This window comes from Curtobacterium pusillum (genome assembly GCF_007680845.1).
GTDB lineage: Bacteria > Actinomycetota > Actinomycetes > Actinomycetales > Microbacteriaceae > Curtobacterium > Curtobacterium pusillum_B.
The window spans coordinates 1-57,671 of the sequence record NZ_VEIY01000001.1 but is presented as its reverse complement, the minus strand read 5'-3'; the positions used below and the strand labels follow the sequence as shown (position 1 = coordinate 57,671).

Below are 57,671 nucleotides of genomic sequence, written 5' to 3'. Positions count from 1 at the left end.
AGTCGCCGAGCGCGGCGACGAACCCGCCGCCGGCCCGCGGTTGGAACGAGGCGAGCGGGGGTGGGAGCGGGACGCTCGAGAGGACGGTGCCGTGCTCGTCCGAGGTGTTCAGGGTGCCGAGGGTGATGTCGGTCCACCGCAGCCGTCGTTCCGCGGGGTCCCAGACGATGCTCTCGACGAGCACCGCTCCGGCGTCGGAGAACACGGTGGCGGGTCCGGTCGTCGCTGTGGAGCTCATGGGCCCGGTCTACCGGCGACCCCCTCCGCGTGCGTCCAACATGTTTCCCGAGCGCGGCGCCGGGGTGGCAGCGTTGGCCGATGATCTGTCCGCTGCACGCGTGGGGCGACGAGAGCATCCGCTCGCGTGGCCTCGACGCTCCCGCCTACCTGCTCGGCGCCTCGATCGTCGACACGGATGACGTCCCGGCAACGCGTGACGTGCTCGAGCGGCTGCGGCCGACCCGGGGCAAGCTCCACTGGCACGACCTCAACCACCGCGAGCGTCGCCGGGTCGCGGCGGCCATCGGCGAGCTGGACGCGCTCCACCTCGTGGTCGTCGGGTCGCCGATGGACCTCAAACGCGAGGAGCGTGCACGGGCGGTGTGCCTCGAACGGCTCGCGTGGGAGCTCGCGCAGCACGACGTCACGCAGTTGACGCTGGAGGCGCGGCCGCGTGCCCTGATGACCCGCGACATCCGAACGGTCCGGGCCTTGCGCGGCCGGTTCGTGATCCCGCCGACGCGGCGGGTCAAGCACGGAGAACCCGGCAAAGACACGATGTTGTGGCTTCCCGGTCAGGTCCTCGGCGCTGCAGGGGCGTCGCTGACCGGCGACGGTCGGTACGCGCAGGAGCTCGGCAACGCGGTCGACACGATGCGTGTCGAGCCGTGATGACCCCGGACAGCGCTGGAGCCGGGACCTGGTATACCCCAGGTGCACCGGCTCCTACTTCTCATCCCCCAGCAGGAGGCGAGCGCGACCAGTATATCAGAGGCGGGCGTAGCGAGCGCGGAAGAAGCTGTAGACGCCGAAGGCCAGGAACCCGATGCCGATCGCCACGAGCACGAACACCCCGCCGGGCATGCTCCGCAGCGCGTCGAACGCCCCGTCGAGGCCCGTCGCCTGGTCCGGGTCGCTCCGGAACCCGGCGACCGCGATGAGGACGCCCACGATCACGACGGCCAGTCCCTTGAGCACGTAGCCGATGACACCGAGCACCGTGACGACCCGCTCGACGGGCTGGGGCGGACGGACGAGCTGCTTCCAGAACGACCGTCGGCAGCCGATCACGATCAGCCCGATCCCGATCGCGATAGCTACCGCCGCGACGAGGAGCAGGAGGAACACCCCGCCCGGTGTCGCGAGCGCCTTCGCCGCCGCACTCCGGCTCGAGCCGCTCGAGCTCTTCCCCGCACCCACCGCGTACGACGCGGCCGAGTACGCGATGATCCCGTAGACGATCGCCTTACCGACGTTCTTGAGCCGGTTGCCCCAGGCGCGGGCACTGTCGGTGCGTCCGCCGACCACGGCCTCGACGACGAGCCGGACGGTCAGCGCCGCGGTGGCGACGGCGACGAGCCAGAGCAGCACGACGCCGCCGGGGACCGCCGCGATCTGCTGCAGCGCGCCGGACTGGTCGGTCTCGCTGCCGGACGACCCGTTCCCGATGCCGAGCAGGATCGCGAGGTAGCCGATGAGCAGGTGGACGATGCCGCTGCCGACGAAGCCCGCACGCGCGGTCGTCTCGAACCAGCGGCTGTCCGCCACGCGCTCCGCTTCGCGGCCCGTCTTCCGGGCCGCCTGTCCTGCCTGCTCACTCACCCCTCCGAGCGTGCCCGAGCGCGGACCTCCTGTCCGGCAGGGGCAGTGGATCCGGCCACCCACCGGACTGGAGGCGCGGGTCTGGCCCGCCCCGTGCCTCCAGTCCGCTCGTCAGTCGCCCTTGACGTTGACGACCTGCCGCAGCGTGTGCCGGATCGACACCAGCTCCGCCGCGTCGGCCATCACCTGGTCGATGGGCTTGTAGGCCGCGGGGATCTCGTCGAGGAACGCATCGGTGTCCCGGTACTCGATGCCGACCATCGCCGCGCGGAGCTCGTCGTGCGTGAAGGTCCGCCGCGCCGCCGACCGCGAGTACAGCCGGCCGGCACCGTGCGGCGACGACTCGAGCGACGGCTTGTTGCCGAGGCCCTCGACGACGTAGGACGCGGTCCCCATCGATCCGGGGATGAGCCCGAGCTGACCGGCCTTCGCCTGGATCGCACCCTTCCGGGACACCCACACGCTCTTCCCCCAGTGCGTCTCCCGTTGGGTGAAGTTGTGGTGGCAGTTGATCCGCTCCTGCTCGTCGACGGGCTGCCCGAGGACCTCGGACAGCTGCCGCACGACCCGGTCCATCATCTCCTCGCGGTTGAGGAGCGCGAAGTGCTGGGCCCACCGCAGCTCGGCGATGTACCGGTCGAACTCCGGGGTGCCCTCGACCAGGTACGCCAGGTCGGGGTCGGGCAGCTCGATCCACCAGCGCTGCATCATCCGCTTGGCGACCTTGATGTGCCGCTGCGCGATCTTGTTCCCGACACCCCGGGACCCGGAGTGCAGGAACAGCCAGACCCGGTCCTCCTCGTCGAGGGAGACCTCGATGAAGTGGTTTTCTAGCGGGTGAGTGGTGTCAACCAGCGTACGAGTGTCAACCTTAGGTCTCGTCCGCGCCTTCTGTCGAGTCCGCAAGAGGTTCGTCGAGCAAGCTGATCAGGTCTGCGAGCTCTACTTCGAGAGCCCTGCAGACCCGCCACCATGATTCCACCGTGCCGCCGCGGGCCTGGTCGTCCCGCAACAGGCGGATCACCGTGCGGCGGTCGAGACCAGTTCGGACTGCAAGCGTGTCAAAGGTCATCCCCAGCCGCACGCGCTGCGCCTCGACGCCTCGACGCAGTGCGTCAAGGTTTGGCTGCTCGCGGATGTCCACCGCTCGACGTTGGTGCAATCCACACCTCGACGCAGTGGCAAATATGCCACTATCGTGATGATGCAACCTGCTCGAACGCGAGCACCAGTACGCCGACCTGCTGCCGAGACCCGGTGGCAGGTCAGGCCCCGCTGACTTAGAAGGGATACTCGTGCACGTCTCCAACGGTCTTCCCTCCCGCGGGGACGCGCCCGCCATTCGATACGTCGACGCAGCCGACTTCGGCGCTCACCCTGTCGCCTGGGTGGTCGTAATGAACGGCGGTGGGCAGATTGTCCTCACAGTTGAGGGAATCCCTTACGCCCGAGTTGAGCCTATGGGTGTGCTTGATGAAGTCGTGGCAAAGCGATTCGACGAAGAGCCGACGCCGCATTCCCCGGGTCAAGTCAATACGGCAGCAAGGCGCTGCGACGAAGCGCCGCGGCCGGGCAGCTGACCGCCTGCTCTGAGAGGACCGGTGGTGCGGCAGGGCTGACCAGGACATCGATTCAGACGGGAGGAAACCGGCTTGGCTAATGAGAATCGACACTCGCGCGCAATAGGCGGAGACGATGTGAGAAAGGCGAGAAGTACGGTGTCAGGCGGGCTCGCTCGCATCCCGTTTGCTGCACTCCGCCCTGAGACGCCAGCCAACCTCCGGGGACTCTACGTAGGCATCCGAGATGACCAGGCCCTCATCCCGGGGCTGAAGATGGGTTTCGGCGCCCTCACCGTCCAGCGGTGGGACCCCGCCTACGCCGCGGCTGGCTGGACTCTCTACGGCGCGGACTTGGCGCTCGATCAGGGTCATCCGTTCGGTTCGATGTTCTACCGCAACGACACTGACGACCGGGTGCTGCGCATCGGGGTGAAGTGGCATCCGCCGGTGCAGCAGCTGGAGTTCCCCGCCCTGCATCCGTCGAAGCCGGAGCTGACCTCCGATTGCACCGAAGAAGAGGTCGCCGCGGTCGTGTTGGATGCACGCAGCCGGATCGGGACGCTCGTCGCGGTGAACGCGCAGATCGGGTCGTTCGTCGCCACCGAGGAATCGGAGAACGCGATCCTCGACGCGTCCGGGCTGGGGCTCGAGCGGCTCTCCGAGGACGACCCGAGGTTGGCCGGACGTGGTTCGCACCGGCCGTCGGAGCCGGACGGTGGCGGCGCTGATGGGTGACCGGCAATGGGTACAGGACATCCGCCACCACCAGCGGATCCTGTCGTTGCCGTTCGGCCTCGGGTGGACGATCGACATCACCCAGACGCTGGTGGCGCTGGCGGCGGCGGGGATGCCCGCTCGTGTGGAGGCGTTCGACCGGCTCCGGTTCGACGACGGCCGGTCCGGGTTCCTGTCCACCCCGAACCCGACCGCCACGATCAACGACGACGGCACACCGGCCGAACGTGACGAGGACCTCATCGTCCTGCCCGGTGGGTCGGAAGGCGGTGTCCTGTCGTTGGCGCGCCGGTACCCGGACCTGGTGGTCGTGAACGGGAAACGAGGGCGCGTCTGGGCGGACGGCAAGCAGGTGTATGGGTCGTCGATGGAGCGCGATGCGACCCCGGGGTGGCGGAACGTGTTCGCTGTCGCCCGCACCGTCACGATGCACGGCGGCAGCACCGCCTGCATCGCGGCCAGGTCCGGACTGCCTGCGGATGAAATCGATGAGGCGCTTCGGACGCTTGGCGAGCACGTCGTGTCGACCGAGCGCGGGTGGGAGGCCGCCGACCTCGGCAACCTCGTCGATTGGACGCTCGCCGCGTACCCGGGGCCGGGCGGAGTCCGAACCTCCTGGAAACGCGACGACACCATCGACGCCCAAGCAGACCAGCTCATCGGTCTCGGTGGGTTGATGTCGGACCGGTGGGCGGCGCAGCAGGCCGGCGTCTTCGTCCCACCGAACCGGCTGACCGCGTTCTTCGCCCAACACCCCGACATGGTCTCGCTCGGCTACGAGCCCGCCACCGCGAACGACGCCACGGTAACGGTCGTCATCCCGCAAGACACCACCATCCTCACCGCCGAGGGGTGCTGCACGGATGACTTCATTACCGCGCACGTGATCTATGCCGACAGCTACGACGACGCGAACACGGACGCGGTGAACGGGCTGCGGCAGCTGCTGCGCTTCCGATCCGACCTCGCCCACGACCTCCGCTGGCACCCCGACAGCGATGCCCAGGACGGGGTCGGGTGATGTTGCAGCTGCTGTCGCTGACGTTGGCGTACGACGACACCCGGTTCTTCGGCTCCGTCATGTTCACCGACACCGACCACCCCGATGAAGCACCGCCAACCGTCCTCATCGACCACACCGACGAACCGCCCTGGTTCCGCCTCACCAATATCGACCCGGACGGTCAGGATCCGACGGCGCCGGCGATGGCCGAAGCGGACCGGATCATGCGGTTCATCCTCCGCTACACACCCGACCGCATCGGCCGCAGGCCGGCTGACTTCCCGCAGTCCTGACCCGCGCGCTCACGCCCGACCTTTGGAGGTAGTTGCTGATGATGCGCCTGGTATCCCTGCACCTCTCGAACGACCGGATCCTCTGGGGCCACGTCCTCCTCGAGGACACCGACAACCCGGACGCGCATCTGGCGCAGATCCTCGTCCGACCCATCGACGTCGAGCCCGGCTACGAGCTCTACGACAAGACCAACACGGTCCTGTCGGACCTGACCGTGCCGCCGGTGCGGGAAGCGAACCGCATCGTGCAGACCCTCCTCATCCCAGCCTCGGAGATCGCGAGACGGGAGAAGGCGGTGCGGGCGGCGATCCACTCCGGCTACCTCGAAGGATTCCCCGACGACATGCCGTGGCAGTCACAGCTGTGGAGGTACGCGCGCGGTGAAGTCGCCCCAGAGCAGCTCAGCGCCTACGCCGACGACGGCCGGCAACTCACCCGCGGCCCCGAAGACGCTTCAGTTCGCCCGGCGGATGTCCCGGAGGACTGGTGGCGGACCACGCAGGCCCGCATCCGCCGGCACCTCCTCAACACGACCCTCACCGAAGCGGAAGCTGCCGCAGCACTACAGGTCACCATTGACGACATCGGGGAACTGTTTGGGTCGAACCGGCTCCTCAGCTTCGACCTCGCCGGCGAAGAACGCATTCCCGACTGGCAGCTCGTGAACCCGGCTCTCCCCGAGTTCGGCGACTCGTCCAGTCTGCTGCCCGGCCTTGACGTCCTTCTCGCGGCAGCACCGCAGCCGCTGCTCGACGCGGCAGCGATGACCGAGTTCATGACCACACCCCGCGCGTTCCTCACCGTCGACGACGAACCCCTGACGCCGTTGACATGGATGCAGCAGGGGCGGCCGCTCGCGACGATCATCGCCCTGTTCCGCGGACGGCGGTGGCGGTGATGACGAACCGGCCGGACCTGTTCCTCATCAACGTCGCCTTCGACGTGCATGGCGTTCACGGGCACATGTTCTTCCGCGACCCACCCGACGCTGAACTCCGACAGGTCATCGTCCACGGCGCTGGCGACGCCGCCACCTACCGGCTCGAACCCGCGCCAGGCGATACCCGTGACGGGTGGGAGCCGTTCTTCACCGAGGCGAGCTGGCTGATGGCGCTCATCCGACCGGACACCCCGGAGGAACGCAGCTGATGAGGCCGGCACTCGAGTGGGTTACCGCTGCGTACGGCGACAAGCCGCAGATCACGATGCCGTACGGGCTCGGCGACACCACCGACCTCACCGACGCTCTCGCCGTCCTCAAACTCGCCGGACATACCGCGGTCGTGGAGTCGTACGACACGATCCGCCTCCCCGACGGCCGCCGCGCACGCTTCCCGACGTCGACGCAGAAGCCACGCGACGAGCTGGCTGTGCCCGCGGAGTTGCTGTTGCTGGCGCCGCGGACGGTGACGACGACGCAGATCGCACTCGCGGAACAGACCACGACGGTCCTCCTCGTCGACGTCGACCGACGACGCGTCTGGGTCGACGGGAAGCAGGTCCTCGGCAGTCAGGACCGGTGGAAGGATGCCGCACCGATCTACATCACGTTCGCCGTCGCGCGGATGCTCGCCGTCAACGGGTCTCCCTTCGACGGCCTCGTCCGCGCAGGACTCACGCCAGGGCAAGTCGACGACGCCCTCGCCCGGCTCGGCAAACGCGTCCACCGCACCGACATCGGATGGGAATCACGGAAGATCGGCGGGCTCGTCGACTTCGCGATCGCCTGCTACCCGGGACCCGGCGGCATCCGCACCCGATGGCGATCCGACCTGTCGTTACCGGAACAGGCGGAACGACTCATCAGTGCGGGGTGTCTCATATCCGGCCGCGGCATCTCCGACCGACCCGGCTACCCATCCATCACCAAACGTCCGACGCCGTACCGACTCGTCGCGTTCAGTCCGGTTGAAGTCGATATGGCCAGCCTCGGATTTGAGCCGGAGGTCCCCACCGTCACCATGTTCGTCGTCCCGGCGGACGCCAGCAGCCTCGACGACGAGGACGAGCAATGGGCGAGCACCGAGCTCATCATCCCGGCCGACCCCACCATCTTCACCACCGCAACCGCCACCGGCTACATCGACCGCACCGACGACATCATCACCGCGAACACGCTCCTCCGCGCCGACACCCGCAACGACGACGACACCGCCGCACTCGAAGAAGTCCGAAACCAGCTGCAGTTCCTCGCCGACACCGGATACGACCTCCGATGGAATCTACCGAGTTGAAACACCTCGAAACGTCGTGTGGGCCCGGGCCGTTTGCAGCACTCAACGCTGCGGCCTCGGCAGCCGTGCGCAGCGGCCCGACGCCTACTCGCCGCCCGTCGCCTGCTCGTTTGGTGTCATCTGAGCGGTGAACATCTCTAGGTCAGTGAGCACCGTCCGCGCGAATGTGAGCGCTGCTTCCGGCATTGCCGCTCCCGAGGCGTTCCAGATCTCGAGTGTGGGAACGAGTTGACCGGAGTGGGTCGCGAGTTCCAGATAGGTCGGTTCGCACTTGTACATGACGACTGCAGCGTCGCCCGGGCAAGTGTCGCCGGTACTCGACCAAGCCGAGAACGCCTTCGCTGCCTCGTCGGTGGTTGCGTAGTGCAGCAGGGTCATTTCGATACGGGTCGCGGTCGAGGTGCCGTCGCTGTACGTGCAGTAGACCGAGTCGGAGACGAGTCCGCTCGAGCCTGAGTCGGTTCCCGAGTTGGAGGTGACCACGAGCGCGGACTCGGTCACGCCGAGTGCTTCGGCGGCGGCGCTTCTGTCGACGGCGTTGCACACGCTGCTCGGATCAGACCAGTTCGGTGCAGGCGTTGCGCCAGCTTCGCCACCGACGGTCGGTACGACTCCCGATGCCCACATGTTCGCCATCGCTGTTCCGAGTGGCAGGACAGCGCTAACGTTGTTCTCTCGTTCGAGCAGGTCGTCCGGGACTGCTCCGTAGACCTCGACGGTGAGATATGTCTCGTGGTCCAGTTCCACCGTGAGCGGTTGGCCGTCTGTGTAGAAGGACCGCATGCCCGACAGCTTCGACTCTATGTAGCCGGGATCTGACTCCCGTACCTTCTGCGTCTCTGCCATCGTCCAGCCCGGCTTGTGCGTCAACGTCGCTTGGAGGGAGATCGATCCGCTGTTGGCGTAGTGGAGGTCGCATTCGATGGCGGTGACTCCATCGGCTTCGGTCGTGACGTTGTGCTTGTACGAAGGCTCGACGGCGTATCGAACTGTCGCATTCGGACGATTGTCGTTGATCGTGAGGGTCGCCCCACTGCCGGGGACAGCTATCAGGCCTTGATCGGCCCAGCCACAGACGTCGACGTTGCCTATGAGGGCCTTGTCCGCCTCAACGGCTGCCGTTTTGCCGTTCTCGGTCGGGGCGTCCTTCGCGGGGGCTGTCGAGCTGGTGGTCGCGACGGGTGTGCGAGGAGAGTCTGTGGCAGAGCACCCGACAAGTGCGGTCAGGGCGACAAGGCCAAGTGCGGACATTGCAACGAGGCGCGGGGCGGATTCGGTCACGGTTCGGCTCTTCCATGTCTGCCCGCACTGGTCGCCTGGGAGCAGTTGCGGAATTGTTGCGGGTGGCGAGCAGCGGCGCCCGAGGTCGCAGCTTCGCGAAGGATGAACGTGCGCGTTTCGGGATCGACGTCGAGGGCGCGGATGGCGTCGTGCTGCGCTATGACGTTCGGCATGGACAGGATGGTCCGGCGAGGTTCGGTTAGCGCCGCCATGCGCGGAGGGCGTCGTACACCTGACCTCGGTAGTACTCAGCGTCGAGCGGGCCGGTGAAGACCATGTCGTCCCAGTCCGCCTGCAAGACGGACACGCTCGGAGCTCGTTTCGTGGCGTTGCCGAGCACCCAGTCCACTGCAGCGTCTGGGCCTTCGTTGTCGAGTACCGCGGTCGCCTGCCCGATCAGCCGTCGGCGTTCGAATCGACCGAAGGCGGGTTCGGCCCATACCTCGAAGCCGATACGGGCCGTTCCTAGCCATGATCCGAGTAGTCGCGCAGGGCCGTCGCGCTTGCCGGTGTCGAGCAGTCGGGCATCAATGACGCCGTTCGGGAGGCGCGTGGGTGCGATGCTGCGTCGGACTGCGTCGCCGTGGTCCGGGCCGAACGCCGAGCTGACGAAGTCGACGAACTGGTCGCCTCGGTCGCGGAGGCCGTATCCGGGCATCAGTAGCGCACCGACAGGGTATTCAGCGCGCGCTTGAGGCCGGGCAGGTTGCGCGCTTTGTCATCGAGCTTCCGGTACACCGGATTGTCCGCGCGCAGGGTGCCGCGGCGGCCGAGGTCCCGCAGATAGTCGAAGTCCTTCTGGTAGTCGCTGGGGACGTCGCTACTCATGGGGCGTTCCTCCCGGTCGGGTTACTGGTGGGCGTGGTTGCGTCAGCGGCGGTCACGAGTGCGGCGGAACCGTTCGCTTCGGTGCCGTTCATGACTCGTGTTTTGTTCAGACTGGTCGCAGTGAAACACCAAACCCGATTCGCCGGGGTCCGGACGGTCCGATCCGGAAGAACCGGTCGTTTCCGGACGGCACGCGCGGTGTGTGCGCGCCTCGAACACGCCTCGCATGCGAGATTTGTTGTGACCGACACCCCGGGCCACCGTGCGATCGCGGCGCCCCCGAACCCGAGGAACGACCGTGACGACAGGCGACCCGAACGCCGAGCCCGATATCCGCACATATGACGTCGTAGACGTGGAAGAGGACGGTCGAGGTCGCTTCGCCCAAGACCTCCGCGAGCTGCGGATAAGCGCCGGAAGCCCGACGCTCGCCGCACTCGGACACACGACCGGCGTCTCAAAGACCGTGCTTTCAGAAGCATTCTCCGGGCGACGGCTCCCGAGCGCACGAACGGTTGCCGCGGTGGTCACGGCCTTCGACGGCGACGTGAGGACGTGGGTCCGTCGACGGGACGCACTCGATACGACTACATCCGCTGCACTCGATACCGACATGGCGGCCCCGGCCCCCGAGGAGGATGTCCCTGCGCTCCCCCCGCACCCGGTCGTACGGCGACGGACCGCCATCGGACTCGTCGCAGCCGCCTTCCTGATCGGCGTTGTCCTGTCCGGCGCGGTGACCGGCGCGGTCCTTGGCCAGTCAGACGACGCAGCAGCCCCTCTCCCAAGCACCTCCGCCCGCAGCGCAGAGCCCGCCGCCGACGCAGCAACCGCCCCAGCGATAGTCGTGGAGAACGGTACGGACCCCGCAGAAACCCCGTGTGTCGACGACGCGGCAGTCGTCGCGAGCGAAATGCGATCACACGACACGCAACTGCAGATCATCTACTCCGCCAGCTGCCACGCGGCCTGGGCCCGAATCACCCGCTACGACAACCACAGTGCCGGCAACGCTGTCTCAACGAGCATCTACCGCCAGATCGCACCCGATGCAGCGGACAAGCAGAGCACAACTGAACCCGACGCGGAGAGCGCCTACACCACGCTTCTCGTCCGGCCCACCCCGGCGACACGGCTCTGCGCGGTGGGCAGCATCACCCGCGACGGCGAGCGACTCGACCTCGGCACTCCCCTCTGCCTCTAAATGCTGCTGCGGCGGCAGTCGATCGCGCACCCGGCACCCCGACCCCTGACATCGGACCAAAAGAGCCCGCGCCGGCTCATGCGATCAGGGTGACGCAACTGCGCCGCTGAGTACACCGACCGCACCGACGACATCATCACCGCGAACACGCTCCTCCGCGCCGACCTCCGCAACGACGACGACACCGCAGCACTCGAAGAAGTCCGAAACCGGCTGCAGTTCCTCGCCGACACCGGATACGACCTCCGATGGAACCTGCCGAACTGAAGCCGGAAGTCACGGTGTCGCTCTGTGGCGGACCTAACTCCTCCACACCCACGCCGCAAGCTTCGCCTCGCCACGACCCGCTTCCACCCAGACCGCGTCACGGGTCATGCTCCGAGCAACCGCGTCGTCCCGGCGAATCAACCGATCCGGAAGCTGGAACCAGACATAAACGGGCAGTGGCTCTTCCAGCTCGCGCACATCGGTGCCGCGTGCTGCTTCCTCTAACGAAAACGGCTGCGGCGGCACCCAACGACCCGAACGACGACGACCCATGGGTTGGATCGTAGGAAGGAGCACCGACGCTTGCGGCGCGGCCGGATGAGGCACCCGCAGTGAGACTGGTCTCGGACCACCTATGTGAGACAGGGCTCCGCAGACCGTCGAAACTCGGAAGGTCCTAGCGGTCGGGAGGGCCGAGCGCCCGGTGGACCACCGACTATCGGGACAGCAAGTCGGGGGCAACAGCTACTCTCCGACTATGGACGATCAGCGAGTTCGGGTTGACGAAGCAACAATGCGGACCTGGGCTGAGATTGCCTTGAAGATCCGCGCTGCCAGCCACATCGTTCACACGGTGTCCATCCCGAAGAGCGGATCGGCTTTCGCGGCAACCGACGATCTCTACCCGACAGAGTCCTCGAGTCAGTGGGCTCGCGAGCCCCTCCGGTCAGCGGTCGATCACCTGTCCACGTGGGCTAATCATGCCGTTCCGCTTGAACAGCACGACGGGCAGGTCGTTGTGCACTATGGCTTCCGCTGGACCTTCACGCTCATCCGCGCCGCTTTGGAGGGAGCGGCGCAATCGATGCAGCTGACGCAAGCGAAGAGCACGCATGAGTGTGTAGCAAGACTGATTCGTGCGGTGCGAGATGACGTCCATCAGGAGATCAAGGCTTGGACGGCATTCGGGCGTGACGTCTCCGATTTACAAGCACGGGCGGAGCGGCACGCCGTCGAGGCTGAGAAGTGGGCGCAGTGGGGTAAGCCTGCAGCCACGCTCCCGGACATGGTCTCTCTGCTTCGCAGCGGCGCATCCTACGAGAAAGTGGACCCGAACGGCATTGAAGCGATGTGGCGCACCTGCAGCGCCGCGGCACACGGAAAGGCGTGGGCCGTGCGCGAGCTTCAAGTTTTCACCGACGAACGTGAGTGGCGTCCTGGCCAGTTTCACAGTACCGGGTACCCAGACCCGGTGAAGCTGACACGCATGCTCGACGAGACGACGGATTTCCTCAACCTCGCGGTCATCCGCTATCTCATGCGTATGGGGGCAGATGTCGCACGGGAACTTCGAGGAGGCATCTTGGCCGCGGCAGAGCGCACCCCGAGCACAGACGGTGGTGCTCTGGTGAGCGCGATGCGTTCGCAGTTCGATGCGGAGTCAGCTACTGAGCCTTGACCGGTCGCTCCGCCGACAGCACGTTGCTGAGACGCATCACTCGCTAGCTGGCGCTTCGGTCGCAGCGCAGAGTCTCTTGTCCGCGAGAGGATCGGCGAACGAGACGCGTTTCGCGCAGAGCAGGCGTCACTCGACGGGGTCTGTACGGCCGGCCCGCAGTCGCATTGCGATTGCCAGAGCGGTTGTCAGGATGGCAGCGCCTGCGGCCACGCCCCATGCGATGTCGAACCCGCGGACGGACTGCCCGAGACTTGCGAGCGCGGTGACGACGATGGCCACGCCGAGGCTCGAGCCGATCTGCCGAGAGGTGTTGAGGATCCCGCTGCCGGCGCCCGACAGTGCGGAAGGTACGGTGGCGGCGCCGGTCGCGAGGAGATTCCCCATGGCCAGACCGACACCGATACCGCCGGCGATGAGCTGTGGGAGGAGAACGCCCACGTACGCGGGCTGCGCGGTGCGCAGGAGCACGCCCCAGACCATTCCGGCGGCGAAGATCGCGCCGCCCCATGCGACGAAGGTGATGGGGCGGATTCGTGTCCCGACGCGGCGGAGCACCGCGGTGGTCAGCGGGACCATGAGCGGCCCGGGTGCCATGGCAAGGCCAGTGCGCACGGGTCCGTAGTGCCACACATTCTGTAGCCACAGCGAGTTCGACAGGAGCATGATGCCGAACGCTCCGGAGAAGGCGAGCATGGCGGTGTTCGCGAGCCCGAATCCTCTGCCTCGGAACACTGCCGGGGCGACGAGCGGGTTCCGGTGGACTCGTGAGCGCCAGACGAACAGGCAAGCGGCGACGAGGACCGCGGCGGCGAGGAGGATCGTCAGCGTCGTCCACCCTTCCTGCGGTACTTCGACGATCTCGGCGACGAGCGCGGCGACACCGGCGGAGAGCAGGAGTGCGCTGACGACATCCGGGTGCGGCGCGCCGTGTTGACCGGCGAGGTGTGGGACGCGCCGCCAGGTGAGGAGGACCGCGACGACGCCGATCGGCAGGTTGATGAGGAACACCCACCGCCAGTCAAGAGTCACCAGCAGACCCCCGATCGTGGGACCGGTCGCCGCGGCGAGAGCCCCGACGGCAGCCCAGGTACGGACCGCGTGCGGCCGGGCGTCCGGCGCTGTGGTGCTCAGCAGCAGGCCGAGCGATGCCGTGGTGATCATCGCGCCGCCGATGCCTTGCAGGACGCGGAACCCGATGAGGAACCCGAGGTTCGGCGCTGCGGCGCAGAGCACCGACGCCGCGGTGAAGACGATGAGGCCGACCTGGAACACTCGTGTGACGCCGTACCGGTCGGCAGCGCGACCGCTGACGATGAGGAGCGCGGCGATGGCGATCGCGTAGCCGTTGATGACCCAGGAGAGTCCGTCGAGGGAACTCCCCGGCAGGTCGTTCCCGATCGCGGTCACGGCGACGTTGACGACCCAGAGGTCGAGGTTGCACATGAAGTTCGCGATGAGCACGACGGCGGTCGTGGTCCGGGTTCGGCTGGTGGTATCGCTCATGGGTGCCGGACCACGGCGCTCTTGATCACCCGGTCGATCTCCTTCGCGGGGCCTCGGACCGCGATTCCGGCGATGCGGACCTCGTCGAAGGGGACGTCGGCGACGGTAGCCCGGTTGTCTGCGTCGTTGTTCGTCGCGAAGATCGCCTCGGGGTAGAGCGTCAGCGAGACGCCGCGCCGCTGCGCACGGCCGGCGATGGTCGTGAGCTTGTCCCCGGTGGCTTCGAACACGAACACCGGCTGTTGCAGGAGCGCGCCGGTGACGACTCCGCCGGCGTACTCGTAGGGCTCCCCGATGATTCCGGGGTCGGCGGCCGCGAGACCGGCGACGGTGAACGCGGTGACGTTCAACCGTTGCCAGCCGGCGAGGTCGTCTCGGACGACGACCGCGATCTTGGTGTCCCACTGGACGTCGGTCACCGCTGCCCCTCAGACCGCTGCGACCGTGCGCTGGTCGGCAGTGTGCAGTTGGCCGACGCGGACGCGGACCGCTGCCGACTGCACGCGGGGAACATCCACGCCGACGCGGGCTGCCAATGCGGCAAGGTCGCCGAGGATCGGCTCGACCTCGGTCGGTCGCCCAGCGACGAAGTCCCGGTAGAGGGAGGTGGTGAACGCCGAGCCGGCTGCGGTGAGCACCGCGACGGTGCGGTTGTGTGCGGCGGGTCGGACCGGGTGTTCGGTGGCGGCCATGACCGCTTCCACCTCGGCGATGACGGCGAGGACCGCGGTGAGGCCACCGTCCGTGCCGACGATGGTCCCGACCGGGCCACCGTGCAGGACGGTCGCGGCGCCTCCCGCTGCCATGAACGCCCACTTCTCGCACATGTCCTGCACGACCGACTCGGTCACCGTGGTGACGAAGTCCGCCGGGGCGAACAGTTCCGCGATGGTGGTCGTGCGTTCGGACCAGGACCCGTCTAGCTCGCCGAAAGCGATGCTCCCGCCCGGCGCGAGCTGGTGGATGGTTCCGTCCGCGTCGAGTTCCGTGGCGACGACCGCGACACCTCCGAGGACCCGGTGTGGTCCGAGACGGTCGGTGAGGACCTCGAGGTGGCCGACACCGTTCAGGAGCGGGATGATGACCGTGTCCGGCCCGATCGCCGCAGCGACGTCGTCGAGTGCGGGGAGGAGAGCGGTCGCCTTCACGCTGAGCAGGACCACGTCGAACGTGCTGTCGATCTGGTCGGCGATCGCCGTCTCGACGGGGACCGATTCGATCGTCCCGTCCGGAGTGGCCAGCCGCAGGCCGTCTCGTCGGAGTGTGTCGGCTCTGCCCTCCCGGACGAGGAACGTCACGTCGACCCCAGCGGCAGCGAGCCGTCCGCCGAAGAACCCACCGACGGCGCCAGCGCCGACCACCAAAACCCGCATCGCGACCACACCTCTCCCCTCACGACGCTCTGTCGGAGGATGTCAGGAGTGTGGCAGGTTTAGCTATCTTGAAGCAAGCTGCTTGTCTTCGAGGTTGTCCAGGGCGCTGTCCAGGTCGACCTGTTCACCGTCGCGGGAGCCCGCCCAGGTCCAGCGGGTGTTCGTGACGTCGAGGTCGCGACCGCACGTTCGGCAGGTGTCGGCGCTTCGGGCTCGAGCGCCGCACGCTCGACAGTTGATGCCGAGTCGGCCGAGTTCGACATTCGGTGCGTGCTGCTCGGCCCACAGCGCGAATGCGTGCAGGACGGGTAGCGCGTCGGCGCCAGCTTGTGTCAGCCGGTACTCAGCGCGGGGCCGCGCGCCGGAGGGTCCGTCGACGCGTTCCAGGAGTCCGTTCTCGGTCATCGTCTTCAGACGGCCGCTGAGGGCTTTGTCGGTGATGCCGGTGTGCCGGGAGAAGCCCTCGAACCGGGTTGCGCCGCCGAACGCCTCGCGGAGGATCAGCAGGCTCCACGGGTCTCCGAGCACGTCGATTCCGCGAGCAATTGTGCAGGGCCGGTCGGACCAGTCGGATCGCAATGGCATGATGCTCCTTCCGAAGGAGCATCCACTCTACTCGGGAAAGTCCACGTGCATCCTTGCGGCGTTCCGGCGACGGATCCCACGACGAAGGCGTTCGCCCTGCGATACGAGCGCGACGCCGAGAAGGACGATGACGCCGCCGAAGGCCTCCTGCACGGTCGGCACTTCCCCGAGCCATGCCCAGGAGATCATTACTGCGACCGGTGGGACGAGGTAGAGCAGCGAGGTGGAGAGCGCGACGGGCATCCGGCCCACGGCGTACGCCCACAGCACGAACCCGAGTGCGGATGGCAGCAGTCCGAGGTAGGCGGCAGAGAGCCATCCGGCCGGGCCGGCGTGAACGATCATCGCCCAGTCCACGGGAACGAACGGCAGGGTCATCACGACGCCGGCGACCATGCAATAGGTGGCGACTTCGATGCTGGAGTACTTCCGCAGCAGCGGCTTCTGCAACGGGTGGTAGATGCCCTGCACGACCATCGCCGCGACCACCACCCACGCGGCCGCACCGAACCCGATCCCGGACCGGGCAAGACACACCACCGTCACGCCGGCCAGCGCGACGACCGAACCCACACCGACGATGACCGGGACACGCTCGGCGAAGAGGACACGTGCGACGAGGACGGAGACCAGCGGCGCCGCGGAGACGATGATGCTTGCCGTTCCCGCCGGCACATGGAGCTCGCCCCAGTTGAGGAGGAGCTGGTACGCCGCCATGCCGGTCAGTCCGCACGCCGCCACCCAGCCAAGATCTACAAGTCGTGGGAGCCGGATGCGCATGAGCAGTCCCACGACGATGAGCGCGATCGCTGCGACGGCGAGCCGCACGAAGGACAGCCCGATCGCACCGAACTCGGGTACGGCGACGCGGATGGCGGGGAAGGCGCTTGCCCAGAGAACGACTACGGCGAAGCCGGCGAAGGGGGCAGCGTGACGAGTCATGCCCTGATCATGCTGGCGAAAGAGCATCAGCACCAGTTACTATTCATGAGCACATTGCTCACCCTTGATGAGGTTTAGATGCTTGATGCACGTCGCCTACAGCTCCTTGCAGATCTCGAGCGCCTCGGGACGATCGCTGCTGTCGCGAACGAGCTCCGCCAGACCGCGTCGGGTGTATCGATGCAGCTCAGCGCGTTGGAGCGGGAGGCCGGCGTTCCCCTCACGGAACGACAGGGGCGGCGGCTCCGTCTGACTGCCGCGGGCACCCAGCTCGCCCGCCACGGACGGGACCTCGCCGCGGTACTGACCTTGGCGGAACTCGAACTCGACAGCCTTCGTGCGGGCTCGACGGGCAAGTACCGCATCGCAGCGTTCCCGACTGCCGCACGGACGATCGTCGCGCCGCTCAGCCGGCACCTCCGAGACGCCGGCGGCGCACTCGACATTGAGCTCGACGTTCTCGAACCCGACGACGCCGTCGAGGCACTCCGAGCCGGGCGTGTCGACGCGGCGATCGTCCACTCCTACTCAAATCTTCCCCGGACCGCGCCCGACGGGCTCCACCTCGAGCAGCTCGGATCAGAACCGGTACTCCTCGCCATCCCGGACACGGAACCCGCCGACGCGACGGGTGCGCTGCGGAATCGCTCGCACGAACAGTGGATGGCCGCACCCGATGGCACCACCTGCCAACGCATGCTCCTCCAAGCCTGCGCCACCGCCGGGTTCGAACCAGCCGTCGCCGTCCGTACCATCGACTACTCCGTCCAACTCGCCCTTGTGGCCGCTGGCGCGGGAGTCGCCCTGGTGCCGCGCATGGCAGTCACCGAAGCACCGGCAGGCGTCACCTTCCGCACCCCAAACCCCGAAGTGCGCCGCGACGTGGCAGTCGCGATGCGGCAGAGCAGCCTGAGCGATGCCGGCCTGCGAGCCCTCGTCGACACGATCACGCAGCACGCCACCCGAGTCTTAGAGCACCACGCGGTCCCCTGACTAGATCATTCGATCTCCCACAGACTGATTGTCTCGGGTTGCACGCTGGCACTGCAGAGAGCACCATCTGGATCATACGATCTACGAAAGGTGCTGTCATGTCCACATCATCAACCCGTCGGCCTGCTCCGACCGAGATCGCCGGCGCGTTGCTGTGGTTCTCGAGCCTGCTGTGGTTCTTCGCCCAGTTCGCCGCAGCAAGCGCCTGGCGCACCCCGTACTCCCTCGCCCGGAACTACGTCAGCGACCTCGGCGCAACGACCTGCGGACACTTCCCCGCCGGCTCGACGATGGAGGTCTGCTCGCCGCTGCACGCAGTGATGAACACCTCGTTCGTCCTCTGGGGTGCCGTGTGGTTCGTCGGCGGCCTGCTGTTCGCCGCAGCGCCGGCGCTGACCCGAGCGGTGCGAACCGCGTACGTCCTCATCGGGTTCGGGGGCATCGGCACGGCGATCGTCGGATTCGTTCCGGAGAACGTCGACTTCACGATCCACAGCGCCGCAGCGCTCCTGCAGACCTGCGCCGCGACAGCGGGACTCGCGATCCTCGCCGTCCGCGCGCTCCGCCACGGCCACCGCACCGCCGGATGGCTGACCATGCTTGTCGCGGTCGCATCCGTCGTGGGCATCGTCGCAACCGGCGCCGCGGAAGGCACGGGCGCGTTCCTCAGTCTCGACCTCGGCGTCTGGGAGCGGATCTCGCTGTGGCCGCTGCCGATCTGGCTTGCCACCGCGGGCGTTGTGCACCTCTGGCGCATCGCTGGTGGCCAGCAGCCCGACGCCGCGCCGCGCACCGTGACGCCGCTGACGCGGTCGCTTCGCGTCCAGCACTAACACCACCGACCGTCACCACGACAACACAACGGAGGACGTTTCGTGCCGAAACATGTTGACCACCAGGCTCGCCGAGCGGAAATCAGTAGCGCGACCTGGCGTGTGATCGAGCGAGGCGGTATCCCCGCCGTCACGCTCCGCTCGGTCGCCGCCGAAGCGAGCATCTCCCTTGGCGTCCTTGCCCACTACTTCACCAGCAAGGACGACATCCTCCAGGACGCCCACCGCGCCGCCTACGACCGCACCCTCGAGCGCGTCATCGAACGCACCCGCTCCCTCCACGGACTGCAAGCCCTCCGTACGTCGCTGCTGGAAGCTCTTCCCCTGGATGACGATCGGATCCTCGAAGCGCGCGTCGACGTCGCCCTCGTCGGCGCAACCGTCACCGACGACGCGATTCGCGCGGCCCGCGCGGAGTCCGCCGACACGCTCCGCCGCCTCATCCTCGGCTGCCTCGCAGAAGCCCGAGAACGTGGCGACCTCCGACCCGACACCGACGATTCACTCACCGCGGACGAGTGCGCAGTCCTCCTCGACGGCGCGTCCGTGCTCGGACTCCTCCGCGTCGACGACGCCAGCATCCGCAACCGACTCATCGCCCTCGTCGACGCGTTCATCGCCCGCATCAGCCCCGACCGAACGGACGCCCCATGACCGCACTCATCACCGGCGCCTCCTCCGGCATTGGCCTCGCCTTCGCCGAACAGCTCGCCGCCGAGCGCAACGACCTCGTACTCGTCGCACGTCGACGCGACCGACTCGAAGCCGCAGCCGCCCGACTCCAGGACCGACACGGTGTGCTCGTGACCGTCGTCCCGGCAGACCTCACCGAGGACGGCATCTGGGACCGCATCAGCGACGAGCTCGACGCCCAAGGCATCACCGTAGACACCCTCGTCAACAACGCCGGCTTCGGCGTCCACGACGACGTCGCCAACTCCAACCCAGTAGATCTCGCACGCGAAGTGCAAGTCAACTGCACCGCCCTGGTCGGCCTGACTACCAGACTCCTCCCCGGGATGGTCGCCCGAGGCAGTGGCTCCATCATCAACATCGGATCGACCGCGTCGTTCCAACCCGTCCCGCATATGGCCGCCTACGGCGCGAGCAAAGCGTTCGTGCTCTCCTTCACCGAAGCCCTCGCCGTCGAGTTGCAGGGCACCGGTGTCCGCGCGCTCGCACTCTGCCCCGGCGCCACCGACACCGAGTTCTTCGACGTCGCAGGAGAATCCGCCCGAACCGGCCGCTCCCGCTCCGCAGCCGACCTGGTTCGCCACGGATTGCGGGCACTACGAGCCGGACGCTCCAGCACCGTGCACGGCCTCGACAACGCACTCGTCGCCAACATCGCCGCAAGGCTCCTCCCCCGCCGAACCATCGCCGGAATCGCCGGACGCGCCACTGGACTCCCCCAGGGAAAAAACGCGTGAGCTGAACGACAAACCGCTCGAAGGTGGCAGCGAAGATTGTTGCCCTCTCGCCCTAGACGCGGTTCACTGGCAACCATCCCCGCAGTTCAGGTACGGAGGATCGGCAGCTGTCTGAGTGCTGCCGAGGTGGGACGGGGGTTCCTCACCAGCTCTCCCCGTCCCACCACCCGGGACGGATTACGGCACCATCGACGGATCACTCTTACAGGTGCGGCGAAGCAGTCTCGATAGCCGATCGGCTATCGGACGCCGCTGGTGCCGCTCATGTTCGAAGCGGGCGTCGCCGTCGTCCAATTTGTGAGGAGCGTGAGCGCGTCCGCGCTTGGGGAGTTGGACTCAGCCGTGTAGACCGTCATGTCGAGGGTTGAATCTGCGGCGAGGGCCATGGAGTCGAACGAGAGTTCCAGGTCCCCGACGACGGGGTGGTGCAGGCGCTTCCGCCCAGAGGTGTGCCGGCGGACGTGGTGCGCAGCCCACATGGTGCGGAAGGTGTTGCTTCGGGTGGCGAGTTCGCCGATGAGGTCGGAGAGGTCCTTATCGTAGGGGTCTTGCCCGGCTGACGAGCGGAGGAGCGCGACGGTCATCTCGGCAATCTCGTCCCAGTCGCGGTAGAACGTCGCCGCGCGAGAGTCGAGGAACGTGTACCGGGCCAGGTTCATCGCTGCCCCGGTAGGTTCGGCGAGGTCCGAGTACAAGGCCGCGCACAGCGGGTTCACCGCGATGAGGTCCAGGCGCGAGTTACTGATGAACGCAGGACTTGTGGTGATGCTGTCGAGCACCCGTTGCACGCTCGACGTCGCCCTCCGCGACGGCGGCCGGCGCTGCGGGCGGATCGCTCGGCCGGCGCTGCGGATCAGGTCTTCCAGGTGCGCTCGCTCCGCGTCATCGAGGACGAGCGCACGACTGAGCCCATCCAGCACCGCGTCGGACACCCCGGTCGCGTCGCCGCGCTCGAGGCGCGTGTAGTAGTCCACGCTCACTCCGGCCAGCACCGCGGCTTCTTCCCGTCGGAGTCCCTGCACCCGCCGGTTTGCAGCGCCCGCTGGCAGGCCTACGGACTCCGGTGTCGTCCGTGCACGACGGCTGACGAGGAAGTCACGAATCTGGTCACGGTCGCTCATGATCGTCCGACTGTACGACCGCTTCCCGGAAGAAGGCAGGCACTCTGAGGCACCCTCTCACCGGGACTCCCTCAGCGGTAGCCAACCCGGTTCGCTGGTCGGTGATGCGCGGCACCGTGCCACGCCGGAAGGACCCCAGATCATCATGAGCACCACCACCCGGACCTGGTTCATCACCGGCTCCTCCCGCGGCTTCGGCCGTGTGTGGGCTGAGGCAGCCCTGAACCGTGGCGACAACGTCGTCCTCACCGCCCGCAACACCGACGCCGTCGCCGAACTCGTCAAGCAGTTCCCGGAGCAGGCGCACGCCGTCCAGCTCGACGTCACCGACCGCGACGCGGTGTTCGCCGCCGTGCAGGACGGCATCGACCGGTTCGATCAGCTCGACATCATCGTCGCCAACGCAGGCTACGGCCTCTTTGGCGCCGTCGAGGAGACCACCGAGGACCAGGCCCGCCGGCAGATCGAGGTCAACGTCTTCGGTGCGCTCTGGCTCCTGCAGGCCATCGCGCCGGTCCTGCGCGCGCAGCAGCACGGCCGGGTCCTCATCACGTCGAGCTTCGGCGGTCTGATGAGCTTCCCGACCGCGGCGCTCTACGGCGCATCGAAATACGCCGTCGAAGGGCTCGGGGAGTCCTTCGCGCAGGAGACTCAGGACTTCGGCACGAAGGTCACCCTGATCGAGCCCGGCGCATACGCGACGGACTTCATGGGTGACTCCGGCGACCAAACCGAGGCCTTGCCCGCCTACGACGGCGCACGAGGACGCACCGGCGAGTTCTTCAGCGAGATGCCCGCCGCCGACCCAACCCACACCGGGCACGCGATCCTCGCGCTGACCGACATGGACGAGCCGCCCCTGCGACTCATCCTCGGCGAGCACGCCATGCCTCTCGTCGTCGACACCTACAACGAGCGCATCGCGTCCTGGCAGCAGCACCAGCCCCTCGCCGCTTCCGCGCAGTAGTCCGGACACGAGACCGCGCATCCGCATCACGTAGTTACGCGGTTTCGTTGAACCATCGGCTAACGAGACGCCGCCGTACGCTCTGGTCATGACTCTGCGCGGCTTCCTCGACTACATCGGCATCACGCGACCGAAGGGTGAGCGCAACTGGTTGCAGAAGCTGCTTGACCGACGCCGCGCCCGCTGACGGATGGCTCAGCGACGCGACTGGCATCCGTAGCGGGCGATGTAGTGCCATACCTTCTTCACGTTCTGCGTCGGAACGCCGACCGGCCTGTTCATTAACGACGCGGGCGTGAGGTGTCCAGTGCCCTTGTCCGCCACCTGGCGGGCGAGGGTGACGACGTCGGTCCCTCGGTACTCGGGGTGCGCCTCGATCATCGCCATACCAGCGCCGTCGACAGGCCAAGACCGACGTCGACAAGGGCAAGAACAGCGACGCCGTCGCGATGGCGAAGTCGATCGTTTCGAGCCAGACCGAGCAGATCACCCAGATGAAGGACATGCTCGCGTCCATGTAAGCCCCGGCGCGAGTCGCGGCGGTGCCTCCCTCCCTGCCGCGGCCCGCGACGGGCTCTCAACTTCCCACACCCGGTCTGCCCCACGTATGCCGGGCATCGAAGCTGCTTGGAGCCTGCCGTGCTCGACCAGCACCGCCGGACCCCACCACCCCAGCGCGACTGACTCGCCGTTGAGCCCTCGCCGCGGAACGGGCCACAATCCGCATTGCAGCAGCGCGGACGCAAAGGAACGCCGCGCCAGTTTCACCCCCACTCGTCCGAAACGCCATCACCCGGATGCGACTATGACCCACCTCTCGGACGCGCCTCGGGAGCGTCTGCTCGAGCTGCACTAGGACCGCTTCACCGCCTGGTGTAGCGCGTGGGGCAAGACATAGCTATCGGCAGACGAAGCAACCGTGGCCGAGTTTCTCAGCCTGTTCCCGGCCAGTGCCTCCACGCAGCGTCTCCGACGGCAAGTCATCCGTCTCGCGCAAACAGCAGCAGCGTTGCCAGACCCTGCACCCGAACCGGATCAGCAGCGGGTGTGGCAGTACCGTGACAGTCAGCCGACGGTCGAGGACGTCCTCGCTGCGCTGCCGAAGTACCGGTTTCCGGGCGTGATGCGCGGCCGGCGCGATGCGTTCCTCGTCGTACTCCTCGGCACGCTCGGGATGCCCCGAACCGAGGCCCGCCGCTTGCGCCCGGCGGCGATCACCCTCGGCGCCACCATCACCATCAACGGTCGTGCCATCCCAACGTCCGCTGATCCCGTCCGGTGCGCCGCCTGCGCGGTCACGCGATGGCTGCGCATTGTTGGGCCCACCTGGATCGGGCTTCGCGGTGACGTACGACAGCTCCTGGACCCCACCACGAGCACGCTGAACACACATGACTGCGAGCGGCCAGTGCCGGGGGACTGGCGTCGAGCAGAGCAGCAGCTGTTGCCGTTAGAGGTGCACGGATGGGCTCGGACCGGGGTGGCGCTCTCCGGCCGGTCCATGACCGCGATCGTGCCCCGTCGACGCGCTGCCGCAGCAGCTGATCAGCCGCCCGAGGTCATCGGGCCCGTCGCACGGCCGCGCTCCCGGTTCGACGCGCTCACCCTTCAGGAAACCTACGACGAGCTCGGCGACACGGACGCCGCGGTTGACGCCGCTTTGGCGCGACTCCAGGCGATCTCCGATGACGTCCGAGCCCTTGGCGATGTCCTCGACGACGTTGCCGCCCAGCACCGACCGTCTCGGGACCGTGTCACATGTGGGAGACGTTACCGCGCCCAATCTCAAGCGTCTCCCCGCAGCCGGCGCACTCCCGATTCTCACGGGTGAACCGTCCTTCGCACCGCGGGCATCGTCCGATCTCCCACGGCTCGCCGTCGCTGAGCCACTGAGCGGGGAGGTGCGTCGGCGACTGCAGGCACCGCGAGCGGCCTAAATTTATTCGAGCGTACAAAAAAGAAACCTGACCGCAACAGGCCTGAAACCTTTTTCGAACGCGTGTACAAGATACTCGGAGCAGCCCCACGAACCGCAAGAGAAGGACTCCGCGTGAACACCTCGGTCTCGGCCCCCTCGGCCCCCACCCTGCCCCATCCCCTTCGGTCGATCACCGGCGACGAGATTGTGAGGGTGCGTGCAACGCTCGCGGCCGCTGGCCATGTCGTCGACAGCACCCGGTTTGCGTATGTCGGGCTCGATGAGCCGCACAAGCGTGAGGTGCTCGCCGGCACCGTCACCGACCGGATCGCTCGCGTGCTGCTGCTGGATGTCGCATCCGGAGCTTCGCTCGACGCCCGGGTGTCGCTCGTCAGCGACTCCGTGCTGAGCGCCGTGGCCATCGACGGTTCCGCGGGGCAGATCGCCATCCTCGACGAGGAGTTCGCAGCTATTGACGGAATCCTCGCCGCCTCCGACGAGTGGGTTGCGGCCCTCGCCACGCGCGGCATCGACCCCTCATCCGTGGCCCTCGCCCCCCTCTCGGCCGGCAATTACGGTTTTGACGACGAGCAAGGCAAGCGGATCATGCGCGTGCTCGCCTTCGTGCAGGACTACCCGGAAGACCACTGCTGGGCACACCCGGTCGACGGCCTGTGCGCATACGTCGACCTCATCGCCCGCCGGGTGCACAAGCTGGTGGACGAGAAGATCTACCCGGTACCCGCGGAATCAGGCAACTTCGATGATCCCGCCGTGGTGGGGCCGCCGCTCGAGGGACTCAAGCCCATCTCGATCACTCAGCCGGACGGCCCCTCCTTCACGGTGGAGGGCGGCGAGCTGCGCTGGGCGAACTGGTCGGTGAAGCTCGGTTTCGACACCCGTGAGGGCCTGGTGCTTCACCAGCTCGCTTTCAATGACGCCGGTGTCGAGCGGCCCATCGTGTACCGCGCCTCAGTGTCGGAGATGGTGGTGCCGTACGCCGACCCGTCGCCGGTCCGGTTCTGGCAGAACTACTTCGACACGGGGGAGTACCTCTTCGGCCGCTACGCAAACTCGCTCGAGCATGGCTGCGACTGCGTGGGTGACATCACCTACCTCGACGTCACGATCGCCGACGAGTTCGGCAATCCCCGCACTATCCCGCGGGCGGTCTGCATCCACGAGGAGGACTTCGGTACGCTCTGGAAGCACAACGACCTGTACACCGGTTCTAACGAGGTGCGCCGCCAGCGTCGCATCGTGATCAGCTTCTTCACCACCGTGGGCAACTACGACTACGGCTTCTACTGGTACCTCTACCTCGATGGCACCATCGAGTGCGAGGCGAAGCTCACCGGCGTGGTGTTCACCTCGGCTTACCCGGAGGACGGATCGGACTTCGCTTCCGAACTCGCACCGGGGCTCGGCGCGCCCTATCACCAGCATCTCTTCAACGTGCGGCTCGACATGACCGTCGACGGAACCGCGAACGCGGTTGACGAGGTCGACGTGGTGCGGCTGCCGATGGGTCTGGGCAACGAGTACGGCAATGCCTTTACCGGCAGGGCCACGAGGCTCGCCACGGAGTCCGAGGGTGGCCGGGTGGCCGACACCTCCGTGGGGCGCGCGTGGCACATCGTGAACACCGAGAAGCGCAATCGGATGGGCGGTGATGTGGGCTACGTGCTCATTCCGTCGCCCGCGCCCACGCTTCTCGCCGCGCCCGAATCCGTGATCGCACAGCGGGCCGCGTACGCCACCAAGCACCTCTGGGTGACGCAGTACGCGCAGAACGAGCTCTACGCCGCGGGTGATCACGTAAACCAGAACCCAGGCGGCGACGGCCTTCCGGCCTACGCCGCCGCTGACCGGTCAATTGACGGGGAGGACATCGTGCTCTGGCACACCTTCGGTCCCACCCACCTGCCGCGACTGGAGGACTGGCCTATCATGCCAGTGGACTATGCACGGTTCACGTTGAAGCCCTCTGGCTTCTTCGACCGCAACCCCGCGTTGAACGTGCCGCCGGCCGTGGCCGACCACTGCGCACACTGACGTGGCGATGACGATGGCCGTGGCGATGCTGTGCTCAGCGGGCGCGGCAGCGGTTTGCTTCGTTGGCTCAGGCGAGCGGCGCATCCTGGCCGGCATCGTGCCGTGCCTTGTTATGTTCGGCGCGATGCTCGCGATGGCGATGCTGCCCGCAACCGGAATCGTGTGGCTGCTGCTCGTCCCAGTGCTGCTGGTGGCTGCGATGCTCGCCGCATTGGGGCGTGCGCCATCGCTCCTGATGGTTCATCGCGGCGTGAGCCTCGTGGCGATGGCGGGTCTATTTGTGATGGCCGCCGGCGCTGACCGACCCGCGGCCGGGGCGACCGGCGCACCCGCCCACGCCCACTCGTCTGGCGGTGTGGGGCTGCTGCACGGCGCGCTCGTGGCCGCCGTGGTGGTGCTGGCGCTCGGCAGCATTGTCCAGCACCTGCGCGAGATACCCGACCGGCAACTGCCTCGGGAGCACCCCCGGCACCTGTCACGGCGGCACCGCGCCGCCCACCTCGGGGAGGTGATCTTCATGACCGCCGCGATTGTGCTGATGCCGATTCACGGGTGACCGCCTCGCGTCCCACCACGACCTGCTCCACTTCTCACCCCCGATCGCCCTACCCTGATCTCTCGAAGGAGCCATTCATGTCCGCAGGTACCCGCCCCGAGCTCGTCGTGCTCAACGCGCGCATCTACACCTCCGACGGCGAAGCCGGCCTCTGGGCTGAGGCGTTCGCCTGTCAAGACGGCACGTTCGTGGCCGTCGGCTCGAACGCCGAGATCGCGGCGCTCGCCGGACCCGACACCGTTGTGCGCGACCTCGACGGGGCCTTCGTGCTCCCGGGCCTCAGCGATGTGCACGCCCATCTGATTCTCGGCGGCACCCTGGAAGCGTGGGAGCTGCCGCTGCAGCCCACCGACTCGAAGGAGGAGGTGCTGGGCAAGGTTCGAGCGTGGGCCGAGAACCTGGAACCCGGGGAGTGGATCGTCGGCGGCATCGTGGGCAGCACAGTTCTCGACTCCGTCACCTACGATGTTGAAGCGCTGGCCGCTCTCGACGAGGCGGCCGGCGGCCGCCCGGTGCTGCTGCGAGACGACTCGATGCACAACCGCTGGGTGAACTCCGCGGCGCTCGCGGCCATGGGTGTGGGGGCCGACACCCCCGATCCAGAGGGAGGCCGCTACGTGCGCGACGACGAGGGCCGGCTCACGGGCGTGCTGCACGAGATGGCCTCGGGCGATGTCGAAGCCGCCCATGATGCCGCGGTCGCCGATCCGGCCGCCCGCAACAAGGTCTCCCTGAGCACAGCCCTCAAGCGCCTCAACTCGTTCGGCATCACGAGCGTGCAGGAGGCGGCGAGCATGCCCAGCATGTTCGAGGGGCTCAGCACGCTGGAAGACGAGGGGCAGGTCACGGCCTGGGTGGTGGCGTCGATGCCCATCCGCCCGTTCCTCGAACCCGGGCCTACCGGAACCGAACTGTACCCGATCGGCGAGGCCCACCGCACCGCGCACGTGCGCCCCGACTTCGTGAAGGTGGTGCTCGACGGTGTGCCGATGACCCGCACCACCGCGATGCTCTCTCCTTACATATGCCACGACCACACCGAGGATCCGGATTTCCGGGGCGACACCCTGTGGAAGACGCAGGAGCTCGTGGAGGCTCTTCGGGAGGTCACGGATCACGGCCTCAACGCCAAACTGCACGCCACCGGCGACGCCTCCACCCGCGTGGTGCTCGACGCCGTCGAGCAGATCCGCGCCGAGCGGGGCGACGACCCGATCTTCCAGATCGCACACACCGAGTTCATCGACCCTGATGACGTTCCCCGGTTCGCCGCCCTCGGGGTGGTGCCCGACGCGTCGCCGCACATCTGGTACCCCGGCGTGATCCAGGAGAGCATCGGGCAGCAGATCCCCGCCGAGACCATCGAGAGCAGCTGGCCGAACAAAGACCTGCTCGACAGCGGAGCGCTGCTCGCTGCGGGCTCTGACTGGCCGTGCTCGTTGCCGACACCCAATCCATGGGTGGGCCTCGAGACCATCGTCACCCGCCGCAACCCCGATCCCGCGATCGACGCGGTGCTCAACGAGTCGCAGGCCCTCACCGTGGCCGAGGCCATCGCGGTGTTCACGGCGAACCCGGCGCGGGCGATGGGCCTCGAAGACGTGACGGGCCGCATCCGCACCGGCCTCTCGGCCGACTTCGCCATACTCGACCGGGATCTGTTCGAGATCCCCGCGAACGACATCCACAACACCGTGGTGCTCGAAACATTCTTCGAAGGGCGACAGGTCTTCTCCGCTCGTCAGTGACGAAGGCGCTGCACGAACCCGTCGAGCTGGGCGAGCTGGCGTTCCTGTGACGACTCCTCGGGGGAGAAGAGTCCCAGGATCTGCGCACCCATCAGCATGGCGAGCAACTCGTCGATCACCACAGGGATCTCGATGGACGAGGCGATCTGGCCGTCGTCGCGGGCCTGTTCGAGGAAGCGGGTGAAGTCAGCGCGCCACTCGGCCATGCGCTCGGCATAGAGCCCGGCCTCGTCCGGGGAGTGCAGCGCCCGCTGCCAAAACGCGATCACCACCCGTGCCTCAGCCAGTCGCTCCTCGTCGAGGGGGAGGATTTCGACGGCGAGTACGCGCAGGGCGGCGATCCCGCGCAGCGAGGCGCTGGCCTCAGCGCGGCGGTTGGTGGCGTCGAACACGTGCTGGAACGCCGCCACGATCACCGAATCTTTGCTCGGGAAGTAGTAGCGGAGGAGCCCGTTCGAGTACCCGGTCTCCTCCGCGATGCGGCGCGTGGTCACCGCATCGACGCCGTACTCCGAGATGAGGCGCCAGACCTTCGCGATGATCTCGCTACGTCGATCGTCGTGGTCAACAACCCTGGGCATGATCATCGAGACTAGCGTCTCGCGAGCGGGGGCCCGCGATCCCGCGTCGGATGATCCGGCGCATCCCGTCGACGGCCTCGGCCGATGCGGCCTGGCTCGCCCAGGCGACCGTGAGCACGGAGAGATAGACGTCCTCGCCCCTCAAGTCGGATCGCGCCGATCCTGTCGTTTGCGCGGCCTGCAGCAGGCGGGCCGATGTGGAGATCAGCCACTTGCACGCGTTCGCTATGGCTGAGTACTTGGTGTCGAGTGCTTGGCCGAACGGCCCCACGAAACCCCGATAGCCCGAGAAGTAGCCTTCGAGCGCCGTCTGCCACGCCTCCAGTGCTTCACCGGGATCCGCGATCTCGTCGATCTCAGCGATACGGCTCACCATCGCTTCGTCGTGGACGTCGAGCACCGCGGCGATGAGGTCGTCACGGGTGGCGAAGTGACGGTAGAGCGTTCCGGCACCCACTCCGGCCTCGCGCGCAATGGCATCGAGGGAGGCATCCATACCGCGCTCGCGAAAGTGAGTCTGCGCCACCCGAATGATCTCCATGCGATTGCGCACTGCATCGGACCGCTGCGACCGGATCTCGACCTCGCGTGCTGACACAGACGTCCTTCCACCGGTGATCGGTTCGCCCGATTGACTATACGGAGAACGGCTCCGTATAGTCAATGTCGTTAGCGGAGACAGTCTCCGCTTCGGAGGAGGCGCTTATGGCCGCAAGGCAGATGATTCTCGGCATCCAAATGACGAATGGCTGGGGCAACCAGCCCGGCGCCTGGAGGCTTCCCGGCGCGGCGCCGAGATCGTTCATGGACATGGATGCGTTCGTGCGGCATGCGCGAGCGGCCGAGAGGGGCAAGCTGCAGTTCTTGTTCCTCGCCGACACCCCCGTGCTCGATGTGGATCTCACCCATCAGCCATCGATGATGCCACTCGAGCCATTCTCGATCATGGCGTCCGTGTTCCGCGAGACGAGCCGCATCGGCATGGTGGCTACCGCCTCCACCACCTTCAACGAGCCGTACAATATTGCCCGTCAGTTCAAAGCCCTCGACGTGATCAGTCACGGCAGGGTCGGCTGGAACGCCGTCACCACCTCGTCTCTGGCCGCTGCCGCAAACTTCGGTGCCCAGGTACCGCCCCGTGCGCAGAAGTACGCCCGGGCGCACGAGATGGTGCAGATCGTCGAAGCATTGTGGGGCAGCTGGGAGGAGGACGCCCTCATCGCCGACGTCGAGTCGGGAGTCTTTGCCGATCCCTCGAAAATTCAGCCGATCAACCTCCAGGGGCAGTACGTCGGTGCTCGAGGGCCCCTTCCCATCCCGCCCTCCGAGCAGGGGCAGCCAGTGATCTTCCAGGCCGGAGGAGGTGCTAATGGCCTCGATCTGGCTGGCCGCTACGCGGACGGTGTGTACGCGAACCCCTACGACATCGAGACATCACGGTCACACCGTCAGGATCTGCGCGCCGCGGCCGTAACGGCGGGCCGCAACCCCGACGACGTTAAGGTGTTCCCTGGGCTTATGCCGACCCTCGCTGCCACGAAGGAGCTCGCTCTCGCGCGGCGACGCCGACTCGACGAGTCGATCGATATCCGTCAGCGCGTGTCGTATCTCGGGGCCATGATCGGTGTTCCGCTCGACGCCCTCGACATCGATCAACCCGTTCCCGAGCCTCTGCGCGAGCGCGCAGTGGCCAGCCTCTCCGACCCGCGCTCCGATCACGCCCTCGCGATCGTGCGACAGGGGTGGAGCATCCGTGACGTCATCGCGCATGGGGTGATTGACTATCACCCCGTGGTGGCCGGAACCGCCGTAGAGGTGGCCGACCACATGCAGGAGTGGTTCGAGGCGGAGGCGTGCGACGGGTTCTCGCTCGAGATCGACGCATTCCACGATGGCATCGACGCGTTCGTGGATGAGGTTGTTCCCCTCCTGCAAGCCCGCGGCTTGTTCCACCTTGACTACGAGGGTGCGACATTGCGGGAACACCTGGGCGCTGCCCCGCGCTACGGTCGCGACCCGCGAACGCTAGGGTGAGCATTGTTGCCCGGGTGCTGCACTCCGCTTGCCTAGGAGCTGAACCAGCAGCACATGCTCCGCGTGGGGTCTTGCAAAATTCTGCCGAGTGACCCGTCGGAAGTCGGCTGCGAGCGGAGGCGCCCGTGATGCGCGTCAGATGTTCCCGATTGGAGGCTAGCCGGCTTCGTGCGCTCGAAGCGTACCTCGATGTTCGGACCGACCAAAGCGCCGTGCGAAGTTCGCGCGCCGGAACCGAGGAGCGCTTTGATCGCGTCGCCGTACAGGCGCGGCCACCGCTGAAGAGCGTCCGCGAAGTACAAGGGGGTGCCCCAGAGTCCGGTCCGCGCCCACTTCCCCATGAACTCCTGATCCGTGGCGTCCTCCACCATCGCGGCACGTTGGGCTATTTCGCCGTTCCGCAGCTCTACGTCGAGCACGTCGAACCCGGTCTCCGGTCCCCCCTCCGGGAACTGCGGGGGTTCGAGAAGGTTCGCCTCGATGCCGGCGAGAGCACGACCATCCCGATCGCCGTGCCGCGCGAACACCTGCAGCGCTGGCACACCGGCGTGCATGGCTGGGTGTTCTCCGGCGGGGCGCTCCGCGTCGTCGTCGGCCGGTCCTCCCGTGACGTCGCCCTGAGCGCAGAGGTGGACGTGCCGGGCACGCCGGTGCGCGTCCCGCTGGACGTCTACTCGAGCCTCGCGGAGTGGCGCGACGATCCCAAGGCCGGCCCGGCCCTCGAGGCGCTCCTGGCCGAGCGTGGCGGGATCCGCGGACGCATGGCGGACCTGCTCGCCGACGAGACCGGTGCGGACTCAGTCCTGAGCGTTCCACTCGTGTCGCTCATCGAGATGCCGGGCGTCCCCCTGGAGCGAACCGACGTCGACCGCCTCCTGCTGACCGCCGCGGCCTGACCACGTTCCGGACGGGAGGCGCTGCGCACGTCGTACACAGCGCCTCCCGTCCGTCACCGCCGGGCCACCGCGTTCCGCCGTTCACTGTGCGCGAAGCGCGTGCGACCCGACAGAACCGACGACGAGCTTCAGATGCTCCCGTCCGGCAGCGTTCCGTTCACGGCGTGGTCTCCGAGGAGCCGAGCCTTGTACACGACCGGGTTGTGCGACGAGATGGTCCGGGCGTTCCGCCAGTGCCGATCGAGCGCGGCCCCGCGCACCACGGCCGAGGCACTCGCCGCGTCGAACAGCCGCCACAGTCCCTCCCCCGCGAGTGCGGTGTTGCGGACCTGCGCCGCTGCGGACGCCAGGACGACCCGGTCCAGACCGCCGGCGTCTTCGGCACCGGCGATGCGGTCAAACGCCCTGGCGACCGCATCGACGTTCGCGGCAGCGCCGAACGCCGCACTCTCCACCTCGCCCACCACCTGCAGGACCTGCGGATCGTGTCCGGGCAGGGGCTCGGTCGCAAGCGGGTACGAGCGGCGACGCGCACGCACAACGTCGGCCAGGTCGTCAGAAGCACGGCGGAGGATCCCGGCCTGCGTCGCGGAGTGGACGAACTGGTAGAAGGCGCCGAGGCGCTCGGAGAGCCGCGGGACGTCGTACGCCAGGACGTGACCGACGCGGACCTCCACACGGTCGAAGCGTGTCGTTCCGCTGGCGGTCGCACGCTGGCCGATGCCGTCCCAGTCATCGATGATCGTGACACCCGGGTCGTCGCTCCGGACGACGACCTCGAAGACCGCGCCGTCCTCGATCACGAGGACGTTGATCCACTCCGAGTACAGGCTGCCGGTGGTGTAGTACTTCTCGCCGGACAGGCGCACACCCTCGGCACGGTCGAGCCACGTGGACGTGTCGATGATCGTCGTCGCGGGCGCTGACCCACCGACGCCGCCTGCGTGGACGGATGCCGCCGGACCGAAGAGCTCTCCGCGTCCGGCCGCGCGGAGCAGTTCGTCACGGACCGGCTCCGCCGGACGGGCAAGGAGGAACTCGACGAAGCCGAGGTGGCCGCGAACGATCTGGGTGAGGTTCGAGTCGGCCGCGGCGACCTCCACGAGGAGCTCGCCCAGGTCGCCGACCGTCCCGCCGGCGCCGCCGAACGACACGGGCACGCGCAACGCTCCGAGTCCAGCCCGGGCGAGCGCCCGCACCGTCTCGGCCGGGGACGCGTCCTCGAGCTCTCGGCGGACGGCGTCGCTCGCCGCACGGGCAGCGACGGTACGGACCGCAGCGCGGACCCCGAGGGGCGTGCGCGTCGCCTGAGTGTGGATAGTGGTGTCGGTCATCGGGTCTCCGGGTAGGGGTTCGGCTCAGGGACGTCGAGCAGCCTGGTGCAGCCGGGCGTACTGCAGTCGAGGGAGGGACTCGAGCAACTGCCGCGTGTACGGGTCCTTCGGCCGCGTGAACACGTCGTCCGCTGTGCCCTGCTCGACGGCACGCCCGTGCTGCATCACGACGACGCGATCGCTCATGTGGTGGATCACCCCGAGGTCGTGCGAGATGAACAGGTAGCTGACGCCGAGCTGGGCCTGCAAGTCCTGCAGCAGGTCCAGGATCTGCGCCTGGATGGACACGTCGAGCGCCGAGACCGCCTCGTCGAGGACGACGACCTCGGGGTTCGTGGCGAGGGCTCGGGCGATCGCGACGCGCTGCCGTTGACCGCCGGACAGTGTTCGGGGCCAGACGTCGATACTGGCCTCGGCCAGACCGACCATCTCGAGCAACTCGACTACGCGTTCGCGGGATCGGTTCGCACGCCCGGGATCACCGAGCCGGACCGCGTCCTCGAGGATGCGACCGACACGCCAGCGGGGGTCGAACGAGCTCAGCGGGTCCTGGTAGACGACCGAGATCCCGCGCCGGACAGCACGTTGTGCCGATTGTGATGCGGTCGTCCACGGCGCACCGCCGAACAGGACGTCGCCGCTGTCCGGGCGGACGAGCGACAACGCGATCCGCGCAACCGTGCTCTTGCCGGATCCGGACTCGCCGACGATGCCGAGGGTCTCACCGCGGTCGAGGTGGAAGGAGACGCCGTCGACCGCGCGGCGGGACACCCGATCCGGACCGCGGTACGACTTCACGACGTCACGGACCTCGAGCAGGTGTCCGCGCTCCGCTTCCCGCTCCAGGGACGCCCGGGGCGGGAAGAGCTCACTGGCGCTCCGGCGTGACGGGTCTTCCGGTGCGAGTCGAGTCCCCTTCGTGTGTTCGCTCGGCACGGCGTCGATGAGCTGCCGCGTGTACGGGTGCTGCGGGTCGTCGAGGATCTGATCCGTCGTGCCAGACTCGACGATCCGACCGTCCTGCATCACGAGGACCTCGTCCGCGAGCCGCGCCACCACCGCGAGGTCGTGGCTGATCAGGACGACGCTGCGCCCCTCGGCGATCATGCCCTCGAGCACGCCGAGGATCTGCGCCTGGACGGTCACGTCGAGCGCGGTGGTCGGTTCGTCCGCGATGATGACCTGCGGGTCGAGGGCGATGGCCGAAGCGATGAGCGCTCGCTGGCGGAGCCCACCGGAGAGCTCCCCCGCTCGCTGCCGGGCACGGACATCCGGCTCCGGGACACCGACGCGGTCGAGGACCTCGATCGCCGCGGCACGGCGCGAGGCACGGTCGCCGACGCCGTGCAGCTGGTACGCCTCCTCGATCTCCTTCCCGACCGGTCGGAGCGGATCGAGCGAGACGAGTGCGTCCTGCAGGACGAACCCGACACGCCGACCCCGCACCCGCCGCCACCACGACTCCGGTCGCCCGAGCAGGGACTCGCCCTCCAGCGCGAGCGTCGTGGCGGAGACGCGCGACCCCTCACCGGCCAGGCCGACGATCGAGCGCGCAGTCACGGACTTGCCCGATCCCGACTCGCCGACGAGCGCGACGCACTGTCCGCGGCGCAAGGTGAACCCGACGTCCTTGACAATGTGCTTCCGACCGCCGTCCGGGGTGTCGAACGACACGTCCAACCCGACGACGTCGATCAGGACGTCGTCGGGCCGATCGATCGTCGGTGCATCGAGCGCGGTCATCGGGCGACTCCTTCTGAACGGTCCTGGAAGTACCTGCCGAGCTGCGTGAACGACAGCGCGACGAGCACGATGGCGATACCGGGCATGACCTCGAGCCACCACGCCGTGGTGATGAGCGACTTGCCCGCGTTAAGGAGCACACCCCACTCCGACGACGGAGGCGCGACGCCCAGGCCGAGGAAGGACAGGCCCGAGGCCCACACGACCGACTGGCCGATACCCAGCGCGATGAGGGCAACCAGCGGCCGGAACGCGTTCGGGAACACGTGCTGCACGAAGATCGTGGTGCGGGTGTGCCCGAGTGCGCGTGCCGCCTCGACGTACCCCGAGTCCCGGACCCCGAGCGCCTGCGCTCGGATCAGCCGCGCGTAGCCGGGCGCCGAGCCGATGCCGACCGCGATCACAAGGCTGGATGCCGAGGGGCCGAGGAGCGCGACGAACAACAGCGAGAGCAACAGCACCGGGAACGCCAGAAGGATCTCAAGGAACCGGTCGATCGGACTTCCGATCCACCGCGGGGTCAGCGCCGACGCAAACCCCAACGCGAGCCCGATGACAAGCGAGACCGCCATCGCGCCGATGCCGATGAGGAGCGACGTCCTGGTCCCCCAGACGATCCGGCTGTACAGGTCCCGCCCGGCGTCGTCGGTTCCGAGCCAGTGGGCAGCGGACGGAGCGCTCAGGGTGTTGTAGAGGTCGATGTCGAGCGGGGACCGCGTGGCGACCAGCTGCGGCACGATCGCCGCCACGACGAAGAACAGCGCCACCACAGCGGCTGCGATCACCGACACCGGGACGAAGGAGCGCGAGCGGCTGCGCAGCGTCTCGGCACGGACGCCCACGACGGTCCCGGTCACCGAGCACCCCCGAGGCGAGGATCGACGAGGACGTAGACGACGTCGATGACCATGTTGACGACGACGTAGACGAGGCTGATCAGGATCACGATCCCCATGACCAGAGAAAGGTCCTTGTCGGAGACGGCAGTGACGAGCACGTTGCCGAGGCCGGGACGTGAGAACACCGACTCGACGAGCACCGCGCCGGACAGCGAACTCCCGATCGCCCACCCGGACAGCGTGATGCCCGGGATGAGTGCATGCCGCAGCACGTGACGCCGCCGTACGGCCGATTCGGTCATCCCGCGGGTCCTCGCCGACAGGACGAACGGTTGCCGGACGGCCCGGTCGAACTCGGTCCTGGTCGCCTGCCCGAGGAACCCCGCGAGCGGGATCGCGAGGGTGAAAGCGGGAAGGACTGTGCCGGCGAACGTCGCACCGCCGAGGACGGGGAACCAACCAAGCCCGACCGAGAACACGAGCAGGAGGATGATGCCGACCCAGTACTGCGGCAGGCCCGCGACGACGGTCTCGACCGCCGACCCGATGCCCCGCAGCCGTCCGCCCCGCCCCGCTGTCCAGAGCGTCCACGGCACGGAGAGCACCCATGCCAGCAACAGCGAGACCACCGCGAGTGTGATGGTCGGCCCGAACTGCTCTCCGATCACCGAGGACACCGACCGCTTCAGTTCCCACGAGGTCCCCAGGTCACCACGGAACAGTCCGCCAACGTACGTCAGGTACTGCACCACGAGCGGCCGGTCCCAGCCGTACTCGTGGTTCACCCGGGCGATCTCCGCAGCCGTCCGCACCGTCGTCTGCCCGGACTGCACGTTGAGCACGATCGTCGCCCGGCTGCCGGGCAAGACCGAAAGGACGATGAAGGTGACGGTGACCGTGCCCCAGAGGACGAAGACAGCCGAGCCGAGACGGCGGAGGACGCCACGTGCCACGGCGACCCCACGTCCACCGGAGCCCGCGGGGCGGAGCCGAGCCGAGCCTCCCGGCCGGACCGCGACGGCGGTCATCTACTTGCTCCCCACGAGGTAGGCGTCGGTGAAGATCGGCAAGCCGTTGCTGCCCTGGTCCTGGCGGAACCCCTTGAGGTCCTTGGACGCGACGACCGTGTTCGTGAAGTCGTAGAACCCGACCGCGATCGCGTGGTCGTTGAAGTACCGCTGCAGCTCCTGGTAGTCGGCTTTCCGCTTCTCCTCGTCCGGTTCCACCTGCGCGGCGTCGATCTTCGCCTGGACGGCGGGGTCGTCGAAGTGCGTGGTGTTGTTGCCGTTCGGGGCGTCCTCGGTACCGGCGTTGTAGACGATGTCGAGGATGTTCGGTGCCGGCCAGACCCAGTACCCGAAGGCGATGTCCTCTTCGTCGGCGGCCTGCGACTGCCCGGAGAACAGCTGCGTCTGCGTCAGTGGGATCAGGTCGAGCCTGAAGCCGACCTTCTTCACCTGCTGCTGGACGGCCTGCAGCGCGGTGGCGCCGTCCTGGCTGACGATCGGGCCGGCGCCGTAGGGGAGCTTGACCTCGAGCTCCTTGCCGTCCTTCTCGCGGATGCCGTCGGCGTTCTTCTTCCACCCGGCAGCGTCGAGCAGTGCGTTCGCCTTGTCGACGTCGTAGCCGTAGGTGTCGTTGAGGTCGAGGTAGTACGGGTTGTTCGGGCTGAGCGAGCCGTTGCCCTCGAACGGCACCGAACCCTTGAACACGCTCTTCACGATCTGCTTGCGGTCCACGGCGTAGACGAAGGCCTTGCGCACCTTCTCGTCCGTGAACGGTCCCTGCTGGACGTTGAAGGAGAACGCCTGCTGCCGGCCGCCGGTGACGAACGTGGAGACGGTGTAGTCCTGCTTCGCGGTCGCCCACTGCGTCGACGGCGGATCGTAGATCGCCTGCGCCTGCCCCGTGGTCAGGGCGCTCCAGCGCGACGTCGCGTCCGAGGCGAACTTCCAGTCGAGGTACTTCTCGTACGCCCGACCCTTGTGCTTCGCGTCAGCCGGCGCCGACGCGTAGTCGTCGTTGCGCTCGAAGAGGATGTCCTGCCCCTTCGTCCACTTCTTCACCTTCCACGCGCCCGTCCCCACCGGGTACTGGCAGTTCTGCGCCTCGGAGTTCTCCGCCAGCGCCTTCGGGGACTGGATTCCGTAGTGCCCGTTCGCGAGCTCGCGGTAGATCTCGGGGTTCGCCTTCGACAGGTGCAGCGTCACCGTGCCGTCGCTGTTCGCGGTCGCACCGGTGAGGTACGAGAACGAGTTCCACCCCAGATTCTTGACCCAGTAGTCCACGTTCGCGGCGACCGCGTCGGCGTCGAACGCCGTGCCGTCCGTGAACGTGACCCCGGCCTTGAGGGTGAAGGTGATGTCCTTGCGGTCCCCGGACTCGGACCACTTGGTCGCGAGCCACGGCACCGCCTTGCCGCTGTCGCCCCAGGCGACGAGCGAGTCGAACACCTGGCGGGACAGGTACGCCTCCTGCACCCACGATCCCCAGATGCACGGCGGCTCCTGGGCATGGACGTAGGTGATCGTCGAGTCGTAGATCGGCTCGCCGGTACCGTCTGCGGCTCCGCCGCCACCGGCGCAACCGGAGAGCACGACCGCTGCCGCGGCGGCGATCGCGGCAACGGTGCCGAGCTTGGTCCTGGTGTTCTTCACGGGAGGGGTTCCTTCAGCAGGGAGTGGTCGGGATCAGCGGGTGGCAGCGGTCTCGCCGATGCGCACGCCGTGCGCGTGGTGCGTCGGGTCGAGAGCGTCGCCGTTCCGGAAGAGCTTCTGGCGGAGCGTGCCGGGGGCGTACTCGCGCTGGGCGAGACCGCGGGACTGCAGGACGGGCACGACCTGGTCGACCCACTCGTCCCACCAGCCGAGGGTGGTCACCGGCACGACGTTGAACCCGTCGACGCCGGCAGCCGCCCAGCGCTCGACCTCGTCGGCGATCTGGTCGGGTGTACCAGCGAACCGACCGGGCAGGAACGCGTTGTCGCGCAGGTAGTCGGCGAATGTGACGTCCTCGCCGTGGCCGTCGACCGCGGCGCGGAACGAGGACCGGACGTGCTCGCCGAACTCCGATCGCTCCTGCAACTCCCGCAGCGTCGTCGACGGGTCGATGCTGGACAGGTCGATCCCGCTGCCGCCGCTGAGGAACGCCCGGAGCGCGGCGTAGTCGATGTGCTCGTGCAGGTGCGCTTGCTTCCGCTTCGCCTCGTCCTCGGTCGCACCAATGACGGTAGACAGCGTCACGATCTTCTTGAGGGAGCGCGGGTCGCGTCCCCGCTCGCGTGCCAGGGCATCGAGCACCGCGATGTCACGCCGGGCAGCGTCTGGGGTCGCGGACGGCAGGAACGTGACCTCGGCGTTGCGTACCGCGAACTCGCGGCCGGCGGGCGAGTTGCCTGCTTGGAAGAGCACTGGCGTGCGCTGCGGCGACGGTTCGACGATGTGGGGACCCTGCACCCGGTAGCGCTCGCCGACGTGGTCGATCGTGTGGATCTTCTCCGGGTCGAAAAACCGGTTCGTCGCTGCGTCGTGCAGGACGGCACCGTCCTCCCACGAGTGCTCCCACAGCTTGTACGCGACGTCGATGTACTCCTGCGCCCACTCGTAGCGCGCGTCGTGGCCGACGATGTCCTCGTACCCGAAGTTCCGGAACCCGTTCTTCAGGTACGACGTCACGATGTTCCACCCCACGCGGCCGTCCGTGAAGTGGTCGAGCGAGGACAGCTGCCGAGCGAACGAGAACGGGTGGTTCTGGATGATGTTGCTCGTCACCGCGATCCCGAGGTGCTCGGTCACGAGGCCGAGCGCCGACACGATCGACACCGGGTCCGGCTCCGGGAACTGGGAACCGGCTCGGATGGTAGCGTCGCCGTCGCCGAACTCGAGGTCGTACACACCCACGACGTCGGCGATGAAGAGGTTGTCGATGCGCCCGCGCTCCAGGGTCGTGACGACGTCCACGTACGGCTGCAGCTTCGAGTAGCCGCGCTGCACGTCACCCTCCGCAGTGCGCCAGTAGCCGTGACTGTGGTGGTTCGGCGTGAGGTGCAGGAACGCGTTATAGATGAGTTCGCGGGACATCAGGTGTCTGCCTTCCGGGGCTGCGTCGGGCGGATGGCGAGGCTGGTGCGCCGCCTCGGTCAGCCTGCGACGATCACCCCGGCGAAGCGAACCACGTCGTCACAATTGGACGACACCTGTCACGCAACGTCAGCGGACGAAACATGCGGGCCGGCCGACGTCACGGTGCGTCATCCCGTGCTGCGCAGCGAAGGCTCGCCGCACCGATGACGACCGGGGTGCGGTGCAGATCGGCACCGCACCCCGGGCAGCCCGACGCCGTCTGGCGACGGGATCAGCCCACGTGGTTCACCGGGATCACGCTGCCCTTGTACTGCTTCGTGATCCAGTCCGCGACCTCCTCGCTCGTCAGGTGCGGTCTCGCGATCTGGCGCGAGGTTGACGTCGCCGCGAAACAACACTCGTTGTGAGGGATGGAACAACCGGTGGCACCAGGCGGATCCTGCCGTTGCTGGCACATGACGCCGTCACGCAGCCCGACCAGCCCCGTTCGCACGAGTTGCGCTGTCCGACGGTCGTCCAACGGCTCACTTTGCAACAAGCAGACATCACCAGACAAAGCGCGGACTGAGCAGCTGAAGTCGACCGCTGTCAGCTCCGCGCCCACGTCAAGACCGCTCGGTATGAGAGCATGCGAAGGTGAGCGCCCCTGATTTGACCGCGGACGTCTTGGCCCCGTTCAAGGACTCCGGTGTCGATCGTCATGTCACTTTGCTGCTCGGTGCCGGCGCGTCGACGTCGTCTGGCTTACCCGGGTGGGACGAGCTCGCTGTTCGGCTGCTTCTGAAGAGTGGCGCGGTGTCATCGGAGAGTGCCGCGCAGGAGCTCGTGCGGAGACAGGATCCGCTCCTCGTCGCCGAAGCCGCGCGGAACACTCTGGACCGTTGGGATCATCGCGTCCGGACAGCGCTCTATCAGGGCCTGCAAGACCTCACACCGTCATCGTTGCATCTGGCTACTGCAGGGCACGCCCTCGCCGGACCAACCGATCAGACCACCGTCGTGACGCTGAACTTCGACACGTTGCTCGAAGACGCGATCAGCATCGAGGGCACCGCGGACGGCCGCGTCGACGAGGAACGATCCGCCGCGGCGTACGTGGTGCATCATCTGCACGGTATGGCCTCACCGTCTCGCAGCAGAAGCGTCGTGCTCACTCTGTCCGATTACAACGAGCTTCTCGGCGATCAGGACTGCTGGCAGCAGCGACTGCTGAGCCAGTCGGCACAAGATGGCGCCATCGTCATCGCGGGTACGTCCTATCGGGACCCCGACGTCCGGCGATGGTTGCATGTCGCTCTCGCTGGCGCACCCGACGGCAACGCCGCCCTCGTGTTGCTCGCCCGGCAAGCGTTCGGCGTGACCCGCGAAGGCTTCGACGAGATCAAAGGCGCCCTCGCCAGCCAATGGCGAGCTGCCGGGCTGCAACCGATCATCCTCGAAGACTTCACCGACGCGGCGCAGATCATCCGAGAGCTTCGCCACCTCCATCTGCCGCACTACCGGTCACCGCAGGAGCGTGCTTCCGAGCTGTGGGACGCACATTCGGCCCGCTTCAACGAGCTACAACCGCAGTACGCCGAGCTGCTCAACGCCGACGCGCGGGTCCTCCGCGACGCGTTCGATGTCGATCAGCTCGGAGTCAGCCTGTGGCTGGCGGACGGTGCCGGAAACGTCGGCCGGTACGCCTCGCAGGACCGGACGTATCGGTCAGCAGACGACATCCGTCGGGTACCCAGCGGTCACGACAGTGCGTGGGTCGCGGGTCGCACCCTCGGTGCGGAAAGTATCGAGTTTCAGAACCTCGACCCGGCCGGAACCAACCGGTGGGGCACAGTGTTCGCAGTGCCGATCAGTGTCTCCTTCGTCGGACTGCCCGACATCGCAACCGCGGTGCTCAGTGTCGGGCTCCCGGGATCTGCCGAAGGCTTCTCCGAGTTCAAGGCGATGTGGTTCGAGCAGGCACTCGACATCGCAAACGCGTGGAGCGAACGCCTCAGCGAAACCATCGCTTGATCAGCCGCACACAACTACTATCGACAGCAGGAGGAGACAACGATGGCGAACAACAGCAGCTCGTTCCAAAGCCTCGGCAACGGCGCCTTCCGGGTCAGTGGCGCGCGGATCAGCCCGACGACGGGTCGCTACGTCACGCGAAGCAGCGCTTCGGCGGCGAAGTCGGCCGCTCCGCAGACTCCTCCGAAGTCGCAGCCGAAGGAGAAGTAGGGGCAGCTCACACTCCGACGCGGGTCCTGACACCAGAACGGATGTCTGCAGTCCGAATACCGAGCGTTCCCAGCTGCTGACGCATCTGCTGGAACACAGGGGCGTCGCCCTTCGGATCGGCGATCGTCAGGACGGCCGCGAACTCGACTCCAGCCACCGGCAGGTCTTCTTCCGCACGGGTGAGGTACTCGACGAGGAACTTCCACGTCGAGCTCTTCCCCCGACCGCGCATGAGCGGGGTGTCAAAGCTCTTCACCACCTGCCATTTGTGCGCTTCTGCCAGGAGCTCCTTCTCGCCCCGTGGGTTCGCGGAGGCGTTCGGGTGGTGGACCGCGCGCAGCGCGTTGCTGAAGCCTCCGTCGTCTTGTTCCTGCATGAGCTTCGCGTCGATGTTCACGCGGATTCGCTCGTCGCCGTGCTCGTACGCAAGGACCGGCCGAGCGACTAGCGTCAGCCGCGCGTACCCGCGGCACTTGCCGTCGTCGACCAATGCGGCCGGCCAGGCGAACGTCAAATTGTGCTCCTCGCCAGGCAGAACGGTGCTGTTGAACACCATCACGATTTCCGAATCGGGACGTTCGAGGGTGCTCGCTGTCTGTCGCGGGACACCAAACCCCGCCAGGTCAGTCGCGACGGCGTCCAACGGCCGTCGCTGAAGTGCCTTCGGCATCTCGGCGTCATGGATGAGGAGCGCCAGCAGCGTCTCCCGCGGGACGGGACCGTCGATCGCTGCGTCGAGGTCGGCGAGCTCTCGAGCAACCAGCGGAGCGGCGTAACTCGTGCCAGCACCCGTCACCAGAGACCCATCAGTGTCGAGAGAACGGAGGCCGCTGCCTCGGACGGCGTCGTCCGTGCCGCTGCCTCCAATGTGCGCAAGGTCCGGCTTCGTCGCGCCTCGCAGCCCTGGGCCGCGGCGGCTGTATCGGGCGAGGGCATGACCGACCTGACCGGGCAGGCCGGGCGGGTTCAACGCAGCAACTGCGACGTTGAACAGGCTTTCTGCCGGCTCGGTGATCGTAGTTCGGGTCTCACGAGCCAGTGCAGCGAGGGTCGCTGTCGCGTCGTTGGACCACTCGGCGCGTCGTTCTGACTCTGGCAGGTTGCCAGCGGACACAACGAAGATCACGTCGTACGCGCGAGCGATCTCGTCGAGCCGTCGGGCAGTCGCTCCGTATCGGCCGTCGTCGCCAGGACCGTCGAAGTTGATGCTGAGGTTGAATACGCGCACACCATGGCGTTCACGCATGGACTTCACCGCATCATCGATCTCGTCGAGGAACTGAGGAGTCCCGCCGGGGTAGTACCGGTCAAACAGTGCAGTGCCGCCGGCGTCGGCGGGAAGCACGTTGACGTCGACAACGCGGCACCCACTACGAGTGGGATCCATCGACTCCGGGTTCAACGGGCCGGCTGCAACGAGGAGCCCGCTGATGAAAGTGCCGTGGGCCGCGTCGATGTCCACGTCGGCGATGACACCCCACCGATCCGCGACCCAGGGTTCGAGAACAGCGCCGACACCGCCATCGATTACGCCCACGATGGAACCGGAACTGGCTGCCACCGGCGGGAGTTCGGCGATGCTGAGCTCGTTGGCCGGCGCAGTCGAACTCGGTCGCGGGGAGACCACGGACGGCAGTGACACGGACCGCACCAACGGATTGCGTCCGAGCTCATGGAGAACGCGCGCGTGGGCTTCAGCGTTCCGTGACAGATCGCGCAATGGCGCAGCGCGCAGCAACGTACCGATCTGGTCGGACAGAATCCCAAGTTCAAGCGTCCCGGACCGAGATCCCTCAACGACGCCGAGGTTCAGCGAACGGGCCGAACCGATGCCACGCACCGGCTGCGTCGTCCCCTCGACGTGCGCGGCTGCGAGCGTCGCCTGCAACGCCCGCACCGCTTGCTTCCCCGCCTCCTGCAGCTGGCGTGACTGAGTGCCGGCTCCGCTCATCGGGAACAGGTCGACTTCGTAGCGGCCCCCCGTTCCCGAACGACTCAGCCAGTCAACGGCGTCGTCCGCGCCGAAGGAACGCTTGTCGGCATCCGACCAGAGTGATACCGACTCGATAGCCGACGCTTCGCATCGCGCTCGAGTCGGTGCGAGGAACTCGTTCCCCGTATCGGGACGCACCTTCACGGCAACGTCAATTTCGGCCCGGACGAGGCGTTCAAGGACCTCGCGGAGGCCAGCAGGTGTGCACGCGAAGATCGGTTCACCGACCCGCGCTGTTGCCACGTGGGGGGTCGCACGCTTGCGGAACAACGCCTTTTGCGGCCGGTGGGTCTTGGCGATCGCACGCGAACGCATGCGTACGCGCACGTATCCGAGCCCACCGAACTCGTCTTCGTAGGCAGGGTCGGAGAGCACCTGCAAGATGCCGGCGATCTGCATCGCCAAGTTCCGTTGGTGCCGCTCGAACCCGTCCGGGTCTCCCTCGAAGAAGTCCGTGCCAGCGGAGTTCGGGGGATTCTTGTCCCGCCGCTGCTGCAAGCGGCTCGGATTCGTCACGACCTGGATGGGCTGATTAGTCATGCGCGACCTCGCTCTGCGGTTCGTTCAGACGGCGACGGACGGTCTTGACGTTGACACCGAGCAGATGTGCGATGTCGGCCTGAGCAAATCGGGCGTCGGCATCGCGAGCCAGACCGATCATGAGTTCGTCGCGGTTGGAGAATCTGGACGCCGCCGAGGTGCCGTACCGTGCGGCGGTCGTTGCGACCGCTTGCACGACCACGTCCGCCGGGCTGGCATCGGTGTCGGCGTCGACGATGCGTCGCTTCAGCCACTTGTCGCACACGGTGCTCACTTCGGCCCCGGACATGCCGTCTGTCAACCAGGCAATGAGTTTCGCTTCGGAGAGTGCCACGGGGGCGGCACCCAGAGACGCCTCCACAATGGCGGCCCGCTCGACCGGACCTGGTAGGGGGATGGGCACCTGCACTTCGAAGCGACGCCAGACGGCCGGGTCGAGCAGCGCCTCATGGTTGGTCAGTCCGAAGGTGATTCCGGCCCGTGATCGCCCGTCCAGGTTCTGGAGCAACGCGTTCACGACGCGCTTGATTTCTCCTACTTCGTTCGGGTCGTCTCGAACCTTCGCGATCGCGTCGAACTCGTCGAGGATGAGCACGCAGTCGTACCGGTTCGCGAAATCGAACAACGCCCCGAGGTTCCGAGCGGTCGTTCCGAGCAGCGAACTGATGAGGCCGTCGAGCCGGACGATCACTGCGGGTAGCTGCAGCTGCTTCGCCAAGCGGAGCGCGAGTGTGGTCTTTCCGGTTCCCGGCGGTCCATAAACCAACGCGGTCAGCGAGGGACGCAGACCAGCGGCGAGCAGCTCGTCCTGATGTTCCCATTCACGGGTCAGCGCTTGAACGACATTCGTCACTTCTGGTGAGAAGACCGGTTCGACAGCGGTGTTGTCAGTGGGGAAGATGACGTTTGCCAACGGCGCCGAGCTGTCGGGGTCCACGGGCACCGGCACGCCGGGCTTCATCCGCTCAAGCGTTGCCGATGCGCTGCGAGATACGCGGGTCGGTGCAGACCGACTGGGGGTAGCGGCAGCATCGAGGATCTTCTGTAGCGCGACTGCGTCGGCGTCGTCATCCTTCCGAAGCGCGGCGACGAGCCGACCGAGCTGATGCGTGACGACGTCGTGGTTGCCGTCAACGAGCGCTGCTCTGCTGAGAGCTCGGATGATCGAGGAGTACTGCATGAGGACATGCTAGGGCCTTCTTCGGACATTTTGGGGACCATACGGGTACGAGCGAGCGCTCTGGAGGCACTTCAGGCCTGTAGATGCGCCGGATATCCGTGAAGCACCTGTCGGGCTTCGTGGGAGGTTCGGTCTCGGGCGCGTGCGTCGGCGCGTTGACCAGTTCCGCGATGCGTCGGCATGGTCCCTGCTGCGATCTCACCGCGCTGAACGAAGTTGCGTACAGATGTCGCTTGTTGCATGGGTCTGCGTCTCATCAGAGGGACGACGTCAGCAGCCTTGACGAGCACCAGTGCCGGGTCATGCGGGGGCGGGGACTGTCGTGGTCGACCGTTCGGACGGGTCGGTCGGGTCACCGCTCGGCGGGGTGTCGGTCACTGTCGCCGTGTTGATCTCACCGGCGTCGAGCGTCGGCCAGCGTGACCGTGCAGGGGACGTTCCGGCCCGGAGCAAGCGACCCGTCTGGCGAGCACTCGATCGCGGACAGTCACGGGTGCCGGAGAAATCCGTCTCGGTGACCCCGGGCAATCGGGATGCCGGTCCACTGCGGTACGCTGTCGCCATAGATATGAAAGCCCGGGCGTGACTGCGTCCGGGATGGTAGAGAAACATCAGAACCAGGAGCTCCGACAGGAGCTCCATCCTCACCCAGGAGATCAAGGTTCGCTGTGGCCGCACCGGCTGCTGTGAACCTGTTGGCCGTGTCACACGCCAACGAACGGTCGCTGTCTCGCTGACGACCTCGGTCCCACGACCGAGGAACATCAGACCTACACGAGGCTCCGACCGGGCACAACGGTGCATGACGCTGATCCTGATCGGCGCCGCGCGTGGGAGCGAGCGTCTGATTCGGAGCAGTCATGGAATGGGCGCCTGCCCTCGTCGTTCCTGCCATCTGGGCTATCTGCCACACCGTCGTGAAACTCAAGCGTTTGCGACAGGTGCGATTCTTCGGCGAGCTCGCCGCGTCCCTCGAGGACCCCGCCGCGGCGAAGCGCGCACAGGAGCTCGCGCGCGACCTCGCGGGCGGACGCCCGCGGCCCCCTGCCCGGAACTGAATCGACTAACTCGACCGCATCGCTCGACTCGTCAGCGCGACCCGGGGCGACCCGGCCTCGACCTTCAGCGTCGCGTCCACGGCCCGGTCAGCGCTTGGGGCCAACGACGACGTCCTCGTCGAGGACGGCACCAACGACCGGGAACGCACCGCCCACACTGCACTGTCATTGCGGCGTCAAGCCGAACGGCCCGTCGAACTAGGCGTGCCCTTGCAAGAAGACGCAGGCGCTTTCGAAGCCTTTAGGGCTCAGACGTCGGCCTCACCAGTGGAACAACAGTCGAGCGGTCCCGGCTGAGCTCGGTCACTGCGGCGTCGCTGAGGGCCAGATGGTGCAGCGCCTTGTCTCGTTCTCTTTCGGCAAGCTTCCGCTTCTCGCGCTCCTTCTCCAACTTCCGCTTCGCCTCGTCACGCTGGCGCGTCATCTCGGCGATCTCGCCCGACCTGGGCGGCTCCCAGGACGCCCGAAGCAGGCGCACTAGCTCGATGACCGGCTTGTGGTGCGAGTAAAGGTTTTGGCGAGTGGTGCCTGCAATCTCAGCGACTCTTTCGACGCTTGGGCGTTGGCCGCTCAACATCATGGCGAACGCGGCAGCCGCTGCACGGAGACTCGTTGGATGCTCGAGGAGGGCCTCGGCGTCAAAATTCGGCAGCGGGGTGCTCACGCGGTGACCAATCCGGGTAGCGCGTCACGAATCTCCGCTGCTTGCGCGCGCATCTTCTCGCGTCCCAAATGAGGTAGCTTCCGGTCCCGAGCGCCCTTGACGAGGCGGTCATGGGTGACTTGGAACCCTGGGACACCGAAGGTCGTGGTGGTGTGGTTCAGGCACTCCAACGGGTCACACTGCTCGACGTTTGGCGCACCGATGCCCCCGCAGCGGGCCTGGTCTTCGCTGAAGTCGCAGAAGCCGAACACGGTCATGAACATGGACTCTGCATGCGGTCGGAAAAGTTCTCGCAGCCTTCGGGGATCTTCCTCGATGCGCGGGTCCGCCAGAGTCGCAGCGCGCACCGATGCGAAGACGTCTACCTTCCGGCGGGCGTCTTTGCCCGCCGGAAGCATCGGTGTTTGGTCAGCCTCGATCGCGCGCTCCCAGAGTGCGTATTCGTTTCGAAGAGCATCGATGACCATCTCTGTCTGCAAGCCTCGAACTTCCGCGTAGAGCTCTCGTTGGCTAGTGGCGACAGCATCTGGGTCAACTCGGAAGTAGCCGGCGGCTGTTTTCGCGTCCATCCACTTGAACTGGTCCATCGCAGAGATCACGCCGTTCGCACGACCCGCGATCACCACCGCTAGGTTTCGTCGCAGGGAGCGGTCGTTGGGCTCGGTTCTGGAACGTGTCGGACCTATGCCTGCTTGACTGAGCCTGTCGATGTGCGCGCCGATTCGCTCCACCACCCGATCGAAGCGCATGGCACTCGGACCGTCCGCACGGCGAAGGTGCGCGAGCAGCCGCCGGTCGAACAACGGACTCTGTCCGGTGCGCAGGTCTACGGCGTCGTCGGGGAGGTTTGTCTGCTCCAGCATGAACGTAACGACTCCCAACGCATCGGCAACGATCGGTGGGATCAGCCAGCTCTCCCGTCGTGGCCGTTCACGCTTCTTAATGAGAAAGCTCTGTAGAAGCGCGCGGCGAGCACCACGCAGGGTGATCTCTTCGAGTGCATGACCTCGCGGAATTACTTCAAATTCGGAGGTCCGCATCCCACTCATTGCAACTGTGATGAATGCACATGCTGCGGCAACGTCCGCGATCGCGCGCTGGCGGTCAATCTTCCGGTCGTCACTAGCGATGAACTCCATAGGTTCTGAAGACGTCGAAAGCATAGCTACTTCTCGAGGAGGAACAACGCGGGTCCGGGCATTGCGCCACCTGCCCTTCGAGTCAGTCAGCGCCTCCGGCGGGTTGTCGAGCGTCGCTACTCGAACAATCTCCCGCCCCGAACGAACGAGGGCTATACAGGCCGAGATCCACGGCGCAAGGTCCTCGATCAGGAACAAATCCGTCGTGTTCATGCCGTCGTTGTCCGGCAATCCTCCGCTGACCGCGAGGCCCGACTTCCCTTCCCACGGCTCTATCGACAGCTTGTCGATCTCGGGCGACATCGCTGTCCTGTACGTGGCGAACGACTTGAGGGCACTTGCTCTGCGATGGTCCGGTTTATGGTCCCGCAGGAACGTGTCGAACGCTTCCTGGTCAACTGACGATAGCTCAGAGTATGCGCCCAGGCTCGTGACCGTGATCAAGTCGACAATCAGGTTCGGCAGCGCGCGGTGAAGTGTACTGAGATTTTTGCGCCGCAGCCCGAGGAAGGACGGATCGACGTCTGTTGCGAGCGCGGGTCGCGAAGCGATCAGGACAAACTCCTTGATGGCGTCGCGTAGCCATGTTGGGACGTCTGCGAAGTCGAATCTGCTTTTGCTGTTCGCACTGGCCGAATCTGGATGCCGCCGTAGATCCCAACGATTGTCCTCGTACCTGCCAGGGATGTGCTCGTGGGCGAATAGAGCGGAAAGCGTCTTCCCTCGGAATCGGCTCCTACTCGGGGGAGAGAGTGTCAGCGGTGTACTCATCGGCCGTATGCTTCCTCCAGAACTCGAAGACGTTCTTGCGCGGCTTCAAGGTCGCTCATGGCTTCATCAACTGCTTCCTGCGAGAAGGCTTCGAGAATTTGGTCAACTCGTGCTGCGACTCCCGCCCAGGTCGATATGAAAACCTCGGCGACTTGCTCCTCGCGGTCGCGGTCGATCCGATCTGCGAGCGCAAGAATGATCGGTAGGTGGATCGTGGTGAATACGGCGTTCGGACAGAGCAGACACGCGAAAGGGGTCTTCCGACATAAAGTGCCGAGCTTTTGACCGGGTACGGCGCGCGGATCGACGCAGCCCGCGGTACCGGTATCGTCGAGCGCCTCGGCCAGGACTTTGTCGATCGTCTCATCCGAAAGCCCCTCATGCCAAAGTCGACGCCGAATCTCTTCAGGGCTTTCGGAGTCAGCGATGATGTATCCAACAGCGAGAATGCTCGCGTAATACTCGTCCTGCCCGTCTGCGATGATCTCGAGTCGCTCTTCCTCCGAGAGACCGGCGCCTCGGTAGAAGGTCCAACTCACACGTGCAGAGTGGTTGGGGTCGATCGCCCCGCGCACGCCACCCCCGACTACGCGATCGGCCCGGGCAGCCCACGTCTTCCGCATGCGCTGCGTACTCATGCGGACTGTTCCCCCTGACGGCAGCGACACCACACTCGAGTCCCCCTCGAGGACAATCGGCCTTTGTGGGATCGCGGTGGCGACCGGGTGGCGGAGGGTCTTGTCGGAACGTTCCGATTGCACCCAGATGAGAAGATGATCCGTGTCCGTCCAGGAACGGAGGTGCGCTGTGGCGGTTATCCATCGTTCGATCACGCGACCACCGCTCCACGTGCTGACGCCGTTCCCCTTCCTGCTGACGGCCCGGTCGGCCCGCGACTTGAGACCACTGATCCGCGTCAGCGAGGAGTCGTCTGGAGCGCGCTCGAAATCTACGGTGTCCATGCTGATCAACACGGATGCCTCTGCGCCGAATTCGTTGATGATCAGCAGGGCCGTCGCTTGAGCGTCCAGAACGGTTGGACTCAGGAGCCGCACCGCCTCCCCGTATGGACCAGATAAGGGCCTGTCGGACTCAGGCCCAACGACGAGTACCCATGCCACCCAATCTCGCACGGTTGCCGGATGATCGCGCAGAGCTACAATCTGACGTGCAACTTCGATTGCGCCTTGCGTTGAATCCTCGGACGCGCCCTCATCAAGCATCCGGAAGGCGGACAACCGCCGAAGGAACAGATCGTTTAGACGGCCTTTGCACCATCCGACAATCGCTTCTAGTTCCTCAGACGTGTAAGGCCGCGATGGTCTTGAGAAGCCATGGAGCTTCAATCGCTTGAGGTACGCGACGCTCGCATCAGCCTTTGCGGCCTCCGCCGCATCCAGCAGGAGACGCCGCGCTAACGTGGTGCGCACGGATGCAGGAGAGGTCCTTCCCTCGAACAACCCACTGTGCAAGGTTGCTGGAACCAGCGTCTTGATGTCCAACGGCTGTTCTTCCGGTAGCAGGCGCGGCAGCAGCTGCTTGACTGCGTAATCGGCTGCGTCCTGATAGGCGGCGGCGGTTGCGGCTGCTTTAACTCCCCCGCCACGATCTCCCATCACGCCGAGCGCCGCGTCCCGGAGCTGCCTGGCGATCGGAGCCTCCCCAATTTCGTGGAAGTTCAGGAAGTGCCTACGTCCGTCCTGAAAGATCTCGATCCCGAGAGGCACGTCGACGGGTTCTGACCGGATCGCACTGCGGTGGTCCCTCATTCGAGGTCACCCCGCAGAGCAGGATTGTGATCCGGGTTGGCGGATACTGAGGCGAGGAGACTCCAGAAGGCGTCTTCCGTATACTTCAGAGTGGTTTCGAAGCTCTGATGACCCATCGAGTCCTGCACTATTCTGAGTGGGTCGTTGCGTTCTACGAGGAGATGCCAGGCCGGCTTTCTGCCATTTTGCTCTTCGAATTTGCGGGAGAGACTTTCCCGGTTCTCGAGCCGGTTCAGGAGCGTGTGGCCGAAGGTGTGCCGGTACGAGTGCACTGTGTAATCCCAAGCCTCATCCGGCCAAAACGTGCGGCAACGCTCCCTTGCGCTGCGAGTTGCGTCGCCGATTACGTCCTTGCTGAGCAACGGCGCCCCAGACCGACTCTTGTGATCAAGAAGCACAAGCGCCGATCCTCCTCCTGGCATCACCAGCCGCGTTCGATCCTCACGCTCAAGCTTTGTCCAGGGAACAAGGATGATTTTTCCGAGGCCTCCAACGACGCCAGCGGCAGTCGAGTCAGTAGTCTTCAGGTCGAGTTCGAGAGGCCTGGACGGCTCCCAGGTGGCTCGTCTTTGGATGAGGCGTCGATCACCTTTGATGTATTGCCGGATTGGTGTCATCCAGTCGGAGAGGGCGACAACCCTTCGGCTTCGCCCTCGCTTCGCGATGGTCCCCGCGACGCGAACCGGGGTAAAGCCATCTGGGTGCGGTCTTGGCACTTCGAAGACAGTGGTGAGCAAGAGCTCCTTGTGGCGAAGACCTATGCCCACGCCGAGACCCATAGCCGCGGCGTTGCGCTGAATCGTGCTGTACGCCTGGAAGTCGGGGTCTGGCGCGCCACTCGGGACTTTCCCGAGGAGACCGACTTGCAGGAATCGATCAAGTTGCGTGGCGAGGATCGGACGCCCGGCGCTTTCTGTCAGGCGACCGCCCTGCAGAAACGCGAGCGTCTCGATCGTGCCGCTTCGAGTGTTTTTCTTGATCAACGTAAATGGGAAATCCCGCAACCATCCCGTGGCTACAGCGAACTGATAAAAGCTTAAAACTGCCGCACGAGCTTTTCCGATCGCCTCACGTGTAGCACCAACGACCACCGTGTCACCTTCGGCTTCGGGATTAGTCCTCGATCTCGCGTACTTCCGGAGAGCTTCGTCTCCATTTTTGACGATGATCGAATCAAACAATTGCTGACCATAGCGCTTCGTGAGGAAGGTTTCGAAACGGGCAATCTCGCGACTGTAGTCATTGATCGTGGCCACGGTGTACTGGCCGAGACAGAAGGACACGTACTGCTGCAGGGGACGGTGCGGGCGCAACTCGGCGTCGAACCACAGAAGAAGGCCGGGTGGGTACTCAGAAGAACCGCCGCTGGGAAGAGTATTGGCATCTGCCGCGAGCGAGGGGCGCCAGGTCATCGATCTCAGGGCCATCGTCTACCTCCTAGGCTACGATCCTAGTTGACAGTGCCCCTTTCACCGTTAGAAGTGGTTGCCGGACCCGAGGGTCCCGAGCTGGTTCCGCCAGCCGCCGTGCGCCCCCGCGGGGTCGAACCCGGCGGCGGCCGCCATCGTCTCGAGCTCCGCGATCCGGGGCTCGGCGGTGGCGACGATCTTCCGGTTCGACGCACCAGCGGACAGCGGGATGGCCCGCTCGATCTGCTCCCGCAGCTCCTGCAGGTCGTCGGGCAGGTCGCCCTTCGTGAACTGGGTGCGGACCGCGATCATGCCGCAGCCGATGTCCACGCCGACGGCCGCCGGCATGACGGCACCGAGGGTCGGGATGACCGATCCCACGGTGGCCCCGAGGCCGAGGTGTGCGTCCGGCATGAGGGCCAGGTGCGGGAACACGAACGGCATGCGAGCGGTGGTGCGCGCCTGCTGCTCGGTGTTCTCCTCGAGCATCGAGGCCCAGCTCAGCAGCCGGTCGTTGATCTTCTTCATTGCTTCGTCTCGCTTTCGTGACGGTCGTCGACGACGGTCGTCGGCGACGTCTTCGGTGACGGTCCGAGGCGGACTCCGGCTGCCGTTCCGTGCCACGACACGTGGCGTTCGGAGGGCAGCGCCTTGGAGGAGACGCCCCGGGCCGGGTGGGCACGGGGCGTCGGGTGAGGTCGCGTGCCTACGCGGGATAGCGGTCGGACTGCTGCTGCTGCCAACGCTGTTCGGGCAGCACGAGGAGCGTGTCGAGCTGGAGCTCGACTCGCTGTTCGTGGTGCTGCACGGCGCGCATGCGCGGTCCTTCCGGTGGTGCCCGGGACGGGCGGTTCCTGCCGATGGGCAGGAGGACGACAGTAGTGCGACACGCCCGGGCTGCACAACTCACCCGCGCGTGTCGCGAGTTGTGCACAGTCGGGAGGGACGGCTGGCGTCGTCCACAGCGGGGTACGTCCCCCTGATGGTCGCGCCTCGATCACGGGCAGGCTGGGTGCATGACCGAGCGGACCCGAGACACCCCCGACGCCACCGACAACGAGGAGCGCAGCGACGGCTACGTCCCGCTCCGTTCGTACGGTGCCATCGGCGACGGGCGGACGGTCGCGCTCGTGGCGCTCGACGGCCGCATCGACTGGCTGCCGATCCCCTCGATGGACTCACCCCCGGTCTTCGCGAGCATCCTCGACGCCGAGCACGGCGGCCACGTCGCCCTGCGTCCGGTGGACGACGACGCCCGGGCGTCCCGCGAGTACCTCCCGGGCACGAACGTCCTGGTCACGACGTGGACCACCCCGGGCGGGACGGCCACCGTCACGGACGCGATGGTCACCGGTGTCGCCGGGCGCCTGCCGTGGGCCGAGGTCGCACGGTGCGTGCAGGGCGTCCAGGGCGAGGTCGAGATGGAGTGGGCGGTCGTCCCCGGGACCCTGTTGCACACCGCGGAACCGAAGCGCCTGGACACGTCGAACGGCGCCGTGATCGGGATCGACGGCATCACCATCGCGATCGTCGAGGACGGGTTCGACCCGGTGCACGACGACGGGCCGCGGTTCTCCGGGCGCTTCCGCGTCGCCGAGGGGTCGAAGCACATCCTGACGATCGTCGGGACGCACGACGAACCGATCTTCATGCCGAAGCCCGAGAGCGCCCTCGACGCGATGGACCGCACGATCGCGAACTGGGCGACGTGGTCGGAGGAGTTCTCCTACGACGGACCATGGGCCGAAGCCGTGCAGCGCAGCGCCCTCGCCCTCAAGCTGCTCATCTACTCGCCCACCGGCGCGATCGCAGCGGCGCCGACGACGAGCCTGCCCGAGGACGTCACCGGCGGGAAGAACTGGGACTACCGGTTCGCCTGGGTGCGCGACCTGTCGTACACGGTGCACGCCCTCACCCGGTTCGGGCTGCGCGAGGAGACCCACGCCGCGGTCTCCTGGGTGATGCGGACCATCGCCGAGCACGACGCGGACATGCCGATCTTCTACGAACTCGACGGGTCGGAGAGCGACGGCGTCGAGGAACGGGACGTGCCGGGCTGGAAGGGCATCGGACCCGTGACGATCGGGAACCGCGCTGGCAACCAGTTGCAGCTGGGCGTGTGGGGCGACGTCTTCGAGATCATGCGGCAGTACGTCCGAGCGGGCAACGTCATCGACCGCAAGACGGCCGCGGTCCTGCAGGAGCTCGCCGACGACGCCTGCCACCGCTGGGAGGAGCAGGACTCCGGCATGTGGGAGCTCGAGGAGGCCCAGCACTACGTCACGAGCAAGATCGGCTGCTGGCAGGCACTCGACGCGGCCGCCGAACTCCACGACGCGGGGATGATCGACGGGCCGCGCGACAAGTGGATCGAGAACCGCGAGCTCATCGAGCAGTGGGTGGCGGAGAACGGGTGGGACGAGGAGCGCGGCCACTACGTCATGTACCCGGGGTCGGACAAGCTCGACACCTCGATCCTGCTCCACGCGATGAGTGCGTTCGACCGCGGACCCCGGATGGAGTCGACGATCCGCGCGGTCGAGGAGCAGCTGCAGCACGGTCCGCTCGTGTACCGGTACACGGGCATGGAGCGCGAGGAGTCCCCGTTCGTCGCGTGCTCGTTCTGGCTGGCCGCCGCGATGGCGTGCGTCGGACGCCCCGAGGACGCCAGCGCCCTCATGGACGCCATGGTCGCGCAGGCGAACGACGTCGGACTGTTCAGCGAGATGATCAGCGAGGAGGGCGACTTCATGGGCAACATCCCGCAGGGGTTGTCGCACCTGGCGCTCATCCAGGCGGCGCTGACGATCGAGGAGGTCCTCGGGTCAGCCGAGGGTGATGGCGACGAGTCCGGCGACGCCGAGCAGGTACAGCAGCACCACGACGAATGAGTCGATGCCCATCCCCGCGATCCTCCGCTCTGGGCGGAAGACGAGCCCGACGGCGTACACGAGCGTGAGCAGCGCGGCGAGGGCCGTGAGGTAGACGTCGCTCGCGTTCGCCTGCGGCAGGACCGCCTTGCCGGACAGCAGGGTCGCCACCAGGAACAGCACGGGCAGGAACGCGTTCCCGCCGAAGATGTCGGACATCGCGAGGTTGTCGTCGCCCTGCTTCACCGCCTGGAGGCCCGTGGAGATCTCCGGCAGGCTCGTCGCCAGCGCCAGGACGGTCGCGCCGAAGAGCACCCCCGACAGTCCGATCTGCCCGGATGCGGCGTCACCGGCCTGCTCGAGCACGACACCGGCGACCAGGGTGGCGAGGGCGGAGACGGTGAACACGATCGCGGCCTTCCGCGTGCTCATCGGCGGCTGCTGGGGCGCGCGGGTCCGGTGACCGGCACGGTGCGGTGACGCGTCGGGTGCGCGGCCGGACTCCTTCCACGGCAGGGACTTCGATGCACGCTGGACGAGCAGCAGGCCGACCACCCAGATCGCGGCGATGAGCAGGACGTCCGGGGTGAGCCGCGCGATGACGAGGTCACCGGGGAGCTGACTGCCGGCGATCACGACGGCGAGGACGGCGACCACGACGATCGCCTCGAGGACGAGCGTCAGCGATGCCGCGCGGTAGGTGATCGGTCGGACGCCCTTCCCCCGTTTCCCGAACAGGTCGAGGACCGCGATCACCACGGTCTGCAGCGCGATGCCACCGAGGATGTTGCCCGCCGCCACCTCGATCGACCCGGAGAGCCCGGCACTCACGGTGATGGCGATCTCGGGCAGGTTCGTGGCGACGGCGAGGACGATCAGTCCGCCGAGCGCACTGCCGAGGCGCAGACGGTCGTCGAGCACGTCGGTCGTCTTCGAGAGCTGGATCCCCGCGACCCAGATCACGGCCGCTCCTGCGACGAAGACCACGACGAGGAGCCAGAGGGGCAGGGAGTCCATGGGATCGACGATGGCCCGTGGTCGCCGTGCAGGTTCTCGGCCGTCGGGCGCATGATGGATTCGTCATGAACGACGTCGACGCACGCATGGACCGGCTCCGGCGAGCCGCCCGGTACCGGTACCAGCAACTGGTGGACAGCGAGATCGAACGCGGCTCCCTCGATCCGGACGAAGTCCGCGAGGAGCGCGAGGAGCGCCGGCTGCTGCAGGCACGGGACGTCGCGCAGCACGCCAGGGCCCGCATCGAGGAGGCCGAGCGGCGCGGCGTCTTCGAGGGGAACCCGTACCACGGCAAGCCCCTGCCCGGGAACGACGGGCAGCACGACCCGGACTGGTGGATCAAGGCGAAGATCGAGCGCGAGGAGATCACCGGGATCGCTCCGCCGGCCCTGGCCCTGCGCAAGGAGGACGCCGCGCTCGACGACCACCTCGACGCCCTGTCCGTCGAGGCGGACGTGCGGGAGGTGCTGGTGGACTTCAACGCCCGCGTGAAGGAGGCACGGCGGCAGCTGCTCGGTGGACCGCCGGTCGTCACGCCGCTCCGCGACGTCGAGGACGAGATCGAGCGGTGGCGGGCGCGACGCGAGGAGCGGATGACCGCCGACGCGCGTGCCGCCGCGGAACGGGCGGCCCAGGACGCGGCCCGGCCACGCTCGTGGTGGCGCCGGCGTCGATGAGGTGCGCCGCGCCTCCAGGCGGACGCGCTCCAGACGCAGGACGACCGCAGCACCACGCGGTTGGCGTGGTGCTGCGGTCGTTCCCTGGCGGAAGGGTCTTACTTGATCTGGGCGGTGATGGTCGCGACGCCGACGAGGAGGCCGGACTTGACCGCGTCGGTCTTGAAGGTGCTGTTGAGCAGCTTCGCGGCGTCCGCGGA

53 protein-coding genes and 2 pseudogenes (1 of these 55 running past the window's edge) are annotated in these 57,671 nt (G+C 66.9%); 25 read left to right on the top strand and 30 right to left on the bottom strand.

All coding sequences use genetic code 11. The features are described from left to right. Window positions 1–238 carry the 5' portion of an SMP-30/gluconolactonase/LRE family protein gene (locus FS825_RS00260; RefSeq protein ID WP_144709767.1) on the bottom strand. 638 nt of this gene lie to the left of the window's left edge, so 238 of the gene's 876 nt are visible here — the first part of the coding sequence; its start codon is at window positions 236–238; its stop codon lies off the left edge, out of view. A gap of 80 nt (window positions 239–318) precedes the next feature. On the opposite strand from FS825_RS00260, the gene FS825_RS00255 reads away from it, so the two are divergent. Next, window positions 319–891, top strand: coding sequence for a DUF3800 domain-containing protein (locus FS825_RS00255; protein WP_144709765.1), 573 nt, complete (start codon window positions 319–321; stop codon window positions 889–891). A gap of 96 nt (window positions 892–987) precedes the next feature. On the opposite strand, the gene FS825_RS00250 is transcribed toward FS825_RS00255, so the two are convergent. The 3 genes and pseudogenes from FS825_RS00250 to FS825_RS00240 all read right to left on the bottom strand — a co-directional run bounded on the left by FS825_RS00250 (window position 988) and on the right by FS825_RS00240 (window position 2,965). Beyond that, window positions 988–1,821 (bottom strand): DUF1206 domain-containing protein, encoded by an 834-nt coding sequence (locus tag FS825_RS00250; protein WP_186376987.1) that lies wholly within the window; start codon window positions 1,819–1,821, stop codon window positions 988–990. Window positions 1,822–1,932: 111 nt separating this feature from the next. Further along, window positions 1,933–2,649, bottom strand: a pseudogene (locus FS825_RS00245) (RtcB family protein); the annotation flags it as partial. A gap of 43 nt (window positions 2,650–2,692) precedes the next feature. Further along, window positions 2,693–2,965, bottom strand: coding sequence for a helix-turn-helix domain-containing protein (locus FS825_RS00240; RefSeq protein ID WP_144709761.1), 273 nt, complete (start codon window positions 2,963–2,965; stop codon window positions 2,693–2,695). A 691-nt stretch (window positions 2,966–3,656) separates the two neighbouring features. Here FS825_RS00240 and FS825_RS00235 point away from each other — a divergent pair. The 6 genes from FS825_RS00235 to FS825_RS00210 are packed head-to-tail and all read left to right on the top strand — an operon-like array spanning window position 3,657 to window position 7,649. Beyond that, the gene (locus tag FS825_RS00235; RefSeq protein WP_144709759.1) at window positions 3,657–4,118 is read left to right on the top strand and encodes a hypothetical protein; all 462 of its coding nucleotides are present in this window, start codon (window positions 3,657–3,659) and stop codon (window positions 4,116–4,118) included. Next, window positions 4,069–5,139 (top strand): hypothetical protein, encoded by a 1,071-nt coding sequence (locus tag FS825_RS00230; protein ID WP_186376986.1) that lies wholly within the window; start codon window positions 4,069–4,071, stop codon window positions 5,137–5,139. The genes FS825_RS00235 and FS825_RS00230 overlap by 50 nt, the downstream gene beginning before the upstream one ends. Further along, window positions 5,136–5,414, top strand: a complete 279-nt coding sequence (locus FS825_RS00225) for a hypothetical protein (RefSeq protein WP_144709755.1) — start codon at window positions 5,136–5,138, stop codon at window positions 5,412–5,414. The genes FS825_RS00230 and FS825_RS00225 overlap by 4 nt, the downstream gene beginning before the upstream one ends. 38 nt (window positions 5,415–5,452) lie before the next feature. Further along, a complete protein-coding gene (locus FS825_RS00220; RefSeq protein WP_144709753.1) occupies window positions 5,453–6,313 on the top strand; it encodes an antitoxin VbhA family protein in 861 nt (286 codons plus the stop codon). Then, window positions 6,313–6,564: a hypothetical protein gene (locus tag FS825_RS00215; protein ID WP_144709751.1), complete on the top strand. Its 252-nt coding sequence runs from the start codon at window positions 6,313–6,315 to the stop codon at window positions 6,562–6,564. The genes FS825_RS00220 and FS825_RS00215 overlap by 1 nt, the downstream gene beginning before the upstream one ends. Continuing rightward, entirely contained in the window at window positions 6,564–7,649 is a 1,086-nt protein-coding gene (locus FS825_RS00210) for a hypothetical protein (RefSeq protein ID WP_144709749.1), read from the top strand. The genes FS825_RS00215 and FS825_RS00210 overlap by 1 nt, the downstream gene beginning before the upstream one ends. An 84-nt stretch (window positions 7,650–7,733) precedes the next feature. Here FS825_RS00210 and FS825_RS00205 read toward each other — a convergent pair whose 3' ends face one another. From FS825_RS00205 to FS825_RS18485, 3 genes are all read right to left on the bottom strand, one after another. After that, window positions 7,734–8,930: a hypothetical protein gene (locus FS825_RS00205; RefSeq protein ID WP_144709747.1), complete on the bottom strand. Its 1,197-nt coding sequence runs from the start codon at window positions 8,928–8,930 to the stop codon at window positions 7,734–7,736. A 199-nt stretch (window positions 8,931–9,129) separates the two neighbouring features. Then, window positions 9,130–9,588, bottom strand: a complete 459-nt coding sequence (locus FS825_RS00200; protein ID WP_144709745.1) for a hypothetical protein — start codon at window positions 9,586–9,588, stop codon at window positions 9,130–9,132. After that, window positions 9,588–9,758 carry a hypothetical protein gene (locus tag FS825_RS18485; RefSeq protein ID WP_186376985.1) on the bottom strand — a complete coding sequence of 57 codons (171 nt, stop codon included), beginning with the start codon at window positions 9,756–9,758 and terminating at the stop codon, window positions 9,588–9,590. The genes FS825_RS00200 and FS825_RS18485 overlap by 1 nt, the downstream gene beginning before the upstream one ends. Window positions 9,759–10,056: 298 nt before the next feature. On the opposite strand from FS825_RS18485, the gene FS825_RS00195 reads away from it, so the two are divergent. Next, on the top strand, window positions 10,057–10,962 hold the full coding sequence (locus FS825_RS00195; protein ID WP_144709743.1) for a DUF2690 domain-containing protein: 906 nt from the start codon (window positions 10,057–10,059) through the stop codon (window positions 10,960–10,962). Between the two features lie 745 nt (window positions 10,963–11,707). Next, window positions 11,708–12,628 carry a hypothetical protein gene (locus FS825_RS00190; protein ID WP_144709741.1) on the top strand — a complete coding sequence of 307 codons (921 nt, stop codon included), beginning with the start codon at window positions 11,708–11,710 and terminating at the stop codon, window positions 12,626–12,628. A 126-nt stretch (window positions 12,629–12,754) separates the two neighbouring features. Here the strand turns inward: FS825_RS00190 and FS825_RS00185 are convergent, their stop codons facing one another. The 5 genes from FS825_RS00185 to FS825_RS00165 form a co-directional block, all read right to left on the bottom strand. Further along, window positions 12,755–14,131, bottom strand: coding sequence for a DHA2 family efflux MFS transporter permease subunit (locus FS825_RS00185; protein ID WP_144709739.1), 1,377 nt, complete (start codon window positions 14,129–14,131; stop codon window positions 12,755–12,757). Next, window positions 14,128–14,550 (bottom strand): DUF2000 domain-containing protein, encoded by a 423-nt coding sequence (locus FS825_RS00180; protein WP_144709737.1) that lies wholly within the window; start codon window positions 14,548–14,550, stop codon window positions 14,128–14,130. Before FS825_RS00180 ends, FS825_RS00185 begins: the two co-directional genes overlap by 4 nt. A 9-nt stretch (window positions 14,551–14,559) precedes the next feature. Then, window positions 14,560–15,504 carry a 2-dehydropantoate 2-reductase gene (locus FS825_RS00175; protein ID WP_260980939.1) on the bottom strand — a complete coding sequence of 315 codons (945 nt, stop codon included), beginning with the start codon at window positions 15,502–15,504 and terminating at the stop codon, window positions 14,560–14,562. 63 nt (window positions 15,505–15,567) lie between these two features. After that, window positions 15,568–16,089: a winged helix-turn-helix transcriptional regulator gene (locus tag FS825_RS00170; protein WP_144709735.1), complete on the bottom strand. Its 522-nt coding sequence runs from the start codon at window positions 16,087–16,089 to the stop codon at window positions 15,568–15,570. A 27-nt stretch (window positions 16,090–16,116) separates the two neighbouring features. Beyond that, a complete protein-coding gene (locus FS825_RS00165) occupies window positions 16,117–17,031 on the bottom strand; it encodes a DMT family transporter (RefSeq protein WP_144709733.1) in 915 nt (304 codons plus the stop codon). 78 nt (window positions 17,032–17,109) lie between these two features. Between FS825_RS00165 and FS825_RS00160 the strand changes: the two genes are divergently transcribed. From FS825_RS00160 to FS825_RS00145, 4 genes are all read left to right on the top strand, one after another. After that, window positions 17,110–18,024, top strand: coding sequence for a LysR family transcriptional regulator (locus tag FS825_RS00160; RefSeq protein WP_144709731.1), 915 nt, complete (start codon window positions 17,110–17,112; stop codon window positions 18,022–18,024). A 98-nt stretch (window positions 18,025–18,122) separates the two neighbouring features. Continuing rightward, window positions 18,123–18,857 (top strand): DUF998 domain-containing protein, encoded by a 735-nt coding sequence (locus FS825_RS00155; RefSeq protein WP_144709729.1) that lies wholly within the window; start codon window positions 18,123–18,125, stop codon window positions 18,855–18,857. A gap of 42 nt (window positions 18,858–18,899) precedes the next feature. Continuing rightward, a complete protein-coding gene (locus FS825_RS00150) occupies window positions 18,900–19,511 on the top strand; it encodes a TetR/AcrR family transcriptional regulator (protein ID WP_144709727.1) in 612 nt (203 codons plus the stop codon). Further along, a complete protein-coding gene (locus FS825_RS00145; RefSeq protein ID WP_144709725.1) occupies window positions 19,508–20,287 on the top strand; it encodes an SDR family NAD(P)-dependent oxidoreductase in 780 nt (259 codons plus the stop codon). The genes FS825_RS00150 and FS825_RS00145 overlap by 4 nt, the downstream gene beginning before the upstream one ends. A 239-nt stretch (window positions 20,288–20,526) precedes the next feature. On the opposite strand, the gene FS825_RS00140 is transcribed toward FS825_RS00145, so the two are convergent. Beyond that, window positions 20,527–21,408 carry a helix-turn-helix transcriptional regulator gene (locus tag FS825_RS00140; RefSeq protein WP_144709722.1) on the bottom strand — a complete coding sequence of 294 codons (882 nt, stop codon included), beginning with the start codon at window positions 21,406–21,408 and terminating at the stop codon, window positions 20,527–20,529. 145 nt (window positions 21,409–21,553) lie between these two features. Between FS825_RS00140 and FS825_RS00135 the strand changes: the two genes are divergently transcribed. Beyond that, the gene (locus FS825_RS00135; protein WP_144709720.1) at window positions 21,554–22,375 is read left to right on the top strand and encodes an SDR family NAD(P)-dependent oxidoreductase; all 822 of its coding nucleotides are present in this window, start codon (window positions 21,554–21,556) and stop codon (window positions 22,373–22,375) included. A gap of 195 nt (window positions 22,376–22,570) precedes the next feature. Here the strand turns inward: FS825_RS00135 and FS825_RS00130 are convergent, their stop codons facing one another. Then, on the bottom strand, window positions 22,571–22,762 hold the full coding sequence (locus FS825_RS00130; protein WP_144709718.1) for a hypothetical protein: 192 nt from the start codon (window positions 22,760–22,762) through the stop codon (window positions 22,571–22,573). A gap of 532 nt (window positions 22,763–23,294) precedes the next feature. On the opposite strand from FS825_RS00130, the gene FS825_RS00120 reads away from it, so the two are divergent. From FS825_RS00120 to FS825_RS00105, 4 genes are all read left to right on the top strand, one after another. Beyond that, window positions 23,295–24,206, top strand: coding sequence for a hypothetical protein (locus tag FS825_RS00120; protein ID WP_144709716.1), 912 nt, complete (start codon window positions 23,295–23,297; stop codon window positions 24,204–24,206). 219 nt (window positions 24,207–24,425) lie between these two features. After that, entirely contained in the window at window positions 24,426–26,348 is a 1,923-nt protein-coding gene (locus FS825_RS00115; RefSeq protein ID WP_144709714.1) for a primary-amine oxidase, read from the top strand. Between the two features lie 7 nt (window positions 26,349–26,355). Beyond that, on the top strand, window positions 26,356–26,904 hold the full coding sequence (locus FS825_RS00110; protein ID WP_144709712.1) for a hypothetical protein: 549 nt from the start codon (window positions 26,356–26,358) through the stop codon (window positions 26,902–26,904). A gap of 77 nt (window positions 26,905–26,981) precedes the next feature. After that, on the top strand, window positions 26,982–28,652 hold the full coding sequence (locus FS825_RS00105; RefSeq protein WP_144709710.1) for an amidohydrolase: 1,671 nt from the start codon (window positions 26,982–26,984) through the stop codon (window positions 28,650–28,652). Here the strand turns inward: FS825_RS00105 and FS825_RS00100 are convergent. Both FS825_RS00100 and FS825_RS00095 read right to left on the bottom strand, forming a co-directional pair. Beyond that, entirely contained in the window at window positions 28,646–29,233 is a 588-nt protein-coding gene (locus tag FS825_RS00100; RefSeq protein WP_144709708.1) for a TetR/AcrR family transcriptional regulator, read from the bottom strand. The two genes, FS825_RS00105 and FS825_RS00100, sit on opposite strands and share 7 nt — an antisense overlap. After that, complete coding sequence (locus tag FS825_RS00095; RefSeq protein ID WP_144709705.1) at window positions 29,217–29,831, bottom strand: TetR/AcrR family transcriptional regulator; 615 nt, start codon at window positions 29,829–29,831, stop codon at window positions 29,217–29,219. Before FS825_RS00095 ends, FS825_RS00100 begins: the two co-directional genes overlap by 17 nt. Before the next feature lie 107 nt (window positions 29,832–29,938). Between FS825_RS00095 and FS825_RS00090 the strand changes: the two genes are divergently transcribed. Both FS825_RS00090 and FS825_RS00085 read left to right on the top strand, forming a co-directional pair. After that, the gene (locus FS825_RS00090; protein ID WP_144709703.1) at window positions 29,939–31,267 is read left to right on the top strand and encodes an NtaA/DmoA family FMN-dependent monooxygenase; all 1,329 of its coding nucleotides are present in this window, start codon (window positions 29,939–29,941) and stop codon (window positions 31,265–31,267) included. Window positions 31,268–31,647: 380 nt separating this feature from the next. Further along, on the top strand, window positions 31,648–32,163 hold the full coding sequence (locus FS825_RS00085; RefSeq protein ID WP_186376984.1) for a fibronectin type III-like domain-contianing protein: 516 nt from the start codon (window positions 31,648–31,650) through the stop codon (window positions 32,161–32,163). Between the two features lie 128 nt (window positions 32,164–32,291). Here FS825_RS00085 and FS825_RS00080 read toward each other — a convergent pair whose 3' ends face one another. The 6 genes from FS825_RS00080 to FS825_RS00060 are packed head-to-tail and all read right to left on the bottom strand — an operon-like array spanning window position 32,292 to window position 40,158. Further along, on the bottom strand, window positions 32,292–33,497 hold the full coding sequence (locus FS825_RS00080; protein WP_144709699.1) for an acyl-CoA dehydrogenase family protein: 1,206 nt from the start codon (window positions 33,495–33,497) through the stop codon (window positions 32,292–32,294). Window positions 33,498–33,521: 24 nt separating this feature from the next. Beyond that, window positions 33,522–35,240, bottom strand: a complete 1,719-nt coding sequence (locus FS825_RS00075; RefSeq protein ID WP_144709697.1) for a dipeptide ABC transporter ATP-binding protein — start codon at window positions 35,238–35,240, stop codon at window positions 33,522–33,524. Beyond that, window positions 35,237–36,097 carry an ABC transporter permease gene (locus tag FS825_RS18815; protein WP_222126867.1) on the bottom strand — a complete coding sequence of 287 codons (861 nt, stop codon included), beginning with the start codon at window positions 36,095–36,097 and terminating at the stop codon, window positions 35,237–35,239. Before FS825_RS18815 ends, FS825_RS00075 begins: the two co-directional genes overlap by 4 nt. Further along, complete coding sequence (locus tag FS825_RS18810) at window positions 36,094–37,107, bottom strand: ABC transporter permease (protein ID WP_222126866.1); 1,014 nt, start codon at window positions 37,105–37,107, stop codon at window positions 36,094–36,096. The genes FS825_RS18815 and FS825_RS18810 overlap by 4 nt, the downstream gene beginning before the upstream one ends. Beyond that, window positions 37,108–38,736: an ABC transporter substrate-binding protein gene (locus tag FS825_RS00065; RefSeq protein ID WP_144709693.1), complete on the bottom strand. Its 1,629-nt coding sequence runs from the start codon at window positions 38,734–38,736 to the stop codon at window positions 37,108–37,110. A gap of 33 nt (window positions 38,737–38,769) precedes the next feature. Further along, a complete protein-coding gene (locus FS825_RS00060; protein WP_144709691.1) occupies window positions 38,770–40,158 on the bottom strand; it encodes an NtaA/DmoA family FMN-dependent monooxygenase in 1,389 nt (462 codons plus the stop codon). Window positions 40,159–40,797: 639 nt separating this feature from the next. Between FS825_RS00060 and FS825_RS00055 the strand changes: the two genes are divergently transcribed. Continuing rightward, a complete protein-coding gene (locus FS825_RS00055) occupies window positions 40,798–42,174 on the top strand; it encodes an SIR2 family protein (RefSeq protein WP_144709689.1) in 1,377 nt (458 codons plus the stop codon). A gap of 42 nt (window positions 42,175–42,216) precedes the next feature. Then, entirely contained in the window at window positions 42,217–42,384 is a 168-nt protein-coding gene (locus FS825_RS18480; RefSeq protein ID WP_186376983.1) for a hypothetical protein, read from the top strand. Window positions 42,385–42,391: 7 nt separating this feature from the next. Here the strand turns inward: FS825_RS18480 and FS825_RS00050 are convergent, their stop codons facing one another. Both FS825_RS00050 and FS825_RS00045 read right to left on the bottom strand, forming a co-directional pair. Further along, a complete protein-coding gene (locus FS825_RS00050; protein WP_144709687.1) occupies window positions 42,392–44,917 on the bottom strand; it encodes a S8 family peptidase in 2,526 nt (841 codons plus the stop codon). Beyond that, window positions 44,910–46,097, bottom strand: coding sequence for an AAA family ATPase (locus tag FS825_RS00045; protein WP_144709685.1), 1,188 nt, complete (start codon window positions 46,095–46,097; stop codon window positions 44,910–44,912). The genes FS825_RS00050 and FS825_RS00045 overlap by 8 nt, the downstream gene beginning before the upstream one ends. A 932-nt stretch (window positions 46,098–47,029) precedes the next feature. On the opposite strand from FS825_RS00045, the gene FS825_RS18880 reads away from it, so the two are divergent. After that, complete coding sequence (locus FS825_RS18880) at window positions 47,030–47,155, top strand: hypothetical protein (RefSeq protein ID WP_260980938.1); 126 nt, start codon at window positions 47,030–47,032, stop codon at window positions 47,153–47,155. Window positions 47,156–47,396: 241 nt separating this feature from the next. Here the strand turns inward: FS825_RS18880 and FS825_RS00040 are convergent, their stop codons facing one another. The 5 genes and pseudogenes from FS825_RS00040 to FS825_RS00020 all read right to left on the bottom strand — a co-directional run. Then, window positions 47,397–47,819, bottom strand: a complete 423-nt coding sequence (locus FS825_RS00040) for a hypothetical protein (protein ID WP_144709684.1) — start codon at window positions 47,817–47,819, stop codon at window positions 47,397–47,399. Beyond that, entirely contained in the window at window positions 47,816–49,729 is a 1,914-nt protein-coding gene (locus FS825_RS00035; RefSeq protein WP_144709682.1) for a hypothetical protein, read from the bottom strand. Before FS825_RS00035 ends, FS825_RS00040 begins: the two co-directional genes overlap by 4 nt. Continuing rightward, the gene (locus tag FS825_RS00030; RefSeq protein ID WP_144709680.1) at window positions 49,726–51,456 is read right to left on the bottom strand and encodes a hypothetical protein; all 1,731 of its coding nucleotides are present in this window, start codon (window positions 51,454–51,456) and stop codon (window positions 49,726–49,728) included. Before FS825_RS00030 ends, FS825_RS00035 begins: the two co-directional genes overlap by 4 nt. A 38-nt stretch (window positions 51,457–51,494) precedes the next feature. After that, on the bottom strand, window positions 51,495–52,925 hold the full coding sequence (locus tag FS825_RS00025) for a hypothetical protein (RefSeq protein WP_144709678.1): 1,431 nt from the start codon (window positions 52,923–52,925) through the stop codon (window positions 51,495–51,497). A gap of 51 nt (window positions 52,926–52,976) precedes the next feature. Next, window positions 52,977–53,435 (bottom strand): annotated as a pseudogene (locus tag FS825_RS00020) (RtcB family protein); the annotation flags it as partial. 488 nt (window positions 53,436–53,923) lie between these two features. Here FS825_RS00020 and FS825_RS00015 point away from each other — a divergent pair. After that, a complete protein-coding gene (locus tag FS825_RS00015) occupies window positions 53,924–55,798 on the top strand; it encodes a glycoside hydrolase family 15 protein (RefSeq protein WP_144709676.1) in 1,875 nt (624 codons plus the stop codon). Here FS825_RS00015 and FS825_RS00010 read toward each other — a convergent pair. Then, window positions 55,733–56,794: a sodium:calcium antiporter gene (locus tag FS825_RS00010; RefSeq protein ID WP_144709674.1), complete on the bottom strand. Its 1,062-nt coding sequence runs from the start codon at window positions 56,792–56,794 to the stop codon at window positions 55,733–55,735. The two genes, FS825_RS00015 and FS825_RS00010, sit on opposite strands and share 66 nt — an antisense overlap. A 65-nt stretch (window positions 56,795–56,859) precedes the next feature. Between FS825_RS00010 and FS825_RS00005 the strand changes: the two genes are divergently transcribed. Beyond that, window positions 56,860–57,471, top strand: coding sequence for a DnaJ family domain-containing protein (locus FS825_RS00005; RefSeq protein WP_144709672.1), 612 nt, complete (start codon window positions 56,860–56,862; stop codon window positions 57,469–57,471). The last annotated feature ends 200 nt before the right edge of the window (window positions 57,472–57,671 follow it).

Bases quoted from the DNA above. Each gene is read 5' to 3' on its own strand.
- FS825_RS00255 (WP_144709765.1), top strand. From the start codon at position 319: ATGATCTGTCCGCTGCACGCGTGGGGCGACGAGAGCATCCGCTCGCGT.
- FS825_RS00235 (WP_144709759.1), top strand. From the start codon at position 3,657: ATGGGTTTCGGCGCCCTCACCGTCCAGCGGTGGGACCCCGCCTACGCC.
- FS825_RS00220 (WP_144709753.1), top strand. From the start codon at position 5,453: ATGATGCGCCTGGTATCCCTGCACCTCTCGAACGACCGGATCCTCTGG.
- FS825_RS00215 (WP_144709751.1), top strand. From the start codon at position 6,313: ATGACGAACCGGCCGGACCTGTTCCTCATCAACGTCGCCTTCGACGTG.
- FS825_RS00210 (WP_144709749.1), top strand. From the start codon at position 6,564: ATGAGGCCGGCACTCGAGTGGGTTACCGCTGCGTACGGCGACAAGCCG.
- FS825_RS00200 (WP_144709745.1), bottom strand. From the start codon at position 9,588: ATGCCCGGATACGGCCTCCGCGACCGAGGCGACCAGTTCGTCGACTTC.
- FS825_RS18485 (WP_186376985.1), bottom strand. From the start codon at position 9,758: ATGAGTAGCGACGTCCCCAGCGACTACCAGAAGGACTTCGACTATCTG.
- FS825_RS00190 (WP_144709741.1), top strand. From the start codon at position 11,708: ATGGACGATCAGCGAGTTCGGGTTGACGAAGCAACAATGCGGACCTGG.
- FS825_RS00185 (WP_144709739.1), bottom strand. From the start codon at position 14,131: ATGAGCGATACCACCAGCCGAACCCGGACCACGACCGCCGTCGTGCTC.
- FS825_RS00175 (WP_260980939.1), bottom strand. From the start codon at position 15,504: ATGCGGGTTTTGGTGGTCGGCGCTGGCGCCGTCGGTGGGTTCTTCGGC.
- FS825_RS00170 (WP_144709735.1), bottom strand. From the start codon at position 16,089: ATGCCATTGCGATCCGACTGGTCCGACCGGCCCTGCACAATTGCTCGC.
- FS825_RS00165 (WP_144709733.1), bottom strand. From the start codon at position 17,031: ATGACTCGTCACGCTGCCCCCTTCGCCGGCTTCGCCGTAGTCGTTCTC.
- FS825_RS00160 (WP_144709731.1), top strand. From the start codon at position 17,110: ATGCTTGATGCACGTCGCCTACAGCTCCTTGCAGATCTCGAGCGCCTC.
- FS825_RS00155 (WP_144709729.1), top strand. From the start codon at position 18,123: ATGTCCACATCATCAACCCGTCGGCCTGCTCCGACCGAGATCGCCGGC.
- FS825_RS00145 (WP_144709725.1), top strand. From the start codon at position 19,508: ATGACCGCACTCATCACCGGCGCCTCCTCCGGCATTGGCCTCGCCTTC.
- FS825_RS00140 (WP_144709722.1), bottom strand. From the start codon at position 21,408: ATGAGCGACCGTGACCAGATTCGTGACTTCCTCGTCAGCCGTCGTGCA.
- FS825_RS00135 (WP_144709720.1), top strand. From the start codon at position 21,554: ATGAGCACCACCACCCGGACCTGGTTCATCACCGGCTCCTCCCGCGGC.
- FS825_RS00130 (WP_144709718.1), bottom strand. From the start codon at position 22,762: ATGGCGATGATCGAGGCGCACCCCGAGTACCGAGGGACCGACGTCGTC.
- FS825_RS00110 (WP_144709712.1), top strand. From the start codon at position 26,356: ATGACGATGGCCGTGGCGATGCTGTGCTCAGCGGGCGCGGCAGCGGTT.
- FS825_RS00105 (WP_144709710.1), top strand. From the start codon at position 26,982: ATGTCCGCAGGTACCCGCCCCGAGCTCGTCGTGCTCAACGCGCGCATC.
- FS825_RS00100 (WP_144709708.1), bottom strand. From the start codon at position 29,233: ATGCCCAGGGTTGTTGACCACGACGATCGACGTAGCGAGATCATCGCG.
- FS825_RS00090 (WP_144709703.1), top strand. From the start codon at position 29,939: ATGGCCGCAAGGCAGATGATTCTCGGCATCCAAATGACGAATGGCTGG.
- FS825_RS00080 (WP_144709699.1), bottom strand. From the start codon at position 33,497: ATGACCGACACCACTATCCACACTCAGGCGACGCGCACGCCCCTCGGG.
- FS825_RS00075 (WP_144709697.1), bottom strand. From the start codon at position 35,240: ATGACCGCGCTCGATGCACCGACGATCGATCGGCCCGACGACGTCCTG.
- FS825_RS18810 (WP_222126866.1), bottom strand. From the start codon at position 37,107: ATGACCGCCGTCGCGGTCCGGCCGGGAGGCTCGGCTCGGCTCCGCCCC.
- FS825_RS00060 (WP_144709691.1), bottom strand. From the start codon at position 40,158: ATGTCCCGCGAACTCATCTATAACGCGTTCCTGCACCTCACGCCGAAC.
- FS825_RS18480 (WP_186376983.1), top strand. From the start codon at position 42,217: ATGGCGAACAACAGCAGCTCGTTCCAAAGCCTCGGCAACGGCGCCTTC.
- FS825_RS00050 (WP_144709687.1), bottom strand. From the start codon at position 44,917: ATGACTAATCAGCCCATCCAGGTCGTGACGAATCCGAGCCGCTTGCAG.
- FS825_RS00045 (WP_144709685.1), bottom strand. From the start codon at position 46,097: ATGCAGTACTCCTCGATCATCCGAGCTCTCAGCAGAGCAGCGCTCGTT.
- FS825_RS00035 (WP_144709682.1), bottom strand. From the start codon at position 49,729: ATGAGTACACCGCTGACACTCTCTCCCCCGAGTAGGAGCCGATTCCGA.
- FS825_RS00025 (WP_144709678.1), bottom strand. From the start codon at position 52,925: ATGGCCCTGAGATCGATGACCTGGCGCCCCTCGCTCGCGGCAGATGCC.
- FS825_RS00015 (WP_144709676.1), top strand. From the start codon at position 53,924: ATGACCGAGCGGACCCGAGACACCCCCGACGCCACCGACAACGAGGAG.
- FS825_RS00010 (WP_144709674.1), bottom strand. From the start codon at position 56,794: ATGGACTCCCTGCCCCTCTGGCTCCTCGTCGTGGTCTTCGTCGCAGGA.
- FS825_RS00005 (WP_144709672.1), top strand. From the start codon at position 56,860: ATGAACGACGTCGACGCACGCATGGACCGGCTCCGGCGAGCCGCCCGG.